A 46037-nucleotide genomic window follows, 5' to 3' on the forward strand; every position below is an offset into this window, starting at 1 on the left:
ACGGCGTCTCGGCGATGAGGAAGGTGAGCGCGTCGAAGGGCTTGTCCGTCGCCAGCCAGATGTAGCGCGAGGTGCGGGGATCGAGTTCGGTACCGAACACCTCCCGGTGCCGGGCACGGGTCTGGGAGTGCGCACCGTCGGCGCAGACCACCAGGTCGAACTCGGCCACGAGCCTGTCCAGCGGCGGGGCTTGGACCCCGAAGAGCACCGAGGCACCGGCCTTCCGGCAGCGTTCCCGCAGCAGCCTGAGCAACTCCTTGCGGCCGATGGCGGCGAACCCGTGGCCGCTGGAGATGACGATCTCGTCCCGGTAGCGCACGGCGATGTCCGGCCAGTGCACGAAGTGCGCGGCGATGTCCGCGTGCAGTTCGGGGTCCGCCTCCCGGATGCCGTTCAGGGCCGCCTGGGAGAAGACCACGCCGAACCCGAAGGTGTCCCCCGGATGGTTGCGCTCCCAGACGGTCACCTCGCTGTCCGCGATCAGATGTCTGACCCGCGCCGCGAGGTAGAGCCCCCCGGGCCCGCCCCCGGCAATCGCGATCCGCACGCTCGCCTCCTCCTTCACCTCGGGTGGCACGACCGGCCCCGTACCGGACGGCTCCGTACCGGACGGAGCGTCGGGCGGGCGCGTCCGCGTTCTCGGGCCGGAGCCCCACCCGTGGGGACATGGGCATCGACGGGGACCGATGCTAGCATCTGATTTCCATAGAGAAACTACCCAGTGCACGAAACCACCGGAAACCCCCTTCCGCTTGTTTTCGAGAGGTGCGCCATGCCCAGGCCCCACCCGCACGACGCCACCGCCTCCGCCACCACGGCCGCCGAACTCGTCGACCGGCTTCTCAACTCTCCCGAAGCGCCGCCGTTCGCACTCCTGCGGCGAACAGCACCCGACAGCCGGGAACCCGGCCCGGTGGAACTCCTTCTCGGATCGGTGCGGGAGATCGAGCAGATCTCCGACATTCCGCTCGCCGACCCTCTCCCCCGATCCGGCGGTGGCCCCCAGGCGCTGGCGCTCGTCCCCTTCCGCCAGATCCGGGAGCGCGGTTTCGCCTGTCATGACGACGGCACCCCGCTGCGGGTCCTGGTGGTCGAGGAGAGCCACGTACTGGAGACGGAGGAAGTGCTGGCCGCCCTCCCGAACGAGCCCCTCACGCTGCGGAACGCGGCGTTCGACCTGGACGACGACGCGTACGCCTCCGTCGTCGAACGCATCCTGCGCGAGGAGATCGGACCCGGCATGGGGGCCAACTTCGTCATCCGCCGCGACTTCACCGCCCGGCTGGACGGCTACGGCACCTCCACAGCGCTGGCACTGTTCCGGCGCCTGGTGTCCGCCGAGGCCGGTGCCTACTGGACGTTCTGCGTGCACACCGGGTCGGCAGCGGCCGGGGACGACGGGCGCACCCTGGTCGGCGCCAGCCCGGAGGCCCACGTCGTGGTCCGAAACGGGGACGTGGTGATGAACCCGATCAGTGGGACCTACCGGTACCCGCCCACCGGGCCGGACAGCGCCGGCCTGCTGACCTTCCTGGAGGACCGCAAGGAGATCGACGAGCTGCACATGGTGCTCGACGAGGAGTTGAAGATGCTCTCCGCGGTCGCCGACAGCGAGGTGCGGGTGCACGGCCCCTACCTGCGGGAGATGGCCCACCTGGCCCACACCGAGTTCGAGTTGCGCGGGCGCAGCGCCCTGGACGCCCGCGACGTGCTGCACCGCACCATGTTCGCCGCCACCGTGACCGGCAGTCCGCTGGAGAACGCCTGCCGCGTCATCAGGCGGTACGAGGGCAGCGGGCGGGGCTACTACGCGGGGGCACTGGCACTGTTCGGACATGACCGGCAGGGCCGCTGGATGGACTCCCCCATCCTCATCCGTACCGCCGACATCTCCCCCGACGGCACACTGCGGATACCGGTCGGCGCCACCCTGGTCCGCGATTCCGACCCGCGCTCCGAAGTGGCCGAGACACACGCGAAACTGGCCGGTGTACTCAGCGCCCTCGGACTCCGAAAAAAGCCGGGAGAGCGGCCCGGCGCCCCGGCCGGAAGGCCCCGCCACACGCCGTCGCTGCGCTCGCCCCAGGTACTGGCGTCCTTGGCCCGGCGGCGCCACAGCCTCGCCGGCCACTGGCTCGACCCCGCCCAGCTGCGGTCCTTGCGAGGCCGGGCGGATGAGGTCGGGGTGCCGGACGAGGTGCTCATCGTCGACGCCGAGGACGACTTCACCGCGATGCTGGCGGCCCTGCTCCGGTCCACGGGTGCGCGGACCCTGGTGTGCGCCTACGACGACCCCCGGATACGGTCCGCACTCGACGCACACCGAGGGCCCGTCATCCTCGGGCCCGGCCCCGGCGATCCGAACTGCGTCATGGACCCGCGGATCGTCGCTCTGCGGGAGCTGGCCGCCGGGCTGCTGGACCGCGCACGTGACGGTGGAAATCCGGTCCTCGGCATCTGCCTGGGCTTCCAGATCCTGGCGGCCACCCTGGGGCTGCCCGTGGTACGCGGGGAGCGCCCCTACCAAGGGATGCAGCAGACGGTCGAGTTGTTCGGCCGCCCGGTGACCGCCGGCTTCTACAACTCCTTCCGGGTCCGCGCCGACGGCGCACGGGCCGCGGCGCTCGCCGCGGACGGGGTGGAGCTCTCCCGCTGTCAGGAGACGGACGAGGTGGTGGCCTTGCGTGCGGCGCGGGTGGCGGGAGTGCAGTTCCACCCCGAATCCGTCCTCAGCCCGTCCGGCGCGGAGACCCTGCTCTCGCTGCTCCGGAACGCCTGCCGACCGGTGGCCGCCCCCGCACCCCACCGGATGCCATAAGAGCTTCCTGCGGTAACATATTTTCTTTAGGGAAACGAAATGGGGTGGGAGAGACCGACGGCCCGGCCTGCCGGGCCGGACCCGCTCATACCCCGAAGTGGAGTAGTGCACATGACCGACCCGCAGGTCGCCACCCCGGCCCAGCCGGTGGATCCGCCGCCCGCGCTGCAGGACGCGCTGTCGTTCCTGCAGTGCGTACTGGTCGCCCGCCGTACCCGCACCAACCCCGATGTCATCAACTGGCAGCAGTACGACGTCCTGGAAACGCTGCGCATCCGCGGGGCGATGGTCCCCTCGCTGCTGAGCGAGTCCCTGGGAATCTCCCGGCAGACCACCTCCAAGGCGCTGCGCGTCCTCAAGGATCTGGAACTTGTCGAGCAGGCCTCGCTGGGAGAGGACAAGCGGGAGCAGACGACGTCGCTGACCTCCAAGGGGCATGCTTTCCTCGCGCGCACAGCTCGTAGCCATCGAGAAAACGTCCAGGCCGCCGCCTCGGTGCTCTCCCCGGGAGAGCAGGCCCTCTTCGCCGAGATGTGCCAGAAGGTCGCCGACTCCATCAACGACCTGCTGCGCGAGCGGCCGGAGGAGCACGGTTCACGGGCCGCTCAGGACGTACAGCAACCGGTCCACCCGTCCTGACCTCACGTCACCGTGGGCTGGGCGCCGAGCCGGGTGACCGGCTGCCAGTGGGCTACGACGGCGACGGCCTGCATCAGGTTCAGCCGCGGATCGCACAGTGTCCGGTAGCGCGGTCCCCGTACGGGGGTGACACCCGCGCCCGCGCACTCGCTGATGTCCAGCGGCGAGGACTCGATGTGCAGGCCCGCGCACCTGCCCCCGGCGTCCGCCACCACGGACAGGAACCCGCGGAGCTCGTTCATGACGGCGTCCAGGTGCCGGATCTTCAGACCGGTACCGTCCGCGACGGTGTTCCCGTGCATCGGGTCGCACATCCACAGCACCGGATGTCCGGCCCCGCGCACGGCACGCACCAGCGGCGCCAGCCGGCCGATCGCCCCCGCACCGAAGCGCGCGATCAAAGTGAGCCGGCCGGGGGTGCGATGCGGGTCGAGAAGGGTGCACAGCTCCAGCACCTCCTCAGCCGTCGCTTCCGGGCCCACCTTGCACGCCACCGGGTTCCCGAGCCGCGCCAGCAGCCGTACATGCGCGTTGCCGGGCTGCCGAGTCCGCTCGCCGATCCACGGCCAGTGGGCCGACGACAGATAGTGGCCACCCTCCCCCGTCGGACGCACCAGCGGGCCCTCGTAGTCGAGGAGCAAGGCCTCATGGCTGGTCCACACCCGCTCCGGCGGGGGGCAGCCGGCACCCCTGCCGAGGGCCTCCAGCGCGCGGAGACTGCGCTCGGCGGAGGCGCGGCAGTCCAGCAGTCGCGCCGGGTTCGGGCGGCGAGCCTCCGGTGTGGGCTCCGGCCCGTTGACCATGGGGCCCCGGAAGACCGGGAGCCGGGCACCGTCGACCGTCTCGTGCGCCCGGGAACGCGGCTTGGCGAACTGCCCGGCGAGGCGTCCCACCCGCACCACGGGCCGTCCGGCTCCCACCCGCATGATGTCGCCCAGCACGTCGAGCATCTCGGTCTTGAGTGCGACGTCGGCGGCGCCGCACTCGGCGGGGTCCTCGGCGCAGTCCCCGGCCTGAAGGACACTCAACTCCCCCTCGGCGACCCGCGCGAGGAGCGTCCCGAGTTCCCGCACCTCCTCCCAGCGGACCAGGGGCGGGCTCGCCGCGAGAGCTGATCTGACCGATGCGGCCCGGTCCCCGTCCGGCCACTCGGGCTGCTGGGCCGCCGGCCGGGTGAGGGCTGTGAGGGGTTCGAGGCCGGGCTGATGGCGGACGCCGAGGGAAGCGCTGTCACTCACCGTCTGGTCCCCTCATCTTCTGTCGGTGCCGCGCGGGCCGCGGACTGTAGGGCGTACAGCGCGGACGGCTCATGGGAGCTCCCCCGCCCGTCGGAAGTAGTCGATCATCCGGGACACGGACTCGACGTCGATCGGTGGGAACGCCATTCCCAGGCGTTGGAGCGCGTGGCGCGTCGTGTCGTTGCCGTAGACGTTCTCCCCGAGTTCCAGTGCGCCTTCCTGGAAGAGGGGTACCGCAGCGGCCAGCGCGTTGTCCCCGGCACGGGCCGCCGCGGCCTCCAGGGAGGCGAACCACTGCTCGGAGGAGACCACCTCCAGCGGATATCCGGCCTCCCGGATGCCGGTGTGCACCACGTCGAAGGTGGCGGGGTTCGGGTGGAAGAGGTGGAAGGTCTCGTTGCCCTCGCTGTGCCGCGACAGCCGAACGAAGGCACGGCTGACGAAGTCGACCGGCAGCAGGTCGGTCGTCAGCTGCTCGGGCGGAGGTGCCGTACCGAGCTGGATGAAGCTCTTGATCTGCCGCCAGAGGAAGTCGTCGGCCTGACAGGCGCCGGTGGCCGCGTCCCCGGATATCCGGCCCATCCGGTAGACGCTCACCGGGAGTCCCCTCTCCCGTGCCGCCTGCGCCAGGTGTTCGGCCACCCATTTGCTCTGTGTGTACCCGATGCCCAGTTGCCGGTGGTCCTCGGGGACGCAGCTCTCGGTGATCACTTCGCGGTCCTCCGCCGGGGAGAAGACGGCGATGGTGGACGCGTAGTGCAACGGCGTGGGGTGCCCCTCGGCACAGAACTGCAGGACCGCGGTCATCCCGTCCACGTTCGTGGGCTTCACCGAGGCGTACGGAGCCACGAAGTTGATGTGCGCTGCGGCATGGTAGACCGCGTCGATGCAACGGGACAGCTCCCGGTACGTCCCGCGGTCGAGCCCCAGGCGTTCCCGGGACAGGTCGCCCAGCACCGGGACCACCCGGTCGGTGTCCAGATCGTGCCGCAGGCCGTAGCCGAGGGCGGCGTCCTTGAGCCGCTGCCGGGCCTGCGCGTGGCTCGCGGCCCGGACCAGGCAGTGGACACGCACGTCGGTGTGGGCCAGCAGATCCCGCAGCAGATAGGTGCCCAGGAAACCGGTGGCCCCGGTCAGCAGCACATCCCGCGCCTCGCGTGTTCTGCGCCCACCTTCCTCGGCGGGTCGGTACCCGGCGGGCACCCGGACGCTCTCCGGCAGCCGGATCTGTGCACGCAGGTCCTGCCGACACCGCGCGGCGGGGGCCGGGCCGGCCTGGTCCGGGGCGGCGCGGAGCGCGTCGATGCAGGCGGCCATGCCCGCCACGGTGGGACGGTCCAACAGCTCGCGCAGCGGGACGTCGACGCCGAAGTGGTCGCGCAACTGGTAGACGAGCTGGGTGGCCAGGATCGAGTGGCCTCCCCGGGCGAAGAAGTCGTCGTGCGCCCCGATGTCCTCGGTCTTCAGCAGCGCGCTCCACCGGTTCGCGATCTCCCGTTCGGTCGGTGTGGTGGGCGGCGCGGAGGCCACGGGAGAGGTCGGTTCGAACAGTTCCGGAAGCTTCTTGCGGTCGATCTTCCCGCTCGGTGTCGTCGGGATGCGGTCGAGGTGCACGAAGTGTGAGGGCATCATGTAGTCGGGCAGCAGACCGGCCAGCAGCTCTCGGAGCGTTCCGTCGTCCGTCCGCTCGCGGGCGTCCAGATAGGCCACGAGTCGGGTGTCGCCGCTGTCGAGCCGCACCGTGCCGACGGCCGAGGCGTCCACGACGGCGAGGCTGTTGAGCGCCGCCTCCACTTCCGCCGGCTCGACGCGGTAGCCGCGGATCTTGACCTGGTCGTCGACCCTGCCCAGGTACTCGAAGTTGCCCTCGGCGTCGGCCCTCACCAGGTCGCCGGTCCGGTAGGTGCGCCCCTTCGGCCGGTCGGGGGAGGCGACCAGCGGATGGACGGCGAACCGTCGGGCGGTCTCCTCCGGCAGCCGGTTGTACCCCGGGGAGATCAGCTCGCCGCCCAGATACAGCTCCCCCGGGATACCGGGCGGCACCAGGTTCCCGCCCGCGTCCAGCACGAGCATGCTGAACCCCGGCAGCGGCCGGCCGATGGAGGCGGTCTCCCCCCAGGTCGCGGGGTCGTCGGGCAGCCGGTGTGCGGAGACCACGTGCGTCTCCGACGGCCCGTACATGTTCCACAGCCGGGCGCGCGGGTGGGTGGCGAAGAACTCCCTGATCTGCGGGGAGACGACGAGCTGTTCGCCGGTGGAGACGACCTCCCGCAGCGCGTCGAGCCGCAGGCCGGCGCCGGTGGCGACCGCCGCCAGGTGCTGGAGGGCGATATAGGGGAAGTAGGCCCTGGCGATCCGCTCGCGCCGCATGAACTCCGCCAGCCGGTGCAGGTCCTTGCGCAGCTCGTCCGGGATCAGCACCAGGGTCCCGCCCCCGCACAGGGTGCCCAGGATCTCCTGGAGGGAGACGTCGAAGGACAGGCTCATGTACTGGAGGGTGCGGGCGCCCCGCTCCACCGCGGTGACGTCGAGCTGGTACTCGACGAGGTTGGCGATCGTGGCGTCGTTGAGGACGACGCCCTTGGGCAGTCCTGTGGAGCCCGAGGTGTAGATCACATAGATCTCGTCCTGCGGCCTCTTCACCGGCCCGGGGTCGGTGCTCGGGAACGCGGCGACGGCGTCCCGCGCCTCGTCCAGGTTGAGCAGATCCTGGCCGGCCGGCAGCCGGTGGGCGAGGTCCTTCCGGGTGAGGACGAGCCGGGCGTCGGAGTCCCTGAGGGCGTAGCCGATGCGGTCCTGCGGATACGAGGGGTCGATCGGCACATAGGCGGCCCCTGACTTGAGCACGCCCAGCAGGCCGACCACCAGCTCCTCGGAACGCTCCAGGAAGATCCCGACCCGGCAGCCCGCTGCGACGCCCCGGCTGCGCAGGTAGTGCGCCAGCCGGTTGGACCGCTCGTCGAGCTGCCGGTAGGTCAGCCGCCGCCCGTCGTACTCGACGGCGATGTCGTCCGGTGTCCGCAGCACCTGCTCGCGGAAGAGGTCCATGACCGGCCGGATGTCCGCCGGCCCGCGTTCCCGGCTGCAGCTGCGTACCGCTGCCGCCTCCTGCTCCTGGTCGAGCAGCCGCAGTTGATCGAGTCGGGCCTCGGAGGTGTCCGCGAACTGCTGGAGCAGATGCACGAAATGCCGTCCCATGGCCTCGACGGTGCTGCTGTGGAACAGCCCGGTGTCGTACTCGAAGATGCCGCTGAGGCCGCCGTCGCTGTCGCGGTCCTCGACGATCAGGGACAGGTCGTACTTGGCGCTGTGGCTGCCGTACAGCTCGACCTGGACGTCCACCCCGAGCCGGTCGAGGGTCGTCGCGTCGCTGTTCGGCATCACGAACATGGTCTGGAAGAGCGGGGAGTGGCCGGTGCTCCGCTCGGGCTGCACCCGCTCGATGATCTTGTCCAACGGGGCGTGCTTGTGCTGGAGCGAGCAGATGACGTCTTCCCGCACGGCCCGGTGCAGTTGGCCCAGCGTCATCTCCGCGGTCATCCGCTGGCGCAGGACGATCATGTTGACCAGATAGCCGAGCATCTCCTGCGTCTGCGGTGTGTCCCGCAGCGAGGCCGGGCTGCCGATCAGCACTTCCGACTGGCGCGTGTACTTGTGGAGGAAGACCGCGTAGGCCGACAGCAGCAGCATGTACAGGGTGACGCCCTCCTGGGCGGCCCGCTTGCGGAGCTTGTCGGCCAGTTCGGGCGGCACCTGGAAACGGCTGATGTCGCCCTCGCGTATGCGGGAAGAGGGACGCGGCTTGTCCAGCGGCAGGTCGAGCAGGGGAAGCGGCCCGGAAAGCTTGTTCTGCCAGTAGTCCAGGATGCGGTCGAGCGAGGCGGAATCCAGGCATTCGCGCTGCCAGCGCACGAAATCCCGGTACTGGGCCGCCGGTGGCTCCGCAGCGTCCGGAAGGCCGTCGCGAAGCTTCACGAATACGGAGAACCAGTCCTCGAGGAAGAGTCCGACCGAGGTGGCGTCGAAGACGATGTGGTGCACATTGCACATCACATGGATGCGCTCTTCCCGGTCGATCGCGCACACCACGCGCAGCAGCGGGCCTTTTTCCAGGTCGAACGGCGTGTCCATGACGCGTCGGAGAATCTCTTGATATTCCGCGTCGTCGGCGTACCTCGCCACCGAGAAATCGACCCGTGGTTCCGGAGAGATGCGCTGGACCACCTCACCGTCCACCATCCGGAAGGTGGTGCGGAGCGCTTCGTGCCGTGCGACCACCCGGCGCAGACTCTTCTCCAGCAAAGCTGGATCGGCCGCGAAACCCAGCTTCAGAAGGAGGGGGGCGTTGTAGATCGCGGGGTTCACGGCGGACTGGTCGATGTACCACAGTCCGGCTTGCCCGTAGGAGGCCGGCGGTGAGTCCTCGGCCGCGTCGGCGTGCGAGGCGGCGGGGGCGGGCGCCTCACCCTGTTGCTGTTGCTCACCCTCTCGAAGCCGCTCAAGGCAGCCCGCCAGCCCTGTCAGGCTGTCGTGAGCACAGATAGTTGCTGCAGAGATATCAATACCGACAACCTCTCGCAGGACCGAGCCGTACGCGGCAACCAGGTCCGACTGCCCCTCTTGCCGGTCGACGGCCACTGCGGTGGCGAAATCGACCGACCCGGCGAGGTTTCTCCATGCCTGCTCCAGCACCGATTCGAGAGGACTTCGCACGTTCAACACTCCCCCCATCAAGACACAGGTCGATCATCTGATTGCCATGCGGCAATGAGTCTGATCGCTCTCGACCGCATATGTCAAGGAAAACTCTTCTCACCGACCCGCAGCGCGACCCCGGACCACGAGGGCTGCCGCTACGGACGACCGGTACTTCGGACGACCGGCCAACAACCGACGGACCGGCGGCATACGCTCCGACCGGCGGGAGGCGGCAGGCGTCCGGACGCCCCCGGCGCAGCCATAGCCGAAGTCGCGACCGCAACCGCAACCAACCGCGTCGTACGGCAACCGGAACGAGGGAGTTCGCCCCACCGCGGCACCCTCAGGCGGCGCACCCCGGCGCCGGATCACTCATGGCGCAGCAGAAGACAGCGAGTGCGGAAATGTGGTCGCTTCATCGATTCTTCGGCTCCGCTCGGCGCCCGCTGTCCGCGCCGGGCCTCTCATCCGGGGACGACGCGGAGAATGCCTCTCGACAGACAGAAATGCGTTGCCGTTCACGTTCCCCGTCACGCCCCCTACGCGGCTCTCCCGGCAGTGCGACCGACCCGGGCGTTACCCGCGAGGCGGGTACGGAAACCCGCCCCATCTCGGCCGGCGAGTTTCCGTGCATGGTGATGTCTGGAGCAGTGTGAGTTTCGCACCGTCGCCGATGGGGGGTCAAGACACCCGCCGAACCGAACGACCCTCTGCTGCGGCTCAATTCCTCTGAAAATTCAACCACTTATACCGCCGACGCGTTCCGACCGGCGCCACTTGCGGCCTGTTCACCGTTGCGCGGAAGAGCCGGCGGCGCGCCAGCCCGTCAGGCAAAGCGGACGCCCCCGTACCGTCAGCTGGACCCGCACACCTCGGCAGGAGCCGACAGCTGCTGTGGCAGTTCGTACAGCGGATCCCCGATCTCGTCACCATCGCCTACCCGGCGAGCACAGCAGCCCGGCTGGGTACGACTCGCCATACCGATACGGGAAGCGCCAAGCCGAAGCCCCGAGGCGATCATGCGGCCGTGGCGCAAGGGGCCGGCGTCATCCACACACCCCTGGGTCACCCAGGGGACCGAGGGTGGGTGCCGAGGAGCTGAGTGCCGAGAGGTGTCAGCGAGTGGAGGACGCCGGTTCCCGCCCGGTTGGTGACGATCAGCCCGGCGGCGCGGAGCGCGGCGGTGTGATGGCTAGCGGTGGAGGGCGCGGTGGCGGTGACCCGGGCGAGCGCGGTCGTTGACATGCCAGGACCCCGGGCAAGGGCGTACAAAAGTCTGGCCCGCGTGTCACCGACCAGCGCTGCCAGGGGCTGTCGGGGACCACCGGAGCCGGGGTGCCAGGCAGGACGGTCGGGCATGGGGAAGACCAGGACATAGGTCGATACGGAGTCAACCATCACCGCATTGGAGGCGGAGAAGAAGGACGGAATCAGATGGAGCCCCCGCCCCCGGAGAAAGATGTCCTCGTCCAGCGTCTGGTGTGCCACGTCGAGTACGGGCGGGTCCCACCGGATGGAGGGGTGCAGGCCACCCAACAGGGCGTCGAGCCCCTCCTGGGCGAGAATCCGCGTCATGTGGCCCGCGGCGATGTCGAACCGCGATGCCAGATGCTGCTCCATCGGCTGAAGGAGCGCCTGATGGTAGACGCGCACTGCCCGTTCCAGGGAGCGCAGAGCCGGTACCCTCCCCCGCGCCAGCTCCATGGCCCAGCCGGGGAGCCTGCGCGTGCGGGACAACTGCTCGAGGTCCTTGTTCAGCTGCGTCGACGGGGTGCTCAGTACTGCTTCGACACCGGTGTCCAAGGCGGCATCGGCAGCCAACGGCGTCAGGAAGTCGGGGCAAGGGCCGCTGGGCGGCACCAGTGTCAGCAGTGGCTGGGCAGCTCTTGGCAGTCGTCTGCGGGCCCAGTCCCGCCATAGGGCCGTGGACGGGTCCCGGGCCGGTAACTGCAGAGCGCGCAGGCTCCTCTCCATCTCACACAGTGGCTCCGCAGAGCGCGCCACCGTCACCCGCCGCATGTCGGCGCTGCTCAAATGAATGCGTATGCCCATACCGCTCTCCCTCTTTGTCAAGGTGTGCGATCAGGTTCGAACCGCTGGCTGCTGGCGGAGTCTCGCAGGCACATTCGATCGCGTTCAACCACGCACTCGACGGTCGCGACAAGGGGAGGGGAACACATGCGCGCACGTAAACGGGCTGCCGCGATGGTAGGGCTGGCCGCCATGACCGCTTCCGCAGGATTGCTGTTCGGCGCCGGTACGGCGGCGGCAGGTGACTACTGCGCACCGGGATACCACTGTGTCTTCGAGTACGACCTCGGCAGCAGCCGGTACTCGTTCTTCAACACGGATCCGGACTTCCGCAACAACTACTTCAGCGACGGCACATCGGTCCACAACAACGTGTGGGCGGCGAGCAACTCCAGTACCGGCGGGTACGAGAGCCACTACTACACAGGGGTCGGCACGGACTGGGGCGGATTCCTGTTCTGCGTCAATCCGGGCGATGAGGTGAGCCACGCGCAGCTGAGCGCCAGGGACCTCGATGACCGGGCCAGCTCCCTGCGGTTGCGCGGCACCACCTCGGTCCGCTGCCTCTGAGCAGTCGGCTCGAGGCGCCCCGGTGGCTCCGGCCGCCGGGGCACGGACCATGAGGAGCGGCAATGTCCCCACGATCGAGAGAGCGAGGCCATCCGGTGAAGCCGATCGCCACAGCCCGTCGACATCCCTGGCTTGTCGCCCTCTCGACCGCGCTACTGTGCGGGGGCGCGGGCTGGGCGCTCGCCGGGCCCGCGGCCCCGTCCGCGCGTCCATCGGGTGCTACCGCCGAACTGGCCGAGCTGAAAGCCGACGTCCCGTTGAACCGGGTCCTCTACACAGCTACGGACGCGGACGTCCGGGTATCGGTCGCCAAGCAGAGACTCATCACCAACTGCATGGCCGACAAGGGCTTCGACTACCAGCCTCCCCCAGTGCCGAGGGCGTCCGCAGCGGACGTGGAGTATCCCAAGCCCTTCGGGCTGGAACCCACGGTGCGCGGCGGCTCACAGCAGCCGACCGAGCGGCTCCGCGAGAAGAAGAGGAGCAAGGCGTTCTCCCGAGCGCTCTTCGGGGATCCCGATCGGCGAATCTCCGTGAAGGGGAAGGAACTGAAGGTGACCCGGCCCGCCACGGGATGCCAGGCTGACGCGGAGCGGCGGCTGAGCGGCAACGCTCGCGTTCGCCTGCTGGAGCTTCGGTTGCAGCTCGGTGACGGGGAGAAGCACTCCCGCGGCGCCGTGGCGAAGGACCCGGACCTCCGCAAGGTCAACCGGGCCTGGCAGAAGTGCATGGCCCGGGCGGGGCACGACCAGAAGAATCCGATGGGGGTCATCAAGAAGCTGAAGCCAGGTGAGGACGTGCGGAAGAGCCCGCTCGCCCAGGCCGATCTGGAATGCAAAGAAACCACGGACTACCTGGCTACAGCCTATAAGGCACTCGCCTCGGCCCAGCGTCACTGGCTCGGCGAACATTCCAAGGCCTTCGCGGAGTGGAAGGCACTCAACCGACGACAGCAAGCCGCGGCCCGCGAGATCCTGGAAGTAGACGCTGGCCCCCGCTCCTGACCGCCGCTTTTGCGCGGTACCTGCACCAACTTTCAGGCACTGTACCGGCCCTGGGTTCGGAAGCCGGCTCCTTCCACATGCCGTCGAGCATCCGTCAGACCTGCCTGGGGCGCAGTGCTGGAGCAGCGACCTCGATGGGTTGGGCATCGTGGCGCCCGTCGGCACATCGCGCATTCCCTCGCTCCCTGAACTCGACGGCCTGACGGGAGAACTGTTGGGGCCGCGCCGGCTGCGCCTGTCCGAGCCGCCCCGCCTGCCCGTCCCCGCGGATATCGTGTGCCCGGATGGTGGCTGCGCAAGGTTCGACAAGGTCGACCGGTGGGTGGGGCAGACGCCCAGCACCAGGCCCACCCGGCATTCGCGCCAGATCACCTTCAGCAGGTCCGGGCCGCGCACCTCGCCGCCCGCCAGAGCGCGTACACATGCGGTGGCGGCCTGGGCGCCGGCATTGCCGCCCGCCCCGATGAGCATGGGGAACAGGGCGAGGGAGGCGACCTGCTCCGACGTGGCCTCGAACGCCCGGGTCACGCCGACCGTGAAGGTCGCCGCGACCAGCAGCAGGCTCAGCCACAGCGTCCGGTAGCGGGCGATCTGCCAGACGGAGGCGGCCATGCAGGGGGCGGCACCGGCCTGACGGGCGACGTCCTCGGTGTCCGCCGCCTCGATGACCTCCACGGCGTCGTCGATGGTGAACAGCCCGACGAGCCGGTCCTCGCTGTCGACCACCGGAAGGTTCAGGTCGTTGGTCTCCCGCATCAATCGGGCAGCGGCCTCGGCGGAGTCGGTGGCGTATCCGGAGGCCGGCTCGGTGACGACCAGCTTGGACACCAGTGACTCCGGCGGATCGAACGTCGGGCATCGAGCGGCCGCGCGCGAGCACCGATCGGCGCCGCCGCTTCTACAGCGGCGGCCGGGCGGTACTACGCCGCATACAGACCAGGAGGTTCACTGAGCATCAAAGCTCCACCTCCTGCTCTCGGATCCACTGCCGGCCGGCCACACCGGATCGACCACGCGGTCGCAGGACATCCTGCGCGGCCCGGTCGGCACGGCCCGGCCGAACGGCACCTCCGCCTTCCCGCCGCGACCGGGCCCCAGCGCTTCAGAACATCTCGTGACCCTTCCGCGCTCGTGCCGGCCCTCACCACGGCGACGGCTTCTGGCCCCGCCCCTCCCCCCGTCGGCGCAACCATCCTCCGCAGCGGGAAGAGCACATTCATCCCCCAAGCCGGGATCCCCCGCGGGTTCGACCGCGGGGGATCCCGGTCGTCGACCCCGACGACCGGGCGCCCCGACGTTCAGCACCGTCTGTGCGTCCCCGAGCGCGTCCAAGACCTGTGCGGCGATCCGGGGCTCGGTACGCCGTGTCGCGGTGTAGGCGCCGCCGATCGCGTCGTACAGCTGGGCACCGAGCATCTCCAGTTGCTCCTCCGGTGTCACCTTCAGTCCCTTCGCCCGTGCCTCGAGTTCCCTGTCGATGGCCGCCACCATGGCGTCAGCACGATCACGCCGCTCCGACAGCAGGCCGCGCAGTTGGCGCAGATGCGCGACCGCGTCGGTGGACGAGTCACCAACCAGTTCCGCGACTTCCCGCAGGCCGAAGCCCAGTCGCCGGTACGCCAGCACCTCCCTGAGCCGCTCCACGTCGCCCGCCGAGTAGGCCCGGTACCCGGCCGCGGTCCTCGCCGACGGAGGCACGAGCCCGATCTCGTCATAGTGATGCAGCGTGCGGACGCTCACACCGGCCAGTTCGGCCACACGTCCCACGGTCCAGTGATCTTCCACGGCACCGACTATGCAGCCTGACGTCACGTGAGGGTCAAGAGCCGCACTCACGGCAGCAAGAGCCGAAGCGCAGGCCCCGGCCGTACGCCGCGTCACGCCGAAAACGAACCTTCCGGGAGCGGAATCGGAAACGTTCGTACGGACGGGCCCGGGCCGTCGTTTCACGGCCGGAGAGCATCAGCATCCGGGGTCCGTCTCTGGTCGGTGAGCCGGCCGATTCCGGGGAGGAAGCGTCCGGTGCGGGCGGCGTAGACGGTGTACGCGTGGCCGTGCGCGGACACGAGGTATGGCTCTTCGATGACGCGGACTTGGAGCTGAATCGCGGTGACGAGGGCGGCCAGAGCGAGGAGGGAGACCCAGTTGGGCACCGTCAGGGCCAGGCCGGTCGCGGCGATGACCATGGCGGTGAAGACGGGATTCCGCACATGGGCGAACAGACCGTCGGTGACCAACGCGGTGCGTTCACCCGCGTCGACGCCGACGCGCCAGGAAGCCCCCATGTTCGTCTGCGCGGCCAGGGTGGCCCCCATCCCTGCGAGCGTGACGACCAGGCCGGTCCACTGCATGGCAGGGGCGACGGCGGTGGGGAGTCCGGCGAGCGTGGCCACAGGGGCCGCAGCGCCGCCGGACAAAGCAACGACGAAGAGCACACCGGCCCACCAGGAGACTTCGCCGGGACGGCCGGACATGCCACGGAAGCCCGCGTCCCCCGTGCGGCGGCGCTGCAGACCGGCCCGGACACCGAAGGCGACGACCGCCCACCCCAGGTAGAGGGCGAGGGCCGCCCAGGCCCAGCCGCTCACCGCTCCTCCACCGTGTCGGTACAGCAGGCGCAGTCCGAACGGCAGCCACGGGTGGCCGTTTCCACGGTGGTGCGCAGGTCGTCCAGAGCGTGGCCGAGGCGTTCATCGGCCAGCTCGTGGCGGATGCGGCGGCCGTCGGGCACGGCGACGGCCGAGCCGAAGTCGCGCAGGCGCGCCAGAGGGTTCGACAGCCGGGTGCGGGAGATGTCGAGCGCGTCGGCGAGGTCGGCGGGGCAGGCGGGGGCGCCGCGCGGGGCGAGCAGGGTGCGGCACCGGATCGGGTCGGCGAGGGCGCGGCCGAAACGGGCCGGCACCTCGGTGTCGGAGGCAACAGTCAGCACGCCACGACAGTACACGTGACCCTGAATTCAGGAAACCGTGGATTAGCACCTCGTTCGGCACCGACTTTCAAGGGCCCCACGCTTCCGGAACGATCGGGGGTGACGAAGCCACGCACGGCCGGTAGCGGGCAGGTCTCGTCGCCGGCAGGTGGTGTCCTCGGGGCCCGCCGAGCCCGGGGCTCGGCGGGCGACCGCGGGCCGGCGGGGCGACCGCGGGCCGGCGGACGTGTCGAGGGCAGGAGAATCAGCGGGTCAGCAGGTCACGGATCGCCGCTGCGATCTCCTCGGGGGCCTCCTCGGCCATGAAGTGCCCCGCTCGGGTCAGCCGGTGGTCCAGGTCGGGCGCCCACGCCTTCCACACCCCGGCGGCGTCGTAGCCCAGTTGCGCGCCCCAGTCCTGTTGGACGACCGTCACGGGCATGGCCAGCTGCGACCCGGCGTCCAGGTCCGCTTGGTCGTGGGTGACGTCGATGCCCGCCGAGGCGCGGTAGTCCGCGACGATCGACGTCACCGCTGCGGCGCTCGCCCGCAGATATTCGGCACGCACCTCCGGCGGCATGGTGGTCGGGTCGTCGGCCCAGGCGTCGAGGAACGAGCCGAAGAACGCGTCCGCGCTGTTGGCGATCATCAACTCCGGCAGTCCCTGCGGCTGCGCCATGAGGAAGAGGTGGTAGCCGACCGCCGCCGAGGCACCGTGCAGGACGTTCCACATGTCGAGCGTCGGCACGATGTCGAGGATGCCCAGGTGCGTGATGGTCTCAGGGTGGTCCAGCCCTGCTCGGAAGGCGACCAGGGCGCCGCGGTCGTGGCCCACGAGGGCGAAGCGCTCGTGGCCCTGCGCCGTCGCCAGGTTCACCACGTCGGCTGCCATGGTGCGCTTGGCGTACACGTCGGGGTCGGTGGCCGCCGGCTTGTCGCTGGCGCCGTACCCCCGCAGGTCAGGACAGATCACCGTGTGCTCGTCGGCGAGCCGCTCGGCGACGTGGCGCCACATCAGATGGGTCTGGGGAAATCCGTGCAACAGTACGACCGGGCTGCCGCTGCCGCCGACAGCGGCAGCCAGCTCCACACCGTTCGCGCCGGGCAGGCGGACATGTTCGAAGCCGGGAATGGTGAGCGTCATGAAGGGCCATCTCTTCTGGTGGGGACTGACCGGATCAGCCTGGGCGACGGCGATCAGCAGCCGATCAGTACGGTTGGGCGCGGCCGCCCCCCGGCGCAGAAGATGGGGGTATGCGAATCGACGTGCTCGGTGCCGTGCGGGCCCTCCGCGACGACGGCACCCCGGTTGACCTGGGCGGACCCCGCCATCGCGAGGTACTCGCCCGGCTCGTCGCCGCCGAGGGGCGGATGGTCACCACCGACACCCTGGTCGACGACCTGTGGACCGATCCGCCGGTCCGCGCCGTGGGCGCTCTGCGTACGTTCGTAGCCGCGCTGCGCCGAGCTCTCGAACCCGACCGGCCGCCCCGCAGGCCGCCCCGCGTACTGGTCACCGAGGGGCCCGGCTACGCGCTGCGCCTGCCGCGCGAGGACGTGGACGTCCATCGGTTCCAGGACGTTCTGACCCGTGCCCGGCGCGACCCCGACGCGGTGACGGACCTCGGCGAAACACTCGCGGCCTGGCGCGGACCCGCCTACGCCGATGTACTCGACTCCGCGTGGGCACAGCGCGAGCGGACCCGGCTGGAGGAGTTGAGGTTGGAGGGGGTGGAACTGCGCGCCCGCGTCCTCCTCGACTCCGGGGAAGGAGCCGAACTCATCGCCGAACTGGGTTCCCACGTCGCCGAACATCCGTGGCGCGAGCCGGCCTGGGGGCTGCTCGCCCGCGCGCTCCACCGCGCGGGCCGCCAGGCCGACGCGCTGGCCACCCTTCGCCGGGCCCGCGCGATGCTCGTCGACCAACTCGGGCTCGACCCCGGTGCCGATCTCCAGCACCTGGAGACGAGCATTCTCAACGGGTCCGCACCCCTCGAAGGAGCCCGTACCTCGTGGACCGGCCCTGGGGTCCCGCTCGGCCCGCGCACCACCGTGGATCTGGCCCGCACCCTCGCGCTGGCGGGTGGCGACGCCCTCGTCCACTCACGGCGCGACCGCCTCGCCGCGCTCCAGGCGGCAGAGCGCACCGGAGACCACTCCCTGACCGCCCGGATCATCGGCGCCTACGATGTGCCCGCCATCTGGAGCCGGGCCGACGACCCCGAGCAGTCCCGCGCCGTCGTGGCAGCTGCCGAGCGCACGCTCACCGCGCTCGGCCCCGACGGTCCCGCCGATCTGCGTGCCCGCCTCCTGGCCACGGTCGCCGTCGAGAGCCGCAGCGCCGACCTGTCCGGGAGCGAGCTGCAACGCGCGCGGCAGGCGGCGCGGCAGGCCGAGGCGCTGGCAAGGGACCTGGCCGATCCGGCCCTGCTGGTGTTCGCCCTCAACGGGGTGTTCCTGCAATCCTTCACCCGCCCCGGGCTCGCGGCAGTACGGGACGCGATCGGCGCGGAGATGCTCGACGTGGCCACCCGGCACGAGCTGCCGAACTTCGCCGTACTCGGCCGACTCGTCCGCCTGCAGTCCGCCTCAGCTCTCGGCGACCTCGACGCCGCGACATCGCACGCCGAGGCCGCCGAACAGCTCGCCGCCACTACGGAGGCGCCACTCGTCTCCGTCCTCACCGAGTGGTTCCGGGCCCGGGTCACGGCCGCCCGCAGCACCGAACCCGGCGGACCGACCGCCGCCGCGGCCGCAGCGCACTACCGCGCTGCCGAGGACGCCCTCCGGACGGCCGGAATGCCGGGACTGCACCGTGGCCTGTTCCCGCTCGCCCTGCTCGGACTGCGCCTGCTGCACGACAGGCCCGCGCCCACCGATCCGAACCTCGACTGGGGCCCGTACCGGCCCTGGGCACGGCCCCTTGTGCTGCTCTCCCAAGATCAGGTCGAGGAGGCCCGTGCCGCCCTCGCCGCAGCACCCGAACCACCGTGTGACCACATGCAGGAGGCACTGTGGTGTCTGACCGCGCACGCCGCGGTACGTCTGGGCGAGCGCGCGATCGCCGCACGCGCCGCGACCGCCCTACGCTATGCCCGCGCAGAGCACGCCGGCGCCGCCGGCGGAACGCTGACCCTGGGCCCCGTGGCGCGGTACTTGGCGGAGGCGGAGGCGTGCGCCGGGGCGGGGTGAGAACGAGAACGCCTCACCCGAATCGCGCGAGGCACAGCCCGGACCCACCGTGATTTTACGGCTTGTGACGGCGCGTCAGGTCGACTACAGCCGAACCCACTCAAGCTTCGTGCATGGCCCGGGTTCAGCCGGGGGCAAGGGTGGGGTGGCAGCGGCAACGGGCCTGGAAGGAGGTTTCTCGTCCGCGCTGATGACGTACTCGTCCTCGCCGAGCGGGACACCGTCCCAGGTGCGGACGTACAGGTCCAGCACCCGTTCGGCTTTGGCGCGGAAGTCGGGGTCGGTGAGGAAGATCCAGGAGCGGTGTTGCCGGGGTTTGAACGCGTCCTGGTCCAGCCAGCGATGCACGGTGGAGGTCGGCACGAACACGGTGACGCCCCGGATCTGGCCTCGCAGGCCAGCTCCGGGCACGACCAGCGCGACAGCCGCGCTCCGGTCTCGGCGGGCAATTGGTTGGCCAGCGCCTTGACTTGGGCGGCTGGCAGCGCCGTGAACGACGGCGGGCGACCCCGAGCGCCGGCGGTCGGCCAGGTCGAGCACACCGTCCTCGGCGAATCGGCCTCGCCACTTCCGCACGGTGTCCAGGTGCAGGCCCACCTGTCGGGCGATGCGTGCGTTGGAGCGGCCCCTGGCCGCATGCAGCACGCTCTGCGCTCGCATCCGGGCCTGGTAGAGGGTCTTGCGGCCGTAGGCCATTTGCTTCAGCCGGGCAGGCCGATCAGCAGAAGTGGGTCCTACCGGCCGCACCTGCCGCAGCACCCGGCACCGCAGCTGTACTGCGGGACTCGAACAGGTGCTGCGGCGCGGATGCTCAGGCTACTTTCCGCTGCCTTCGGCGAGGGTGTGGGCGACGAGCGCGTTGGCGTGGCCGTGGCCGAGTCCGTGCTCGGTCTTGAGCCAGGTGACCAGTTCCATGTGCTTGGTCAGGGGCGAGGTGCGGATGAGGTCCTTCCACTCCGCGATCGGGCGGCCGTACTTCTTCTCGATCGAGGGGAAGTAGCTGGCGGGGCCCTTCACCGGTGCAGTCATGAATGATGTCCTACCTGTTCATTTCGAAGGGGTCATGTTTGCCGTCTTGGTGCGCATCGGGTGCCGATGCCTACCGCTAGTTCTGCGCGGGCGGGAGGGCCGTGGCCAGCCGGGCGGTGACCGCAGTCAGCCACAGGAGGCCGAGGGCGGCTCCAGCAGTGAAGGCCAGCACGGTGGCGGAGGACGCGGCGAACCCCACGAGGATGCCGAGCGGCACCAGGCGGGAGCCCAGGGCCCAACCTCGCCGGCGCCGGGCGGCGAAGTGGCGGGCCAGCATCAAGAAGGCCGCGCACAGGGCGAGGAAGCCCGCCGTGGCGCTGAGCATGTGGAGGGCGCCATGCCAGCTGAGGGAGGGGGCTGGGGCCTCGGGGGTACCGGCAGGGAATCCGGCGCCCGCGTCGGCGGTGAATACCGCAACGAGGAGAAACGAGGCACCGAACACGCCAACCAGTCGCGACACCCAGTGGCCTTCGACCGTACCGGTCAGTGCGCGGCGGATCCCGGCGGCGCCGACAATGGCCAGCACCCCGGTCAGTACAAAGCTCGCCACCTGGATCCAGCCCAGGTCGCCCAGGCTGAGCTGCTGATCGCGTTGCGGGTGAAGTCGAAACTGTCGCGGGAGAGTCCCTGGACCACGCCGACGCCCAAGAACAGCGGACCTCCCGCGATGCCACCCGCCAGCAGCGCCCGCGTCCTTGACCACGTCGTCGATACGGAGGCGGCTGGAGCGCCGATGGCCTGCGTCATGCAATCCCCTCTGGATAGAACTAGACGGTTTGGTACCCCTCTGGAGCCAGGGATAGAGTAGACATGAAAGAACTGGACTGTCCAGTACTAATCAGAGGGTGAGGTATGGCAGTGAGCGAGGAAAGCCGGTCGGCACGCAAACATCAGGCGATCATGGTTGCGGCGACCAAGGCGTTCATGACCAAGGGCTACGCCGGGACCAGCATGGACGACATCGCGAAGCTCGCCGCGGTCTCCAAGCAGACCGTCTACAAACACTTCGCCGACAAGGAGAAGCTGTTTGCCGAGATCGTCCTTGCCACCACCGACCGGGTCGACGCCATGGTCGACCTGGTAGCGGACATCCCGGCGGACGCCCATGCTCTCGAAGAGAACCTCACCCGCCTGGCTCGCCAGTTCCTGACCGCCCTCACCCAGCCCGAGGTGCTCCAACTGCGGCGCCTGATCATCGCCAACGCCGACACCTTCCCCCAGCTCGGCGCCGCTTGGTACGAGCAAGGCTTCGAACGCGTCCTGGCAACACTCGCAGCCACCTTCCAACAGCTGGCCGACCACGGACTTCTCCGCACCGCCGACCCCCACCTGGCCGCCCACCACTTCTCCGGCCTGCTGCTCTGGATCCCCGTGAATCAGGCCATGTTCCATGGAAGCCCACAGCACACGCAGAACGAACTCGACCACTATGCCGACGCCGGCGTCCGGGCCTTCCTCGCCGCTTACGGCTGACCCATGACGCCCGGCCACACCGACCCCGGCACCGGAAGAAGACGCCGAACCAGTTGTCCCTATTGTTCGAGGACCGACTCAACACTCGGCGAACTGCAGCGACTTGCACAAAGTCACTGACACGTCCGCAATCGAACCGGCTGTGCCGGCGGCGACTCCCGCAGTCGGCGACGTAGTTCGTCGGCTGCCCGAGCTCCGGAGAGACGCGGACCTGGTTCACGACGACCAGGAACGGACCGACCACAGCGGCCGGGCCCGCGGCGAGGCCGAAGGGGCCGACAGCAACCCGGCACGCGCCGTCGCCCCGAAGGCGGTCGGCGTGCTGCGGAGTGCCCATCGCCGTGACGTGCGCTCCCGCGTCGACAGCGAACTGCACCACAAGGCTGCCGCCTCCCGTGCAAGACGCTGGACGCGGCGTGAAGCGGCAGGCACAGCGGGCCCTTGCCGCCCTGAGCCGGGAGTTGAGCGGACGCGTCGACATCGAGCCGGTGCTCGCCCTCCGCGGTGCCCCGTCGGCAGCCGGGACGCGTTCGGGATTGACGGCGTCCTCGTCGTCGCGGCCCGCCGTCTCCCCGCCGTGCTGCGCTCCCGATGCCGTACGGCTCTGACCGCGAAGGAGATCGCCCGGCTTGCCGAGGCCGTCGACCGGGTCCTCCTGGCCGCGTAAGCACTGTGCCCGGCCCTGCGCCGTGCGCGCACGCTGCCCGTCTCGTGGCTCCACCGAGCCGGAGCGCGACGGAGGCCCCGCACCACCCCACCTCGGACGCGTCGGGGCGTCAGCCGGGCGCCACGACGCCCGCTTGGGCAATGAGCATGTCCAAAAGCGAGAGCAGCGCACCGCGCACGTCGTCCCGGGAGCGGGCATCGAGCATGAGGACGGGTGTGTTCGGCTCACGCAGATGCAGCGCCGCCCGGATCTCCTCGACGCTGTACGGCTGTTCGCCGTGGAAGCAGTTCGCGCCGACCACGAACGGAAGTCCTCGGTTCTCGAAGAAGTCGACTGCCGGGAAGCTGCGGTCGAGGCGCCGTGTATCGACCAGCACGATCGCCCCGAGGGCTCCGTTCAGCAGGTCGTCCCACATGAACCAGAAGCGCTCCTGGCCTGGTGTGCCGAACAGGTAGAGGACGACCTGTGCGTCGGTAAGGGTGATGCGGCCGAAGTCCATCGCGACGGTGGTGACCGCCTTGGACTCGATGCCGTCGAGGTCGTCGATGCCGACGCCCGCGCTCGTCAGCCGCTCCTCGGTGCGCAACGGCTCGATCTCGGAGACCGTCTCGACCAGGGTCGTCTTGCCGACTCCGAATCCCCCGGCGATGAGGATCTTGACGGGGTTCGCTTCCTGGGCAGGGGCGTCATATCCGGGCAAGGTTGTCCCTGATTCTCATGAGCAGGTGGACATTACTGGTCTCGGTTGGCTCCAGGGGTGACCGGTGTTCGATCAGCCCCCGGTCCGCGAGTTCACCGAGAAGAAGCGTCGTCGGAGTGAGGCGCATATGCATGCGCGCCGCGATCTCGGCGACCGCGAGGCCGCCCGGCGGCGGACACATGGCGAGGACGGCCTGCCACTCGGTGGGCAGACCGGCGTGACCGTCCGCGACGGCCACCGCCGTGATCGTGGTCTCCATGGTGAGGACGGTGTGGGTAGCCGCCGTACGTCCATCGGTCAGCGCGTACAACCGCGTCCGGCGGCGGCCACCCTGTCGCGGCTCGAGCTCGTCCGCCATTACGACGGCTGCGTCCCGCTGCGCTCAGGCGTGCTCAGCCACTCACCGAGCGCCTGGGCAGTCCGCACGGCTTCACCGCCCAGCTCCCCGAGCCGCGCCTTGCGGGAGGTCACCACGATGAGCGTGCTGCCTTCCCCGCACCCGACGATGCAGAGATAGCTGTCATCCATCTCGACCAGCTGGCGGATCACCCGGCCGCCGTCGACCTCCCTGGACAGCGCCTTCATGGTGGCCGCGATGCCGGAGGCGGCGGCCGCTATGCGCTCCGCCCGGTCCCGTTCCAGCTCGTACGAGCTGAGCTTGATCCCGTCGTTGGACAGGAGTACGGCTCCCTGGACGCCGGCGATCCTGCTCAGGTTGTTGTCCAGGACGCTGTAGATCATGTCGTTCGTTGTCGTCGTCATGGCTGATCCTGTCGGAGCTCTTGTTCCACCATCTGGGTGCCGTGTTCGTAGTCCGCCCAGGCGTCGGCCACCTCTTCGGGCGTCGCCGCGTCCTGACGGGCGTCGGTTTCCGCTGCGCTCGGCGTGCGGAGTTGCTCGGCGATGTGAGCCTGCGGGACCCGCTCGGGGAGGGCGGGCTTCGTGTCGTCGTCCCGTGTCACGGGCGGGGCCGAAGACTCGCTCTCCACCGGCCGGTCGGGCGAGCGCACCGGCGTCCCACGGCTGGGCAGCCCGGTCTCCGTGTGCAGAACCAACCCGGGCTTGCGCTCGTCCTTGCGCTCGTCCTTGCGCTCGTCGGGAAGGGCCGGTACCGGAGTGGACGGCGCCGACGCGCGCCGCTCTTCTGTGCCCGCCCGGGCTTCTGCCCCGACCGGTTCGGTCGGCACCAGCAGTCGCTCGGGAAGGACCACCACGGCCGACGTCCCCCCGTACACCGAGCGGCGCAGCGTCACCGTGGCGCCGAGCTGTTCTGCGAGGTGGCCGACCACGAAGAGTCCGAGCCGGTGAGCGTTCTCCGCCAGGACGGAGTACGGCGGAGCCGAGTGCAGACGCCCGTTCATTTCCTCGTAGGTCGCGACGGTCACCCGGGGCCCGCGGTCCTCGATCTCCACCGACAGACCGTCCGTCACCAGTTCGGCACGTACGACCACCTTCGACCTCGGTGGGGAGAACCGGGTGGCGTTGTCCAGGAGTTCTGCCAGGAGGTGGCTGATCTCGCTGATCACCCGCGGCGTCACGCTGATCTCGTCCAGGGACTGGCGCTCGATCCGCCGGAAGTCCTCGACTTCCGCGGCGGCTTCACGCAGCAGGTCGGCGACGCGCATGGGCTCGGTGTGCGGGTCGGGAATCTCGCCGCCCGCCAGGATGAGCAGGTTCTCGATCTGCCGCCGCATCCCCACCGTCAACTGGTCGGATCGCATCAACCGGGCGAGCAGTTCCTCGTCATGGCCGAAGGTGTCCTGCAGTTCGTCGGTGAGGGCCAGCTGGCGGCTGACCAGGTTTCCGGTCCTCGAGGCGATGCCCGCGGCGAACATCCCGAAGCCCTGCCGCTCGGCCGCGAGTTGTGCGTGTCCGTCCACGGACACGGAGACGACCCGGGCGAACGCGTCGCTGATACGTCCGACCTCGTCCTGGTCGCCACTCACCGCAGGCAGCGCGTCGTCGTCGACGGGCTGCCCGCGCTGGAGCTGGGCCACGACACTCGGCAGCGTGTCGTCGGCGATGGCCACCGTACGCCGGTGCAGAGCGCGCAGGCGGTGGAGCACGGAGCGGGTGGTGAGCACGATGACGGCCACCACGGCGAGCACGGCTCCGCCGATTCCGACGATCAGCCAGATGGCCTCGGTCTCCAGTTCCGTGGCCTTGGCATCGGCGCGTGCGAGCACGGCGCGCGCCTGCTTCACATTGAGCGCGTCCAGGCGCCCCACGAACTGTTCGTGCGCGGCCTGCCAGTTGTCGATCTCCTTGGGCAGCTTGACGCCGGAGGCGACATTCTGGTGGTCGGAGATGACAGCGTTCTCGATGCGGACCTTCGTCTTCCAGGCGTCCGAGCCGAGGACCTGGTTGTAGGCCGCTCTGTCCTCGGCCGTCAGATACGGCTCGACCCACTCGGAGTACTGGTACCGCTGGGAGCCGACCGAGTCAACGAATTCGGTGAACGCGGAGGGGCTTATCTGCCTGGACGGCCCGGCCAGCAAGAGGACGGCGGTCTCGCGCGACACCATCTCGGACACCGAGAACATCGTGACGACCAGGCCGCTCTCCTGGATGAAATCGGCGTCCTGCGCGTCGCTGAAGTCGTCCTGATACAGATGAATGATGTGGTCGATCAGGCCGGAGTAGTAGCCGATCGTCCGTTCCGCGCCTCCGCTGCGGGCGTCCGCGCGCTCGCGGTACGCGGCCAGGTTCGCGAGATCGCGCTTCAGCTTCGCGAGGAGGCTCTGGTCCTCGCGCCGCTCCGCCGGGACTCCGTCCGCCGATCGGAGCAGTTCGTCCACGGCCCGGTCCGTGGCCGCGCGATGGTCGCGCAGCTCGTCCTTGGACACGGAGCCGCCCGCCAACCGTGCGGCGGTCGCGGTCCGTTCGGCCTGCACTTCGACCATCAGCCTGGACAGGGGTACGCCGACCCGCTCACCGACCGCCACGTCGGTGCGCAGATGGTCCGACTCCTCCAGCAACGGCTGTGCGGTCAGGAAGACTTGGGCACTCATGGCCAGAATGGGGACGATTGCCAGCCAGATGAGCAGTGTGCGCAGGCGCACGGTACGGCGCCGACGAGTCGTCGACCGCCCTCGCGGGCCTTCGGGTTCTATGGGAGCCATCAGTCCTCGGGAACGGTGAAACAGCGGGTACGGCTCAACAGCCGAGACCGGACGCAGTCCTGGGGTGCGGACCGGGGGAAGTCCGGTTTCGGCTTCGGCAGGGCGTGGGGGATGACGATGATAACCAGCCACACCGAAGAAACGGAGAGATGACTTCCGTAGACAGCATGTGGTACGGCGACGGAGAGGTTGCACGCCGGAGCCCGATTCGAAACCCAATCGAGATGACCAGCCATCCCGGCCGCCCCGCACGGCGAGAACCCCCTGTTCCGCTGTGGCCGTCCCATTGACCCACGGCACGACCCAGCCCTCATCCGCAGTAAAGCAGCTGCGGAGGCAGCGCGCCGCCAGCAGTGCCGCGCCCACGCTCGGCGGGTTGCTCCAGACGGGGCTCGGCGGTAGCTCCAGCCCGTGCGGTGCGTGGGGGTGTCGTGTGCATCGGCATCACGTCGGCGAAGTGCGGCACCCGCGTGCAGGAGCACAGCAGCAGTGCCGAGGCAATCGTGCGACAGGCGCTGCAGTCCGCCGGCTGCTCCGGCAGCCCTTCGGCCTCGGCGAAGCGCCGGCCGTGACCACTACCGAGGTCACCCTGCGCGAAACGCCTCTCGATCAGCGCCACTCCCCCGCCCATCACTCCGGCGAACCATGCCGGTCACAGCACAGGGCTACCCTTCGTCGGAGGTGGTGGGCCGCGTCCGGCCGGGCTCAGGCGGCTCGGCCCGTTGGGCGCGGAGGTGCAAGACGTCCCCGATGAGCAGGTCGTACACCAGTACCCCGATCACCCCTCCGACCAGCGGCCCGACGATCGGAATCCACCAGTAGCCGCTGAACGAACCGGGCATGCTGCCCGGAAATGCCAGATCCTTCCAACCCGCCATCCAGGTGAACAAGCGCGGGCCGAAGTCGCGGGCCGGGTTGATGGCGTATCCCGCGTTGGCCCCGAAGGACATGCCGATGGCAGCCACCACGAACCCGATCATCAGCGGGCCGAGATTCGCCTTCACGGCCGTGTTGCGCAGGTCGATGATCGCCACCACCAGCATGACCAGGAAGGCGGTGCCGACGGCCTGGTCGATCAGAGGCCCCCAGATCCCGCCATTGAAGTACGGCGCCGGGAACGTGCCGAAGATGGAGAACGACGCGAGTGTGTGCCCGCCCGTCTTGGGGCCCTTCATGGCGGCATCGAAGGTGTCGATGGCGTCGTGGTACACCGCGTAGACCAGCGCCGCCCCGGCCAAGGCGCCGAGCACCTGCGACGCCCAGTAGGGGACGACCTTGGCCCAGGGGAATTTACGCCGAACAGCGAAACCCAGCGTCACCGCCGGATTGATGTGGGCCCCGCTGACGCCGCCGGCCACGTAGATACCTAGGGCCACGGCCATTCCCCAGCCCCATGTGATCAGCAGCCAGTCCCCGGCACCGAGAAAGAACGTCGTGGGCCCCGAGGTACGCCCTGATCCCGGCAGCGCCGCGACCGCCATCGCCACCACGCCGCAGCCGAAGGAGACGAGGACGAACGTTCCCAGGAACTCCGCCAGACATTCACCCCACAAGCCTCCACGGCGCTTCAGCCGAGAGGACTTCAGCAGGGGCTGGATTTCGACGGCCATGTGTTCCTCCCACACTCGTCCGGTCGCGTCCTGGCACAGCTGCCCGCGCCGTGATGCGGCGGATACGGGAGGCACGGGCCTGCTTTCCCGCCGCCCTTCTCGCGTCAACCGCGTCGCCACAGTAAATCCGCGCTGCGGCGACCGCGACTCGACCTGTGCGGGCAGAAACAGCGCAGCAGCCCGCGTGAGGCTGCCGGTTAGGAGTCCGGTGATGGCGGGCGCAATCCGTGGCGGCGGGTCTTCCCCGGACTCGCCGCAGGCCGGTGCTGCTCCAGGCGGCTCCGCAAGCTGATCGGACAGGGGCGGCCTAAGCTCCGTGCATTCCCACGAACACCCCCACGACGGCTGCCCCTGCACCAATCACCCAACCGGTGAACACTCGCAGCCCGGTCCCGTACAGCCCGCCCTGCGTCAATTTGAGGAGCTCGTGCCCGAAGATGCTGAACGTTGTAATGGCTCCGCCCAAGAGCACGAGCATCTGACTGGGCAGGTCGCCGGCGACTACGTTCCCCAAGAAGACGCCCAGCGCGATACAACCGCTGCAATTGACCGCAAAGGCGGCCCACGGAACGGGTTCGCCGGGCCACACCTTGAAGAGCCCCTTTTCGAGGCCGAAACGCAATGCGGCTCCGCCCACTGCCCCCAAGAGCATCAACAGTGGCATCACGGGGCGCATTCCTCTCAGCATGGTTCGGGATGGTGGGGAAGTCTGCGGAACGGGCGGCCTACCGACATGGAGTGTGGCCGACTGATGGGCTCCGGACGGAGCTGCGATGGCGATCGGATCGAACATTCACCTGAAAGGTCGACCGCCCGGGAAGCCGAGGCGGGTGGCGCCGGTCTTGTTGCACGGCCAGCCGGTCTCCTCGCTGTTCAGCGTGGAGCGGTGGAAGACCTTGCCCAGGCCCGGGTCCCGCGCCCTTCCAGCGGCCTCCTGCATTGACCTCAGCCCGTCGCCGGGACTTTTCGCATTCACTCGTTCAGGTCGACGATCACGTACGCCACGGCGAGCGACGGCCGGGTCCGGGTGGCACCGGCCAGGGGACGGGCCGTGCCTGCTCCACGGATGAGCACCACGCAAGAAGAAACTCGAGGCGCTGCTCGGCATCTGCGGTGTCAGCCTCTGCTGCACGACCAAGATGCGCTGGAACACCCAGGACAAGTGGTTCACTCGAAAGAGATCGCCCACACCCCACTCATCGACGACGACACCTTCGGCATCGACCTCATGGCCCCCGGACCGTCTCCCGGTGGTTCAGTGAGTCCAAAGCCCGGCACTCACAGGCACAGACCATGCTCTCCCCGGCTCGGACACAAGCCGACGGACCAGCGCCCCCGGGGAAGCCGTCGCGAAGGTCGTCCGCCCGGTCGGCGATGCCGCCGCCGCAGTCCAGCAGGCAGGCCGAGCCACAGGACGAAGCCGAGCCCTACAGCCGGCTCGGACTCCAGCTCACCTACGCCGCAAACAAGAGCCCCACAGTCACAGTCCTTGCCGAGACCACACCCGACGCCGGCGACAGCACATCCCCATGGCCTAACAGGAAGCGTGGGGATGTGGTACGTGTCCGAGGCCTGGAGCCCGGGGCCGACCGGGTCGTTGCCGTCATCTCGCGTCGGTGCGCAGGCTCATACCCGCAGAACCTCGCGGGCGCGTACATCAGTGATGAGCGGATGAGTCTCCGTTGCTGGCAGCAGCTCCGTTGGTAGGCAGGGTGCGGTCGGTGGGCACGGGGCCAGGGAGGGCCTTTGCCGTTCGTTGTCCCCCAGGGCTGCGTTGTCCCCCAGGGCTGCGTTCGTTGCTCGCCCGCGCTGCTCCGGAAGCCTCGGGTTCAGGAAGGCCTCGAAGGGCCAGCCATGCCAACAGCGGCATCGCGGCGAGCGGCAGAAGTGCCGTGTGCAGCGTTGTGTGGTCGGCGAGCAGGCCCAGCAGCGGTGTGAAGACGCCGCCCACGGATATGGCGAGTCCGAGAGTGACGCCGCTGGCCGTACCAGCGTTCCGGGGCAGATAGTCCTGGGCCAGAGTGACCTGCAGGGAGAACGGAACGTAGAGCCCGACGGCGGTCAGCACGATGAAGGGGTAGATCAGCCCGCCGGGAGCCAGGAGGAGCAGGCCGACCGACGCTGCGGCACCGATGTAGGACCATCTGGTCACAACGATGCGGTCCCAGCGTCCGGCAAGCTTCCCTCCGAGGAGAGTGCCGACCGCGCCACCGGCGTAGAGCGCGAAGACGGCTGCCGAACCGGCAGCACTTCCGGTGACCTTCTGCTGCGCGTAGAGGGCGACGAACGTGCTCAGACCGACGAACACGATGGAGCGGCAGGCCACCGCCACCGTCAGTCGTCCGAAAGAGGGCCAGTCCTGGCGCTGCGTCCGGGGTGATGTCTCGTTCCGGGAAGCCGGCCGAGAAGTCCTGCCGAGGTGGCGGATCACAGGCACGCATGTCAGCACGCCGATGGCTGCCGGTGCGAGCAGCAGGGGTGTGAACCGTAGCCCGCCCGACGCCGCCACTGCTGCCACCATCAGTGGGGCTGCCGCGAAGCCAAGGTTCCCACCCAGCGAGAACCAGCTCATCGCACGGTGACTTCCGGCACTCGCCGTCCGGGCCAACTGCGCGGAGACGGGGTGGTAGGCGGCGATCGCGATCCCGGCGAGAGCGATGAAGACCAGGGTCAGACCGTACTCGCCCACGATCCCGCTGACGGCGATCCCGACCCCACTGACTGCGGTGCTCACCGGCAGCAGCCACGGCATCCGCCTCCGGTCACTCAGCGCGCCGAAGGCCGGCTGAGTCACTGAGGACAGGAGCGAGGCGGCGGTGACGATGCCTGATGCGGCCGCGTATTCGTAGTGTCGCTCGGCGATGAACAGTGGAACCAGGGCCGCAACTGAGCCCTGGTAGACGTCGACGCAGGCGTGCCCGATGCACAGCAGGATGATGATGTTCCGTTGCATGCGGATCATCCTTGAGGCTGTCAGCTGGCGGCGAGTATCGATAATCTGCCGGGTAATGCCTCCAACCGGCCACTACTGATCGAGTCGGTCCGCGACCCCGGGCAGTGGTCCGGGCGGAGGTCCGGATCGAGCAGCGCGGCGGTGTCTCATGACAGCGGTGATTCATCAACGAGTTGCACCCACCAGGTCACAAGTCCTGACCCCCGGTTCGTGCATCGCTGCACATCGGCATGAGGAACACCAGGTGGTCTACTCGAGCCGAGGCATCCTGGCGATCCGGACCCCGTCGGGCTCGTGGATCGCTCCCCCGGATCGTGCGATCTGGGTGCCTGCCGGCGTGGAACACGAGCACACTGCTCACGGGTCGGTCGAGCTCCGTCTGGTCGGGATGCGCGGGATGCGTACCTGCACCGGTGCGCTCGGTACGGGCCGGCCAGAAGTCCTGCGAGTGACACCTTTGCTGCGGGAACTGATCAAGGAATGCGCCGGTGACGAGAACGCCGAGCAGCCGGAGCGTCGAAGGATGCGTGCGGTGCTGCGGGACCAGTTGGCCGTCGCGGAGCCGTTGCCCGGCTTCCTGCCCGCACCAACGGCACCAGTACTCCGCGACGTCGCCGGCCTCTTCCTCGCCGACCCGGCGGAGCCCCGCACCCTCGCGGAGTTGGGCCGGGCCGTGGGGGCAAGTGAACGCACGCTCTCGCGTCTGTTCAAGGCCGATGTCGGGATGAGCTTCTCGCAGTGGCGAGTGCGACTGCGCTTGCACCACGCGCTGACGCTGCTGGCTGACGGGCTTCCCGTCACAACGGTTGCGCACCGGTGTGGTTGGTCGTCGGCCAGCGCGTTCATCACTGCGTTCAAGGCGGCGTTCGGTTACACGCCGGGGAGCCGTGTTCGTTGAGTCGGAGCCCGTCAGCTGCGTAGCAACCGGTATCCGCGCCGTTCACCCTGTGAGCCGGCCCATCCTGACCGTTTCAGGTCATCGATCGACACCGCCCGCCCCGGCCCCGCGACCAGAGGTTGGCGAAGGCTCAATGTGCTGCTTCCGACTCGGTATCGGCTCGCGGCCGGCCATCGCGCGGTCCGAACGTCATCAGTGCCTCGACGTCATCTGCCGGCGTCCGGACGTAATCGTCGAGCCACTGCTCGACTCCCGGCAAGTCGGAGCGCCGTGCCGTCTCCAGGATCAGCTTCTCCCTGTCCAGCGAAGTGTGGCGCAGTGTGATGGCGCCGTCGTGCAGCAGAGCCCAGTGGGCGCCCGCCCGACCGTACGGGAGGCCGACGCTGCCCGGGTTGACGACGGTCCGCCCGGCCGCCAGCCGCGTGAACGGCATATGGGTGTGGCCGCAGACGACGGTGGAGACGGACGGTGGAACGTCCTCGAAGACCTCCTTCCACCGCTCGATGCGACTGTCGACGAGCACGACCTCCTGGTCGTCGCGGGGCGTCGCGTGACAGAACAGGACGGGGCCGAAGCCGTCGATCTCCATGGTCACCTGCTCCGGCATGACGTCCAGGAGCTGCTGGTGGTCGGGGCGCAGCTGCTCTGCTCCCCAGACCGACACGGGGTCGTCGCCCAGGCCCACATCGACACCACGTGACATCTGCAGCAGCTCGCGGTCGGCGTTGCCACGTAGTAGGACCGCTCGGTCGCCAAGGCTCACCAGTCGGTCCAACACCTCGGCCGGCTCCGGCCCCCAGACGTGGTCGCCCGTCACGAGGATGAGATCCGCAGAGACCACCGCAGGCTCTCCGAGCACCTGATCGAGCGGCCCGAGCATCCCGTGGATGTCGGACAGGACTGCCACCGTTCTCACCATTTCCGGAATCCTTCCGTGCGTAGCGCCGCAGCGGACGTCACCTGTCTGACAGTAGGAAAGCAGATCAGTTCGCACGGCCCGACCGCGGAATCCGAGCCCGAGCCCGCCCCCGATGCCGCCTGATCCTGCAGGGGTTCGATGCGGCTCGATCGACCGCGTCTCCACCGATTCACCAGCTCCTCGAAGGGGCGCGGGTAAGGATGCCGGCAGGTCCACCGTGTTGTGCGCAACAAGCTCGATCCGAGCGCCGGCCACCGCACCGGCCCCGGGCGGCCGGCGTGTCTTTCTCGCCGGCGAACTCGGCGGGCTCTCGGCGTGGTGGGTACCGGCTCTCTGGTTCCAGGGGCCGTCCTTTGCGGAACTCGCGCCGAGGCCGGCCCGGCGAGGGATCCCACCGGCTCGGTGCGTGAATGGGTCAGGCGCCGTTCCGGCGCCGACTACGGTCCCAGGGCGTGCCGGTAGTGTGCGGACGTATGGACAGCGTTGAACTGTGCGAGTTCGTGGCGGCCTTCGAGCACTCGATCGGCCGTGTCGAGGAGACCGGCGAGCGGGTGTCCGTCACCGACGGCGGCGAGCCGCTGGGCGCGCTCCTCCCGGCTGCCGAACTGGCGGAGCTGGAGCACTTTGCGCAACCGGTCCACGGCGGTCCGAGACCCCGGCCGCGAATGGTTCGGGAGCGTCCGGTCGGCCCGGAGCAACGGGGTCCCTACATCAGATATGTGCACGCCGACGGAGTGCGGATGACGTTCGCACGGGACCGGGCGGTCGTGGCCGAGCTGCGTTCCGTGGACGAGCTCGACTGGCTGGAGGACAACGCGCGTACCGGCCGCCAGGGCCACATGGACCCGAAGCAGGCGGCCGCGTTCGAGGAGTTCCTCGCCCGCCGGCCCCCGGTCGGCGACGGCATAGCGTGGATCGCCGACAGCTGGAGGGAACAAGAGCCCTTCACGGTCCTCGAGTTCATCAAGGGCCCGTCTCCCGAAGAGGTCGCCCTCGCCTACGGGGCCGACGCTCAAGACATCAGCGACGGGCTGCTGCTGCATCAGGTGCGGGAGCGGGACGCGCGGGAGGGCGGCGACGACCTTCTTCGTGTGCTCGTCTTCGGGGAAGCAGCCGGGTGGACGTGGCTGGGCTACCACGACTTCGACGACGACTTCTCCCGCTTCCTCGTCCCGCCTCCCCCGGAGCAGATCACGCTGACCGCAACCATGGCCAAGGCCATCTACGACTTCAGCTACAGCAAGGACGGGGTGTACCAGAACCCCTTCCCGATCGAGGACAGCGCTGAGACGCAGCGCGACATGTACGAGCTCATCTGGTACACGCCGGGCGAGACACCGTTCGCGCCGAACGCGCCGCTGGCCTTCCTCAACCCGCACATCCGCCGCGCGGAAGAGAAAACCGACTGGGCGGACGGCATCCCGCTGTTCTTCGCCGGACTGGAACAAGCCTTCGGCCTGTCCCTGCCCCGGGACGCGCTCGCATCGGGGCAGGTGCGCTGCGCCCGCCCCGCCCGCCGCTGAGCAGACCGCGTACAGCCCGCGTCAGTGCAGCTCGCGATGCGAGCACCTTTGCCAGCCCAACGGCAACGAAGAGTTCAGCCGCTCACGCCCCGCGCTGCGTCCTGGCCGCTGTCGCTCTCCCACAGAACCGCACGGAAGTCAGGCCCAGTCATGGCAGACCACGAGAACCAGTCGACCGATCGGGCGGCCGACGACGTCCGTCACGATCCGGCTGAGCAGTCGAGCGGCAGCACCGGCGGTGCGCTCGACGTCCTCCGGCGCCATCGCCGCGCCCTGTACGGCTTCACCCTCCGCGTGTCCGCCCTGACCGCCGTGCTCGGCTGCGCGATCGTCGCCGGAGGATTCGCGGCGACCTGGGAGACCTTCGAGGGCGTGCGGGACTACGCGGACCGCAACATCGCCAACGAGGATTCCTATGTGGCCTATGCCGACGGCAGCATGCCGCCGTTGCAACGGGCCGGTGCGGTGGTGTCGCTGCTGCTGCTCGTCCTCGCTCTTCTTGTCGTCTCCGTCCTGCACGCCGCGTACGCCGTCGCCGACTCCCACGCCAGGCGCGGCGGCGGCCCGCTCACCGTTCGCGAGTTGTGGCGGCGCACCCGCCGACGCTTGCCCGCCGCCCTCATGGTCAACGCGTTGGCCGGGCTGGTCGTGGGCGCCATGGCGATGGCAGGCCTGGTGCTGTGGGACCTCGTCGACAGGGGCAGGGTGCCCGGTGTCGAGCCCACGCCCCTGCACGGAACCGCGACCCCGCAGTACACGCTGGTGGGATGGGTACTGCCGATCGCCGTCTGCTGTCTCGGCCCGCTGGCGTACTTCCGCCTGTCGGGGGCGACCGCCGAGACGGTGGTCGAGCGCCGTTCTCCCTTCGTGGCGCTGTACCGCTCCTGGGTGCTGACCCGCCGCGCGCGGTGGCGCACCCTCGGGGTGGGTACGGTGGTCACTGCGGCCGCCGTGCTCGTCTTCTGGGTGGGCCGGTACGCGGCGGCCCCGCTCGCGCACTTCGCCGGACTCGGCATGCTGTGGCTCAGCGGCGACAACGTATGGATCACCGGCGTGCTGGTGAAGATCCTGCCGAGCGCCGTGGCCCTTCTTCTGCTGCCTCCGGTGATCATGCCTGTGGTGTGCGCGGTGTTCGCCCGTCTCCACGGGGATCTGCGCGCATGTGAGGAGGCGGGAGGGACGCCGGGACGGTAGCGCTGGGCCGCGCAGCTCGTCCTGGGCCGACCTCGGCGATCGTCCCACCACCGACGACGACCGCCGAGGCATCCACCGAGCACGTCCGGTGAAGACCCGCCTGTTCGTGACCGCGAACCGACTCACAGCCCCGCACCCCGCGACGCCCCTTGGGGGTGCCGTTGACCACTGATACAGATCGTCAACTGATCGGCTCTCACGGGACTGGTCGCTGTGCTGGTCCTGCGTAGGGTTTCCAGAAGGCGGCAGCGCGGCATTCGCGCACTCCGTCCACTGCCGCGCCGAGTGTTCAGGCGCATCCACGAGAGAAGGAAGCACACCCATGCGCGCCCTTGTGGTCGAGCACGGCGAGGCCGGGCCCGTCCGGTTCGCCGATGTCGATGAGCCCGTACCGTCCAGCGACGAGGCGCTGGTCGAGATACGGCACATCGGTCTCAACTTCGGAGAGCTGAATTACGTGCACCAGTGGCCGGCCGGCGTGGTGCACGGTCACGACGCGGCCGGCGTCGTGGTGCGCGCCGCATCCGACGGCTCAGGGCCATCCGAAGGTACGCGCGTCGCGCTGGGGATGTCTTCCCACGCGTGGGCGGAGCGGGTGGCAGTCAGCCCCGCCTCGCTCGGCACCGTCCCCGAGGGCGTGGAACTGGCCGACGGTGCCGCGCTGGGGATCGCGGGAGTCACCGCTCTGCGGGTACTGCGCAAGCGTTCCCTGCTGGCGCGCGACGTGCTGGTCACCGGCGCCAGCGGGGGCGTGGGGCACTTCGCCGTCCAGTTGGCGGCGCTGGCGGGCGCCCGGGTGACGGCACTCGTGGGTTCGCCGGACCGGGCCGCCGGACTCCGCGAACTGGGGGCCGACAAGGTCCTGACCGACCTGGCCGGGACCGAGGACCGGTTCGACCTCGTCCTGGACACGGTCGGTGGGCCGCTGATTGCCCAGGCGTGGAGTTCCCTCGCCGAAGGCGGCACCATCCACCTGGTCGGTTACTCCTCGGGGCAGGACACCACATTCCCGTCAGGGACCTTGTTCGGCTTCGGCGAACCCCGCGGCATCGCCACCTACGGCGACATGACGCCGACCAGCGGGGAGCTGACGGACCTGCTGGGCCTCATGGCCGCCGGGAGGCTCTCGGCACCGGTCGGACTGCGAGGCGACTGGCAGGAGGTGGACGAGGCCGTCCAGGCACTGTTCGCGCGGAAGGTGCACGGAAAGATCGTTCTTGACGTGGTCTGACGTAAGCCGTCCGTCGACGAGAATGGAAGAAATGGACGTACTCGCGGAAGCCTTGCGTGTATCGGGTGCGCGAGGGGCGCTCGGGGTCGTACTCAAGGCCGGAGGAACCTGGGGCCTGTGGCTGGACCCCTACCCGGGAGCGGCCCTGCACGTGGTTTCCCGCGGCACGATGTGGCTCCATGTCCCGGGCGCGAGCCCCCTGGAGGTGCAGGCAGGAGACGCCGTCCTGCTGTCGCCGGGCACCGCCCACGGGATAGCCGGCGGGTCCGGTATGACGATGGGTCCCTGCGACCGGAAGGCGACGGACCAGGCCCTCACCGACGGCAGCGCCCTGCACCTGGGCTCGACGCCGGCGCAGACGGAAGTGCTCGTCCTGCGCTACGAGCAGGACCCGGAGGTGAGCACGCCGGTGCTCACCTCCCTCGTCCGGCCGATGCACGTCACAAGCCGGGAGAACCCACAGCTCAGAAAGACCGTCGAGCTTCTCACGGCGGAGCTCGCGCAGCCGCAGATCGGCACCACCGCCGCCGTCAACAGCATCGTCGACCTTCTGCTCATCCAGTTCGTACGCGTCTGGCTGACCCGCCACCCGGAGGAGCAGTCCGGCTCATGGCTGGGCGCGATGCGTGATCCGGTCGTGCGCGACGCCCTGGCATGTGTCCACGCCCGGCCGGAACGCCCCTGGACCACCGAGTCGCTGGCGGCCGCGACGGCGGTCTCCCGGACGACGCTGTCCAGGCACTTCCGGTCCGCGCTCGGACAGACTCCGGGCGCATACGTGACGCAGTGGCGCATCGACCTGGCGTCCGTCCGGCTCCGCGACACCGACGAGCCGGTCGAGTCGATCTCCGGAGCGGTCGGCTACGCCTCGCCGCACGCGTTCAGCCGTGCCTTCCGACGTGCCCGAGGCATGCCCCCGGGCGAGTACCGCTCTCGACTTCGCAAGGGCTCGCAGGCAGGCGATCACCGACGGCACTTGAGCACGAATGCGGTCCGGGCGGGTGGGTAAGAGCGACGCGCGCCTCATCCGGCCTCGACTGGTGGGCTCGCATGATGAGGGGTCGCGTATTCCTCGTTGAGGCCGGTCCTGCTGTCCCGCTGGCGAAGGCGTACCGCTCCGGTACGTGGACGCGTGTGAAGCGCTTTGCGCCCGACGATACTTTCAGCGCTTGACCTTGACGCAACGGCAGGGTTTCTACTGGCGGCATGCGAATCGGAGAGATCGCCGCGCTCGTGGGGCTCACCACCCGGGCGATCCGGCACTACCACCATGTCGGGCTGCTTCCGGAACCGGAGCGGCGCCCCAACGGCTACCGCGCCTACAGCATCCGCGACGCTGTACTGCTCGCCCGGGTTCGCCGGCTCACCGAACTCGGCCTCAGCCTCGATGAAGTGCGCGACGTCCTCGCCGAGGATGCCGGGCGCGAACTGGCCGAGGTGTTGGAGGAACTCGACGCCGATCTGGCCCGCCAGGAAGCCGACATCCGGGAGCGCCGCTGTCGGCTCGGCGCCCTGCTCTCCGAGCGGCCCGACGCGACCGCCCCCGTCTCACCCGCCCTCGCCGCACTGCTGGCACAGGCCCCCAGGACGGACTCGCCGAGCGCGGCCAAGGACCGCGACTACCTCACGCTGATGGACGCCACCAACTCCGGCAGCCAAGAGATCTTCACGCTGCTCGGAACACTGGTCGCCGATCCGGCGGTCGTCGAACTGTATGAGCGCCTCGACGCGCTCGCCGAAGCCCCCGCCGACGATCCGCGGATCGCACCCCTGGCAGCGGACCTGATGGCAGCCGTCCCCGAGGAGCTGTTCGCCGCGATCCCCGAGGACGGGGTGGTCGTGACCGGGTTCAAGGAAGCACTGCTCGCCGAGTACGCCCCTGCGCAGGCGGAAGTCGTGGGCCGGCTGATGGACGCGTTCATGGAGAGGGGCAGGGGATGAGCGGCCGGCCAAGAGGGATACGGGCGGCGCGGGTCGCGGTCGCCGCCGTACTGCCGGGCGAACTGGCCCTGGCGGCCTTCCTGGTGGCCGGGGCCCGGCCGCCCGGGTGGGCACTGGCGGGCGCCGAGGCGCTGGCGGGCGCGGTGCTGCTGCTGGAAGCATGGGTGCTGCGCTCGCTGTATGTCGCCGCGCGCGCCCGCGGCGCGGACCGCCGGGCGGCACGGCGAGCTGCCGTACAGGAGGCGGTGCCGGTAACGGTCCGCCGCCTGCTCCTCCACGAGCTGCGCGCCCTCGCCTCCCTGGGGCGGTGGGTCCGGCGCGGCACCCACGGGGTGCGCCCCGGGGACCTCGCTGCCGCGTACACCGGGCCCCAGACCGCGATGATGTACGGGCTGCTCTTCGTCATGGTCATCGAAACGGTGGGCCTGGCCTTCCTCATCCCATGGCCTGCGGTCCACCGGGTGATCCTGGTACTCGATCTGTACGGAGTCGTCCTCGTGCTGGCCCTGCACGCCGCCTGCGTCACCCGACCGCACGTCGTGCGCCCCGACGGCGCTCTGCGGATCCGCTACGGAGCCCTCTTCGACCTCGCCGTGCCGCCGGACGCGGTCGCCTCGGTCCGGGTCGACCGGCGATATCCCGGGGGCGGCCTGATCACCCTCTCCGAGGACGGCGTTCTCGACCTTCTCGTGGGCAGCCAGACCTCGGTGACCGTGGAACTGAGCCGGCCCCTCCCCTTCACCCGCCCGCTCGGTGCAACGGAAGAGGCCCACACCATCCGCTTCCACGCCGACGACCCGCGCGCACTGGTCAGTGCACTCCGTCAGCCCACCTGAGCACACAGACCGGCTCCGACTCCCCGCCGACCGCCTCGCGGCCGACCGCCTCCCCGGCGGGGTGTGGAAGCAGGGCCTCGCGCTCGCCGCCGTTCCCGCGCCCCGCGGCCCGAGCAGGCGTTCGTGGCCGCCTTCGCACGCTGGGAAGCACCCCGCCTCGTGGATCTGTGAGGGATGCGGAGGTGGGCGAGCCGCGCCCGGACACGGACGTGCCCCCGGTCTGCTCGGGCTCGAACTCGGCCTCCACCGTGAGGAGAGGCCTTATGCGCTGTCGCTGACTGTGCGCTGGTAATGCTCTGCGATCTCGTCGCTGGTCGTCAGCCAGATATCGGGTTGGGCGGCGAGATATTCCAGCGCCTCGTCGAGGTACTTGTGTCGGAACGGCTGGCCGATGACGAACGGGTGCAGGGCCAGCGCCATGACCCGGCCGCTGTGTGCGGAGTCGGCGTGCAGTTGCTCGTACTGGTCCTTGACGATCTGTACGAACTCCGGCCCGGTGACGCCCTTGCCGAACAGCAGCAGGTCGTTGAGCTCGACCGAGTACGGAACGCTGAGCATGCCGGGGACATTCAGTCGGTAAGGCTGATCGTCGTTGGTCCAGTCGAGCAGGTAACTCAGGCCCAACTCGGCCAGCAGGCTCGGGGTGTGGAATGTCTCGGTCAGCCCCGGCCCCATCCAGCCGCGCGGTCGCTGACCGGTGGCGGTGGCGATGGTGTCGACGATGTCGGAGAGGAAGCGGCGTTCCTCGTCGCGGCCCATACCGGTCTGCAGGATCGAGTTGGTACGCCCGTGGGCGAGCCAGGCCCAGTTGCGGACCCGCCCGGCCTCGATGATCTGGGGATAGTGGTCGGCGACGGCGGAGTTCAGCAATGCGCTGGCCCGGATGCCGTGCCGGTCCAAGCTCTCGATAGTGCGCCAGATGCCGACGCGGACACCGTAGTCGCGCCAGCCGTAGTTGAGCGCGTCGGGGACCAGGTCCGCCGTGCCGGGCCAGAGGCTGGTGGAGGGGCGGTCGAGCAGGAAGTGCTCGATGTTGAGCCCGATGTAGGCGGCGACTCTGGCACCGCCGGGCCAACTGATCGGCGGGCGCTCGGTGATGGGGCTGTAGTCGAAGAGCTCGTTCTCCATGGTGTTCGTCATGCCGACACGGTAGAAGTTAACATCAATGTCAGATTCAACCACCGGGTCGGCATCCGAGAGCGAGGTCGAGATGCGCATTGGTGAGCTTGCGCGGCGCACGGGAGTCAGCGAGCGATCCCTGCGGTACTACGAGCAACAGGGCCTGCTGTCGCCCGACCGCACCCCCGGCGGACACCGTGACTACCCGGAGCAGAGTGTGGACCGGGTCATTCGTATCCAGGAACTGTTCGCCGCCGGGCTGCACAGCAAGAAGATCGCGCGGCTGCTTCCGTGCATGCGAGACGCGGACGGCGGCCCCTCGGAAGAGGCCACACCCGAGCTGATCGCCGAACTCACCGCCGAGCGGGATCGCATCGACCGCATGATCAACGAGCTGGCCACCTCCCGCGGGGTGCTGGACGACGTGATCCACACCGCGTCGGAACACGACCGGTAGCGCGGGGCGCGGGTGTCGCGTGCGCTGCCACGCCCGGTGCGCCGTCCTGGAGCCGGGTGGCGGCCTCGGTCAGGGCGAGGGCCGCCCGCTCCTCCTCGGTGTAGAAGGGCGTCTCGCGCCACGCGACCACGTTGTGCAGCCGCTCAGCCGTCTCACCAGCCTTGTGCGCCGACTCGATCGAGGCGAAAACGCACGGGCTGCAGCCGTTGATCTGGCTGGTACGCAGATGGACCAGCGACAGCAGGCGCCCATCGACGCCCCCGGCGTGAATCGCCTTGTAGAGGTGCTGGATCGCTGTGGTCACGTCGGGATTCGCCCGGCCGTTCATACGTGCTTCCATCGGTGTTGCTCCTTCATCGGTTACCTGAGCCCCTTCGGGTCCGTCATCACCCATGACGGAGCAGAGCCGAGGAAGGTAACAACATGTCCGACACCAGTCCGGCCGACCCGACGGCCAAGGCGTTCGAGGCCCACCGCGACCGGCTGCGTGCGGTCGCCCACCGCATGCTCGGACCGCACGCCGACGCCGAGGACGTGGTCCAGGAGGCCTGGCTGCGCCTCTCCCGCCACGACGCGGCGACCATCCACAATCTCGGCGGCTGGCTGACCACGGTGGTCGGCCGGATCAGCCTCGATCTCCTGCGAGCGCGCCAGGCCCGCCCGGAGGCGTCCTACGACGACCGCGGGTCCGAGCTCGTGGTGACGCTCGACGACGGTCCTGTTCCCGAGGACGACGCAGTGCTCGCCGACTCGGTCGGACTCGCACTGCTGGTAGTCCTGGAGTCGCTCGGGCCGAGCGAACGGCTGGCATTCGTGCTGCACGATCTGTTCGCGGTACCGTTCGACGAAATAGGGCAGATCCTGGGCAGGTCCACCGCCGCCACCAAGATGCTCGCCAGCCGCGCCCGCAGGAAGGTGCAGGCGACTGAGCGACCGGCCGGTGTCGGACGGGAGCAGCGAGAGGTGGTCCAGGCCTTCCTTGCGGCGGCTCGCGGCGGCTACTTCGAGGGGTTGCTGCGAGTACTCGACCCCGAGGTGAAACTGACCGTCGACACGCCGTCCGGCGTCGTCGTCACCCTCGGCGCCACCAACGTCGCAGCCGGCGCGCAACTGTCCGCCGGCACAGCCGCGCAAGGGCGGGCGGCGCTCGTCAACGGCCTACCGGGGATCGTCTCCTGGCGCGCGGACGGCACTCCTCTCTCGATCGTCGTGTTCACCGTCGCCCACGGACGGATCGCCGACATCCTGATCGTGGTCGACCCTGCCAAGCTCGCGCTGATGGGGCTGCCGGATCCGGCGTGAGGTCCTTCCCGGGCTGGTTGCCGGGCTTGGGTGCGCATAGCGCGTATGGGCGCGTGCGCAGCGGGCACGGCAGTTCCGCCGGCGCTTGAAGCCGAAGGGGAGCCCCCGCCAGCACCCCGTCAGGATCCCGGCACGACCCCAGGCAGATCCGTCACCTCGTCGGCGAGACGTGCGCCGACTGGCTCCAGGTCCCCCGCACCCCATGGGCCACCGGTCGTCTCCGACGACCCACGGTGGACCGGCCGCCCCGCAGCGGGCACGAGCGCGGCCCGTACGCGGCGACCCCGCCGACCAGGCAGGCGCCGCCTGCGCCGATGGTTGGGCCGCTAGCCACCCGAGCCGCAAATGCGCCGATGTGCTCCTGCTCGGCGGTCACCGCAGCCATAGGTGCACAGCCCCCGGCCGGAACAGCTTGCCCCTGACGACAGAGGCGCCACCGCGACCGTGTGGCTGGTGTGCTCGGTGGCTACTCCTCAAACGCTGCCCAGCGCCGCATCAGGCAACGTTCGCCCTGGGCGGTCTGCGACGATGACTCCATGGACGAGGAAGTCATTCCCATTCTTCGCGTCGAGGACGCTGCGGCGGCGGTCGCCTGGTACGAGCGACTGGGCTTCGCGAAGCAGTGGGAACACCGTTTCGAACCGGGACTCCCCGCGTTCGTCGAGGTCGCCCGGGGCGGGGTGCGGTTGTTCTTGTCGGAGCACAAGGGCGATGCCCGCCCCGACACGTTGGTCTACCTCCGCGTCCGTGATGTCGAGGCCATCGCCTCCGAGTTCAGTGTGCAGACGAAGGACGCTCCGTGGGCGCGTGAGATCGAGCTGCGCGACCCTGACGGCAACCGGCTGCGGATCGGCACGCCGGCGGAATGACCGTCGCCAGCAGCGCGCGGCAAGGAAGCTGTACTGGTGGCTGAGCGAGTACGCGTCCGAGAGATCGATGACGACCAAGGGCAGCGCCTGCTGCGGATCATCCGCCAGGGCAGCGGGTCGGTGGTGACCTGGCGGCGGGCGCAGATGGTGCTGCTGTCCGCGCAGGGCATGCCCGTGGCGAAGAGCGCCGAAGTGACGTTCACCAGCGCGGACCGGGCCCGGACTGAGCCGTTGTTGCCAGACCGGACGCCGAGGCCGCCCGCCGCAGGCGCGGCAGACCACCCGCCTTCGAACGCGAGGCCTACAAGCAGCGCAACACTGTCGAACGACGCATCAACCGCATCAAACACTGGCGCGGCCTCGCCACCCGATACGACAAGACCGCAACCATCTACCTCGCCGGACTCCACATCGCAGGCATCTTCATCTGGCCGCACGATGACCAAACGAAAGTACCTAGGTGCCGTGGTGGTTCTGCGGCCCGGAGGAGAACGCGGCCCTGCGGGCGGCTGCGGCCAGCCAGGGCCGGATGGAGCCGTCGTTGGTGAGGTCGGCGCGGTAGGCCACCGCCACCCTCAGGTAGCGGTTTTCCCTCCAGCTGTACCGCCATCGGTGGCTGCGGTAGACCTTGTCGGGACAGGGGGCGAGGCCGCCCCCGTCGCGGGCGCTCCAGATGGTGAGGCGCCAGGCCCCGCCCCCGTCGCCCAGATACCCGTGCGCGTCCCGGGCCATCGCCCAGTCGGGGAACGCGAAGACCTGGACGCAGACGTAGACAGGGTTCTCGGGCGTGGCGTGGGGACCGGGCTGCTCCACGTAGACGCCGACGACCATTCCGGTACAGTCACGGCGCGCGAGTTCCCTGACCAGGTCGCTGGGGCCCGCTTCACTGGAGAGGCGGGTGTCCTCGGCGATCCGGGCGAACTCGATGTCCATGTCGTTGGTGAACCGCCGCGGCAGCAGGGCGTCCGCGGTGAACGGCGTCTCGTCGGTGGAGGCGCGGTTCCAGGAGTCGGGGGAGGGCGGCCGGGGCGCGCGCTGCGTGTCGTCCAACAGGCGGGTGGGAGGGGTCGGGGGCATCGCCGCGGTGGGGGCTTCCGCTGCCGCGCACGACGCCAGGAGTGCCTGAAGCCGCTGTTGGACCTGCTGTGCCGACTGGGGGCGCCGGTCGGGATCGCGTTCCAGTAGTTCGGCGACGAGCGCGGTCACCTCCAGCGGCAGGCCGGGGCGGAACGCGTCGAGGGGCGGGGCCTCCTCGTCGAGTTTGCGCCGCACGACCGCGATGCTGTTGTGCCCGGTGAAGGGCGGCCGGCCGGCGAGCATCGCGAAGAGCATCCCACCGAGTGCGTACAGGTCGGAGCGTTCGTCGCCGCGTTCCATGAGGAACTGCTCCGGTGCGCCGAACTCCGGCGTTCCGGCCGGGGTCAGTTGGGAGGAGTGCGCCACGGTGAACGCGGCCTGGACGAACCCGGCGATCCCGAAGTCGATGACCTTCACCAGCCCGTCGCCGGTGAGGATGACGTTGTGGGGCTTGATGTCGTAGTGGATGACCTGGGCCCGGTGGGCGGCCTCCAGCGCGGCGCAGATACCGCTGGCGATGGCCACGGCACGCGTCAGGGGGAAAGGACTCTCAGCCTGGAGACGCGCCGTGAGCGTCTGGCCGTCCACCTTCTCCATGACCAGGAACAGCACGTCATCGTGGACGCCCCGGTCGTACAGGGCGGCGACGTTGGGGTGGACGATCTGGGCAGCGGCCACCGCCTCTCGCTCGAACCGCCGGGGCAGGTCAGCCTGGGCAACCCCGTCGAGATCCAGCAGCTTGAGCGCGACCTCACGGTGGAGCACGCGATCCCGCGCGGCCCACACCTCGCCCATGCCGCCCCGGCCCAGACGGCCGATCAGCTCGTAACGGTCCGCGATGAGCTTTCCCCGCTCCATGTCCGCCCCCTGCTTGTCCTTGACATGGCAGGGGTCAGCATACGAGACGCCTCCACACCGGCGAAGACGGCGGGTGCGGCGGCCGCCACACCGTCTCTCCAGCCTCCTCGGCGTACACACGGGATACCTGGTGACGATGCGGTGAGACCTCCGGCGGCCCGGTGCTGCTGGGGGGACCTTGCCTCCCGGCCCCGGTACTGCCCGCGTGGACAGGCATCGCGTCGGCCGAGCGCCGTTCGCGCCAGCGAAATTGCTCCGGTTTGGTGGACAGCCATCCGCTTGGGGACACCGGCCCCCGCAAGGAGGAGTCCATCGTGCCGTGGACCGGCCCCGCATACCCGCCGGAATTCCGTCGCCAGATCGTGTACCTGGTCCGCGCCGGCCCTCGCCGGAGGAGCTGGCCCAGGAGTATGAGCCGTCCGCGCAGACCATCCGGACCTGGGTGCACCAGGATCAGGTGGATACCGGGGAACGTCCCGGGCTGACCAGCGACGAGAAGGCGGAACTCGCCCAGTTGCGCCGCGAGGTCAAGGAATTTCGCGAGGAGAAGGAGATCCTCCGCAAGGCCAGGTTTTCTTCGTGAGGGAGACCGGCCGGTGACCTGCTACCGGCTGTTCGACAAGTGCTCCGCGGATCCGAGCTGACCTGCGTGAGGTCGACGACCTGCCGATCGGCCGCAGGCACGTCGCCCGGCTGACGCGTGCCGCCGGCCTGAAGCGTGCACCGCCGCACTGGGAGGGCCTCGCCGACCCGCCAGGACCGCACGGCCACAGCCGCGCCGGACCTGATCGGTCGGGGCTTCACCACGACCGCGCCGAACCTGCGCTGGAGTGCCCACTTCGCCTACGTGCCCGCCGACGAGGGCTGGCTGTACCCGGCGGTCGTCCTCGACGTGTTCTCGCGGAAGATCGTGGGCTTGGCCCTGGCCGACCACATGCGTATCCAACTGGTCACCGACGCCTTGGCCATCGCCATCGCAGCCAGAAGTCCGTGCCCCGGCCTGGTCCATCACAGCGACAACAGGCCCTGGCCGTTAGGACTTGTCCGGTCGATCATGTGCGGAGCCAGATGAACAGGGCTGCTGCTGTGGCGGTGCCGAGGAAGACGTATCCGCGCTTGTCGTAGCGGGTGGCGACTGCCCGGGACTGCTTCAGCCTGTTG

At 69.6% G+C, this 46037-nt stretch carries 38 protein-coding genes and 6 pseudogenes; 19 read left to right on the plus strand and 25 right to left on the minus strand.

Annotated features, from left to right (window positions below):
- Window positions 1–547: pseudogene (locus KBY19_RS24805) on the minus strand (bifunctional salicylyl-CoA 5-hydroxylase/oxidoreductase); the annotation flags it as partial.
- A 225-nt stretch (window positions 548–772) separates the two neighbouring features.
- On the opposite strand from KBY19_RS24805, the gene KBY19_RS24810 reads away from it, so the two are divergent.
- Window positions 773–2818 (plus strand): anthranilate synthase family protein, encoded by a 2046-nt coding sequence (locus KBY19_RS24810; protein ID WP_210966749.1) that lies wholly within the window; start codon window positions 773–775, stop codon window positions 2816–2818.
- A gap of 111 nt (window positions 2819–2929) precedes the next feature.
- The gene (locus KBY19_RS24815) at window positions 2930–3457 is read left to right on the plus strand and encodes a MarR family winged helix-turn-helix transcriptional regulator (RefSeq protein WP_210956459.1); all 528 of its coding nucleotides are present in this window, start codon (window positions 2930–2932) and stop codon (window positions 3455–3457) included.
- Between the two features lie 2 nt (window positions 3458–3459).
- Here the strand turns inward: KBY19_RS24815 and KBY19_RS37605 are convergent, their stop codons facing one another.
- From KBY19_RS37605 to KBY19_RS24830, 3 genes are all read right to left on the minus strand, one after another.
- A complete protein-coding gene (locus KBY19_RS37605) occupies window positions 3460–4695 on the minus strand; it encodes a 3-deoxy-7-phosphoheptulonate synthase (RefSeq protein ID WP_210956460.1) in 1236 nt (411 codons plus the stop codon).
- A 69-nt stretch (window positions 4696–4764) separates the two neighbouring features.
- Window positions 4765–9408, minus strand: coding sequence for a non-ribosomal peptide synthetase (locus KBY19_RS24825; protein WP_210966750.1), 4644 nt, complete (start codon window positions 9406–9408; stop codon window positions 4765–4767).
- Window positions 9409–10458: 1050 nt separating this feature from the next.
- Window positions 10459–11445, minus strand: a complete 987-nt coding sequence (locus KBY19_RS24830; RefSeq protein ID WP_210956462.1) for a helix-turn-helix transcriptional regulator — start codon at window positions 11443–11445, stop codon at window positions 10459–10461.
- 171 nt (window positions 11446–11616) lie between these two features.
- On the opposite strand from KBY19_RS24830, the gene KBY19_RS24835 reads away from it, so the two are divergent.
- Window positions 11617–11994, plus strand: coding sequence for a hypothetical protein (locus KBY19_RS24835; protein ID WP_210956463.1), 378 nt, complete (start codon window positions 11617–11619; stop codon window positions 11992–11994).
- A 443-nt stretch (window positions 11995–12437) separates the two neighbouring features.
- Here the strand turns inward: KBY19_RS24835 and KBY19_RS36835 are convergent, their stop codons facing one another.
- The 5 genes and pseudogenes from KBY19_RS36835 to KBY19_RS24860 form a co-directional block, all read right to left on the minus strand.
- Complete coding sequence (locus KBY19_RS36835) at window positions 12438–13826, minus strand: magnesium transporter (RefSeq protein WP_307843613.1); 1389 nt, start codon at window positions 13824–13826, stop codon at window positions 12438–12440.
- A gap of 459 nt (window positions 13827–14285) precedes the next feature.
- A pseudogene (locus KBY19_RS24845) lies at window positions 14286–14765 on the minus strand (MerR family transcriptional regulator); the annotation flags it as partial.
- A 179-nt stretch (window positions 14766–14944) separates the two neighbouring features.
- Window positions 14945–15586 (minus strand): isoprenylcysteine carboxylmethyltransferase family protein, encoded by a 642-nt coding sequence (locus KBY19_RS24850; protein WP_210966751.1) that lies wholly within the window; start codon window positions 15584–15586, stop codon window positions 14945–14947.
- Window positions 15583–15927: a transcriptional regulator gene (locus KBY19_RS24855; protein WP_307842566.1), complete on the minus strand. Its 345-nt coding sequence runs from the start codon at window positions 15925–15927 to the stop codon at window positions 15583–15585. Before KBY19_RS24855 ends, KBY19_RS24850 begins: the two co-directional genes overlap by 4 nt.
- A 244-nt stretch (window positions 15928–16171) precedes the next feature.
- Window positions 16172–17050, minus strand: coding sequence for an alpha/beta fold hydrolase (locus KBY19_RS24860; protein ID WP_185015980.1), 879 nt, complete (start codon window positions 17048–17050; stop codon window positions 16172–16174).
- A 110-nt stretch (window positions 17051–17160) separates the two neighbouring features.
- Between KBY19_RS24860 and KBY19_RS24865 the strand changes: the two genes are divergently transcribed.
- The gene (locus KBY19_RS24865; RefSeq protein WP_210966752.1) at window positions 17161–19098 is read left to right on the plus strand and encodes an AfsR/SARP family transcriptional regulator; all 1938 of its coding nucleotides are present in this window, start codon (window positions 17161–17163) and stop codon (window positions 19096–19098) included.
- An 84-nt stretch (window positions 19099–19182) separates the two neighbouring features.
- Here the strand turns inward: KBY19_RS24865 and KBY19_RS24870 are convergent, their stop codons facing one another.
- The 3 genes from KBY19_RS24870 to KBY19_RS24880 all read right to left on the minus strand — a co-directional run bounded on the left by KBY19_RS24870 (window position 19183) and on the right by KBY19_RS24880 (window position 20677).
- Complete coding sequence (locus tag KBY19_RS24870) at window positions 19183–19794, minus strand: helix-turn-helix domain-containing protein (RefSeq protein WP_247691389.1); 612 nt, start codon at window positions 19792–19794, stop codon at window positions 19183–19185.
- 120 nt (window positions 19795–19914) lie between these two features.
- Window positions 19915–20127, minus strand: a complete 213-nt coding sequence (locus KBY19_RS24875) for a DUF4287 domain-containing protein (protein WP_099877191.1) — start codon at window positions 20125–20127, stop codon at window positions 19915–19917.
- A 76-nt stretch (window positions 20128–20203) separates the two neighbouring features.
- On the minus strand, window positions 20204–20677 hold the full coding sequence (locus tag KBY19_RS24880) for a DUF998 domain-containing protein (protein WP_307843614.1): 474 nt from the start codon (window positions 20675–20677) through the stop codon (window positions 20204–20206).
- 302 nt (window positions 20678–20979) lie between these two features.
- On the opposite strand from KBY19_RS24880, the gene KBY19_RS24885 reads away from it, so the two are divergent.
- A complete protein-coding gene (locus KBY19_RS24885; protein WP_210966753.1) occupies window positions 20980–21600 on the plus strand; it encodes a TetR/AcrR family transcriptional regulator in 621 nt (206 codons plus the stop codon).
- Between the two features lie 776 nt (window positions 21601–22376).
- Here KBY19_RS24885 and KBY19_RS24890 read toward each other — a convergent pair.
- From KBY19_RS24890 to KBY19_RS24925, 8 genes are all read right to left on the minus strand, one after another.
- Complete coding sequence (locus KBY19_RS24890) at window positions 22377–22967, minus strand: ATP/GTP-binding protein (RefSeq protein ID WP_099877200.1); 591 nt, start codon at window positions 22965–22967, stop codon at window positions 22377–22379.
- Window positions 22954–23325, minus strand: coding sequence for a DUF742 domain-containing protein (locus KBY19_RS24895; RefSeq protein WP_099877202.1), 372 nt, complete (start codon window positions 23323–23325; stop codon window positions 22954–22956). Before KBY19_RS24895 ends, KBY19_RS24890 begins: the two co-directional genes overlap by 14 nt.
- On the minus strand, window positions 23325–23729 hold the full coding sequence (locus tag KBY19_RS24900; RefSeq protein ID WP_099877205.1) for a roadblock/LC7 domain-containing protein: 405 nt from the start codon (window positions 23727–23729) through the stop codon (window positions 23325–23327). The genes KBY19_RS24895 and KBY19_RS24900 overlap by 1 nt, the downstream gene beginning before the upstream one ends.
- A complete protein-coding gene (locus KBY19_RS24905) occupies window positions 23726–25978 on the minus strand; it encodes a nitrate- and nitrite sensing domain-containing protein (RefSeq protein WP_247691391.1) in 2253 nt (750 codons plus the stop codon). Before KBY19_RS24905 ends, KBY19_RS24900 begins: the two co-directional genes overlap by 4 nt.
- Window positions 25979–26754: 776 nt before the next feature.
- Window positions 26755–27699 carry an MIP/aquaporin family protein gene (locus KBY19_RS24910; protein ID WP_099877215.1) on the minus strand — a complete coding sequence of 315 codons (945 nt, stop codon included), beginning with the start codon at window positions 27697–27699 and terminating at the stop codon, window positions 26755–26757.
- Between the two features lie 307 nt (window positions 27700–28006).
- Entirely contained in the window at window positions 28007–28363 is a 357-nt protein-coding gene (locus tag KBY19_RS24915) for a CrcB family protein (RefSeq protein WP_180289529.1), read from the minus strand.
- Between the two features lie 129 nt (window positions 28364–28492).
- Window positions 28493–28639 (minus strand): hypothetical protein, encoded by a 147-nt coding sequence (locus KBY19_RS24920; RefSeq protein ID WP_180289530.1) that lies wholly within the window; start codon window positions 28637–28639, stop codon window positions 28493–28495.
- Window positions 28640–29356: 717 nt separating this feature from the next.
- A complete protein-coding gene (locus tag KBY19_RS24925) occupies window positions 29357–30652 on the minus strand; it encodes an MFS transporter (RefSeq protein WP_210966755.1) in 1296 nt (431 codons plus the stop codon).
- A gap of 148 nt (window positions 30653–30800) precedes the next feature.
- On the opposite strand from KBY19_RS24925, the gene KBY19_RS24930 reads away from it, so the two are divergent.
- Entirely contained in the window at window positions 30801–31550 is a 750-nt protein-coding gene (locus KBY19_RS24930; protein ID WP_099877224.1) for a helix-turn-helix domain-containing protein, read from the plus strand.
- Window positions 31551–31680: 130 nt separating this feature from the next.
- Here KBY19_RS24930 and KBY19_RS24935 read toward each other — a convergent pair whose 3' ends face one another.
- Window positions 31681–32469 carry a metallophosphoesterase gene (locus KBY19_RS24935; RefSeq protein WP_210966756.1) on the minus strand — a complete coding sequence of 263 codons (789 nt, stop codon included), beginning with the start codon at window positions 32467–32469 and terminating at the stop codon, window positions 31681–31683.
- Between the two features lie 473 nt (window positions 32470–32942).
- On the opposite strand from KBY19_RS24935, the gene KBY19_RS24940 reads away from it, so the two are divergent.
- The 6 genes from KBY19_RS24940 to KBY19_RS24965 all read left to right on the plus strand — a co-directional run bounded on the left by KBY19_RS24940 (window position 32943) and on the right by KBY19_RS24965 (window position 39194).
- Entirely contained in the window at window positions 32943–33992 is a 1050-nt protein-coding gene (locus KBY19_RS24940; RefSeq protein ID WP_210966757.1) for a prevent-host-death family protein, read from the plus strand.
- Between the two features lie 150 nt (window positions 33993–34142).
- Window positions 34143–35186: a hypothetical protein gene (locus KBY19_RS24945; RefSeq protein WP_247691392.1), complete on the plus strand. Its 1044-nt coding sequence runs from the start codon at window positions 34143–34145 to the stop codon at window positions 35184–35186.
- 322 nt (window positions 35187–35508) lie between these two features.
- The gene (locus tag KBY19_RS24950) at window positions 35509–36417 is read left to right on the plus strand and encodes a zinc-binding dehydrogenase (RefSeq protein ID WP_099877232.1); all 909 of its coding nucleotides are present in this window, start codon (window positions 35509–35511) and stop codon (window positions 36415–36417) included.
- Window positions 36418–36448: 31 nt separating this feature from the next.
- Window positions 36449–37426, plus strand: a complete 978-nt coding sequence (locus KBY19_RS24955; RefSeq protein ID WP_185015989.1) for an AraC family transcriptional regulator — start codon at window positions 36449–36451, stop codon at window positions 37424–37426.
- A 197-nt stretch (window positions 37427–37623) separates the two neighbouring features.
- Entirely contained in the window at window positions 37624–38358 is a 735-nt protein-coding gene (locus KBY19_RS24960) for a MerR family transcriptional regulator (protein WP_099877235.1), read from the plus strand.
- Entirely contained in the window at window positions 38355–39194 is an 840-nt protein-coding gene (locus KBY19_RS24965; protein ID WP_099877238.1) for a hypothetical protein, read from the plus strand. The genes KBY19_RS24960 and KBY19_RS24965 overlap by 4 nt, the downstream gene beginning before the upstream one ends.
- A 261-nt stretch (window positions 39195–39455) precedes the next feature.
- Here KBY19_RS24965 and KBY19_RS24970 read toward each other — a convergent pair whose 3' ends face one another.
- Entirely contained in the window at window positions 39456–40334 is an 879-nt protein-coding gene (locus tag KBY19_RS24970) for a polysaccharide deacetylase family protein (protein WP_247691393.1), read from the minus strand.
- Between the two features lie 70 nt (window positions 40335–40404).
- Here KBY19_RS24970 and KBY19_RS24975 point away from each other — a divergent pair, with 70 nt between their 5' ends.
- Window positions 40405–40770, plus strand: coding sequence for a MerR family transcriptional regulator (locus KBY19_RS24975; RefSeq protein ID WP_099877241.1), 366 nt, complete (start codon window positions 40405–40407; stop codon window positions 40768–40770).
- Window positions 40771–40798: 28 nt separating this feature from the next.
- Here the strand turns inward: KBY19_RS24975 and KBY19_RS24980 are convergent.
- Window positions 40799–41110, minus strand: a pseudogene (locus tag KBY19_RS24980) (carboxymuconolactone decarboxylase family protein); the annotation flags it as partial.
- An 83-nt stretch (window positions 41111–41193) separates the two neighbouring features.
- Between KBY19_RS24980 and KBY19_RS24985 the strand changes: the two are divergent.
- From KBY19_RS24985 to KBY19_RS36840, 4 genes and pseudogenes are all read left to right on the plus strand, one after another.
- The gene (locus tag KBY19_RS24985) at window positions 41194–42072 is read left to right on the plus strand and encodes a sigma-70 family RNA polymerase sigma factor (RefSeq protein ID WP_185015991.1); all 879 of its coding nucleotides are present in this window, start codon (window positions 41194–41196) and stop codon (window positions 42070–42072) included.
- Window positions 42073–42608: 536 nt separating this feature from the next.
- The gene (locus tag KBY19_RS24990) at window positions 42609–42941 is read left to right on the plus strand and encodes a glyoxalase superfamily protein (RefSeq protein WP_210956474.1); all 333 of its coding nucleotides are present in this window, start codon (window positions 42609–42611) and stop codon (window positions 42939–42941) included.
- 36 nt (window positions 42942–42977) lie between these two features.
- A pseudogene (locus KBY19_RS37610) lies at window positions 42978–43157 on the plus strand (IS630 family transposase); the annotation flags it as partial.
- Window positions 43158–43213: 56 nt separating this feature from the next.
- Window positions 43214–43357: pseudogene (locus tag KBY19_RS36840) on the plus strand (IS5/IS1182 family transposase); the annotation flags it as partial.
- A gap of 40 nt (window positions 43358–43397) precedes the next feature.
- On the opposite strand, the gene KBY19_RS25000 reads toward KBY19_RS36840, so the two are convergent.
- Complete coding sequence (locus KBY19_RS25000) at window positions 43398–44876, minus strand: serine/threonine-protein kinase (RefSeq protein WP_210966758.1); 1479 nt, start codon at window positions 44874–44876, stop codon at window positions 43398–43400.
- 397 nt (window positions 44877–45273) lie between these two features.
- Between KBY19_RS25000 and KBY19_RS37330 the strand changes: the two genes are divergently transcribed.
- Window positions 45274–45459, plus strand: a complete 186-nt coding sequence (locus KBY19_RS37330) for a hypothetical protein (RefSeq protein ID WP_282107116.1) — start codon at window positions 45274–45276, stop codon at window positions 45457–45459.
- 135 nt (window positions 45460–45594) lie between these two features.
- On the plus strand, window positions 45595–45948 hold the full coding sequence (locus KBY19_RS36850) for a DDE-type integrase/transposase/recombinase (protein WP_210966760.1): 354 nt from the start codon (window positions 45595–45597) through the stop codon (window positions 45946–45948).
- Here KBY19_RS36850 and KBY19_RS36855 read toward each other — a convergent pair.
- A pseudogene (locus tag KBY19_RS36855) lies at window positions 45929–46037 on the minus strand (IS5/IS1182 family transposase); the annotation flags it as partial. The gene KBY19_RS36850 and the pseudogene KBY19_RS36855 overlap by 20 nt on opposite strands.

It is taken from the genome of Streptomyces sp. B15 (genome assembly GCF_018070605.1).
In the GTDB taxonomy this organism is placed as follows: Bacteria; Actinomycetota; Actinomycetes; order Streptomycetales; family Streptomycetaceae; genus Streptomyces; species Streptomyces smyrnaeus.

What these genes read in the sequence shown, in the direction of transcription:
- KBY19_RS24810 (WP_210966749.1), top strand. Translation starts at nt 773, where the DNA reads ATGCCCAGGCCCCACCCGCACGACGCCACCGCCTCCGCCACCACGGCC.
- KBY19_RS24815 (WP_210956459.1), top strand. Translation starts at nt 2,930, where the DNA reads ATGACCGACCCGCAGGTCGCCACCCCGGCCCAGCCGGTGGATCCGCCG.
- KBY19_RS24830 (WP_210956462.1), bottom strand. Translation starts at nt 11,445, where the DNA reads ATGGGCATACGCATTCATTTGAGCAGCGCCGACATGCGGCGGGTGACG.
- KBY19_RS24835 (WP_210956463.1), top strand. Translation starts at nt 11,617, where the DNA reads ATGACCGCTTCCGCAGGATTGCTGTTCGGCGCCGGTACGGCGGCGGCA.
- KBY19_RS24860 (WP_185015980.1), bottom strand. Translation starts at nt 17,050, where the DNA reads ATGACGCTCACCATTCCCGGCTTCGAACATGTCCGCCTGCCCGGCGCG.
- KBY19_RS24865 (WP_210966752.1), top strand. Translation starts at nt 17,161, where the DNA reads ATGCGAATCGACGTGCTCGGTGCCGTGCGGGCCCTCCGCGACGACGGC.
- KBY19_RS24870 (WP_247691389.1), bottom strand. Translation starts at nt 19,794, where the DNA reads ATGGCCTACGGCCGCAAGACCCTCTACCAGGCCCGGATGCGAGCGCAG.
- KBY19_RS24875 (WP_099877191.1), bottom strand. Translation starts at nt 20,127, where the DNA reads ATGACTGCACCGGTGAAGGGCCCCGCCAGCTACTTCCCCTCGATCGAG.
- KBY19_RS24885 (WP_210966753.1), top strand. Translation starts at nt 20,980, where the DNA reads ATGGCAGTGAGCGAGGAAAGCCGGTCGGCACGCAAACATCAGGCGATC.
- KBY19_RS24895 (WP_099877202.1), bottom strand. Translation starts at nt 23,325, where the DNA reads ATGGCGGACGAGCTCGAGCCGCGACAGGGTGGCCGCCGCCGGACGCGG.
- KBY19_RS24900 (WP_099877205.1), bottom strand. Translation starts at nt 23,729, where the DNA reads ATGACGACGACAACGAACGACATGATCTACAGCGTCCTGGACAACAAC.
- KBY19_RS24905 (WP_247691391.1), bottom strand. Translation starts at nt 25,978, where the DNA reads ATGAGTGCCCAAGTCTTCCTGACCGCACAGCCGTTGCTGGAGGAGTCG.
- KBY19_RS24910 (WP_099877215.1), bottom strand. Translation starts at nt 27,699, where the DNA reads ATGGCCGTCGAAATCCAGCCCCTGCTGAAGTCCTCTCGGCTGAAGCGC.
- KBY19_RS24915 (WP_180289529.1), bottom strand. Translation starts at nt 28,363, where the DNA reads ATGCCACTGTTGATGCTCTTGGGGGCAGTGGGCGGAGCCGCATTGCGT.
- KBY19_RS24920 (WP_180289530.1), bottom strand. Translation starts at nt 28,639, where the DNA reads ATGCAGGAGGCCGCTGGAAGGGCGCGGGACCCGGGCCTGGGCAAGGTC.
- KBY19_RS24925 (WP_210966755.1), bottom strand. Translation starts at nt 30,652, where the DNA reads ATGCAACGGAACATCATCATCCTGCTGTGCATCGGGCACGCCTGCGTC.
- KBY19_RS24930 (WP_099877224.1), top strand. Translation starts at nt 30,801, where the DNA reads ATGACAGCGGTGATTCATCAACGAGTTGCACCCACCAGGTCACAAGTC.
- KBY19_RS24935 (WP_210966756.1), bottom strand. Translation starts at nt 32,469, where the DNA reads ATGGTGAGAACGGTGGCAGTCCTGTCCGACATCCACGGGATGCTCGGG.
- KBY19_RS24940 (WP_210966757.1), top strand. Translation starts at nt 32,943, where the DNA reads ATGGACAGCGTTGAACTGTGCGAGTTCGTGGCGGCCTTCGAGCACTCG.
- KBY19_RS24945 (WP_247691392.1), top strand. Translation starts at nt 34,143, where the DNA reads ATGGCAGACCACGAGAACCAGTCGACCGATCGGGCGGCCGACGACGTC.
- KBY19_RS24950 (WP_099877232.1), top strand. Translation starts at nt 35,509, where the DNA reads ATGCGCGCCCTTGTGGTCGAGCACGGCGAGGCCGGGCCCGTCCGGTTC.
- KBY19_RS24955 (WP_185015989.1), top strand. Translation starts at nt 36,449, where the DNA reads ATGGACGTACTCGCGGAAGCCTTGCGTGTATCGGGTGCGCGAGGGGCG.
- KBY19_RS24960 (WP_099877235.1), top strand. Translation starts at nt 37,624, where the DNA reads ATGCGAATCGGAGAGATCGCCGCGCTCGTGGGGCTCACCACCCGGGCG.
- KBY19_RS24965 (WP_099877238.1), top strand. Translation starts at nt 38,355, where the DNA reads ATGAGCGGCCGGCCAAGAGGGATACGGGCGGCGCGGGTCGCGGTCGCC.
- KBY19_RS24970 (WP_247691393.1), bottom strand. Translation starts at nt 40,334, where the DNA reads ATGACGAACACCATGGAGAACGAGCTCTTCGACTACAGCCCCATCACC.
- KBY19_RS24975 (WP_099877241.1), top strand. Translation starts at nt 40,405, where the DNA reads ATGCGCATTGGTGAGCTTGCGCGGCGCACGGGAGTCAGCGAGCGATCC.
- KBY19_RS24985 (WP_185015991.1), top strand. Translation starts at nt 41,194, where the DNA reads ATGTCCGACACCAGTCCGGCCGACCCGACGGCCAAGGCGTTCGAGGCC.
- KBY19_RS24990 (WP_210956474.1), top strand. Translation starts at nt 42,609, where the DNA reads ATGGACGAGGAAGTCATTCCCATTCTTCGCGTCGAGGACGCTGCGGCG.
- KBY19_RS25000 (WP_210966758.1), bottom strand. Translation starts at nt 44,876, where the DNA reads ATGGAGCGGGGAAAGCTCATCGCGGACCGTTACGAGCTGATCGGCCGT.